The organism is Pseudomonas sp. NPDC088444 (genome assembly GCF_044900175.1).
Lineage (GTDB): Bacteria > Pseudomonadota > Gammaproteobacteria > Pseudomonadales > Pseudomonadaceae > Aquipseudomonas.
Genome location: NZ_JBJDNK010000003.1, coordinates 344231 through 401901, shown reverse-complemented (window position 1 = coordinate 401901; position 57671 = coordinate 344231). Strand labels below are relative to the sequence as shown.

General features: G+C 61.6%; 47 protein-coding genes and 1 riboswitch (2 of these 48 running past the window's edge). Of the genes, 20 read left to right on the top strand and 27 right to left on the bottom strand.

Annotation, left to right across the window (positions count from 1 at the left end; all coding sequences use genetic code 11):
• Window positions 1-122: riboswitch (yybP-ykoY riboswitch) on the bottom strand; it reaches 54 nt to the left of the window's first position.
• A 50-nt stretch (window positions 123-172) separates the two neighbouring features.
• Window positions 173-1102 (bottom strand): LysR substrate-binding domain-containing protein, encoded by a 930-nt coding sequence (locus ACI2KB_RS08775; protein ID WP_404633444.1) that lies wholly within the window; start codon window positions 1100-1102, stop codon window positions 173-175.
• 134 nt (window positions 1103-1236) lie between these two features.
• Between ACI2KB_RS08775 and ACI2KB_RS08770 the strand changes: the two genes are divergently transcribed.
• A complete protein-coding gene (locus tag ACI2KB_RS08770; protein ID WP_404633442.1) occupies window positions 1237-1626 on the top strand; it encodes a RidA family protein in 390 nt (129 codons plus the stop codon).
• Window positions 1627-1921: 295 nt separating this feature from the next.
• On the opposite strand, the gene uvrB is transcribed toward ACI2KB_RS08770, so the two are convergent.
• Window positions 1922-3937, bottom strand: coding sequence for an excinuclease ABC subunit UvrB (gene uvrB / locus ACI2KB_RS08765; protein ID WP_404633440.1), 2016 nt, complete (start codon window positions 3935-3937; stop codon window positions 1922-1924).
• Between the two features lie 338 nt (window positions 3938-4275).
• Between uvrB and ACI2KB_RS08760 the strand changes: the two genes are divergently transcribed.
• The gene (locus ACI2KB_RS08760; RefSeq protein WP_404633438.1) at window positions 4276-5472 is read left to right on the top strand and encodes an amino acid aminotransferase; all 1197 of its coding nucleotides are present in this window, start codon (window positions 4276-4278) and stop codon (window positions 5470-5472) included.
• A gap of 139 nt (window positions 5473-5611) precedes the next feature.
• Here the strand turns inward: ACI2KB_RS08760 and ACI2KB_RS08755 are convergent, their stop codons facing one another.
• Window positions 5612-6577: an isopenicillin N synthase family dioxygenase gene (locus ACI2KB_RS08755; RefSeq protein WP_404633436.1), complete on the bottom strand. Its 966-nt coding sequence runs from the start codon at window positions 6575-6577 to the stop codon at window positions 5612-5614.
• Between the two features lie 149 nt (window positions 6578-6726).
• The gene (locus ACI2KB_RS08750; RefSeq protein WP_404633434.1) at window positions 6727-9753 is read right to left on the bottom strand and encodes an FAD-binding and (Fe-S)-binding domain-containing protein; all 3027 of its coding nucleotides are present in this window, start codon (window positions 9751-9753) and stop codon (window positions 6727-6729) included.
• 158 nt (window positions 9754-9911) lie between these two features.
• Here ACI2KB_RS08750 and ACI2KB_RS08745 point away from each other — a divergent pair, with 158 nt between their 5' ends.
• Together ACI2KB_RS08745 and ACI2KB_RS08740 are read left to right on the top strand one after the other, a co-directional pair.
• Window positions 9912-10796, top strand: coding sequence for a LysR substrate-binding domain-containing protein (locus ACI2KB_RS08745; RefSeq protein ID WP_404633432.1), 885 nt, complete (start codon window positions 9912-9914; stop codon window positions 10794-10796).
• Between the two features lie 130 nt (window positions 10797-10926).
• A complete protein-coding gene (locus ACI2KB_RS08740; RefSeq protein ID WP_404633430.1) occupies window positions 10927-11409 on the top strand; it encodes a DUF2938 domain-containing protein in 483 nt (160 codons plus the stop codon).
• A 90-nt stretch (window positions 11410-11499) separates the two neighbouring features.
• Here the strand turns inward: ACI2KB_RS08740 and bla are convergent, their stop codons facing one another.
• The 7 genes from bla to ACI2KB_RS08705 all read right to left on the bottom strand — a co-directional run bounded on the left by bla (window position 11500) and on the right by ACI2KB_RS08705 (window position 18401).
• Entirely contained in the window at window positions 11500-12387 is an 888-nt protein-coding gene (gene bla, locus ACI2KB_RS08735; protein ID WP_404633428.1) for a class A beta-lactamase, read from the bottom strand.
• A 168-nt stretch (window positions 12388-12555) separates the two neighbouring features.
• Window positions 12556-13215, bottom strand: a complete 660-nt coding sequence (locus ACI2KB_RS08730) for a M24 family metallopeptidase (RefSeq protein WP_404633426.1) — start codon at window positions 13213-13215, stop codon at window positions 12556-12558.
• A 66-nt stretch (window positions 13216-13281) separates the two neighbouring features.
• On the bottom strand, window positions 13282-13485 hold the full coding sequence (locus ACI2KB_RS08725; protein ID WP_404633424.1) for a hypothetical protein: 204 nt from the start codon (window positions 13483-13485) through the stop codon (window positions 13282-13284).
• 40 nt (window positions 13486-13525) lie between these two features.
• Window positions 13526-15583, bottom strand: coding sequence for a pyridoxamine 5'-phosphate oxidase family protein (locus ACI2KB_RS08720; protein WP_404633422.1), 2058 nt, complete (start codon window positions 15581-15583; stop codon window positions 13526-13528).
• 109 nt (window positions 15584-15692) lie between these two features.
• The gene (locus tag ACI2KB_RS08715; RefSeq protein WP_404633420.1) at window positions 15693-16316 is read right to left on the bottom strand and encodes a glutathione S-transferase family protein; all 624 of its coding nucleotides are present in this window, start codon (window positions 16314-16316) and stop codon (window positions 15693-15695) included.
• A 228-nt stretch (window positions 16317-16544) separates the two neighbouring features.
• Entirely contained in the window at window positions 16545-17354 is an 810-nt protein-coding gene (locus ACI2KB_RS08710; RefSeq protein ID WP_404633418.1) for an MOSC domain-containing protein, read from the bottom strand.
• A 120-nt stretch (window positions 17355-17474) separates the two neighbouring features.
• Window positions 17475-18401, bottom strand: a complete 927-nt coding sequence (locus ACI2KB_RS08705) for a chemotaxis protein CheV (RefSeq protein ID WP_404633416.1) — start codon at window positions 18399-18401, stop codon at window positions 17475-17477.
• A gap of 535 nt (window positions 18402-18936) precedes the next feature.
• Here ACI2KB_RS08705 and ACI2KB_RS08700 point away from each other — a divergent pair.
• The 3 genes from ACI2KB_RS08700 to ACI2KB_RS08690 all read left to right on the top strand — a co-directional run bounded on the left by ACI2KB_RS08700 (window position 18937) and on the right by ACI2KB_RS08690 (window position 21458).
• Entirely contained in the window at window positions 18937-19452 is a 516-nt protein-coding gene (locus ACI2KB_RS08700; RefSeq protein WP_404633414.1) for a hypothetical protein, read from the top strand.
• A gap of 459 nt (window positions 19453-19911) precedes the next feature.
• Complete coding sequence (locus ACI2KB_RS08695; RefSeq protein WP_404633584.1) at window positions 19912-20802, top strand: sensor histidine kinase; 891 nt, start codon at window positions 19912-19914, stop codon at window positions 20800-20802.
• Window positions 20799-21458: a response regulator gene (locus ACI2KB_RS08690; protein ID WP_404633412.1), complete on the top strand. Its 660-nt coding sequence runs from the start codon at window positions 20799-20801 to the stop codon at window positions 21456-21458. Before ACI2KB_RS08695 ends, ACI2KB_RS08690 begins: the two co-directional genes overlap by 4 nt.
• A gap of 182 nt (window positions 21459-21640) precedes the next feature.
• Here ACI2KB_RS08690 and yegS read toward each other — a convergent pair whose 3' ends face one another.
• The gene (gene yegS / locus ACI2KB_RS08685; RefSeq protein WP_404633410.1) at window positions 21641-22549 is read right to left on the bottom strand and encodes a lipid kinase YegS; all 909 of its coding nucleotides are present in this window, start codon (window positions 22547-22549) and stop codon (window positions 21641-21643) included.
• A 472-nt stretch (window positions 22550-23021) separates the two neighbouring features.
• On the opposite strand from yegS, the gene ACI2KB_RS08680 reads away from it, so the two are divergent.
• From ACI2KB_RS08680 to ACI2KB_RS08630, 11 genes are all read left to right on the top strand, one after another.
• Window positions 23022-24458 (top strand): undecaprenyl-phosphate glucose phosphotransferase, encoded by a 1437-nt coding sequence (locus ACI2KB_RS08680; RefSeq protein WP_404633408.1) that lies wholly within the window; start codon window positions 23022-23024, stop codon window positions 24456-24458.
• The gene (locus ACI2KB_RS08675; protein WP_404633406.1) at window positions 24458-25912 is read left to right on the top strand and encodes a mannose-1-phosphate guanylyltransferase/mannose-6-phosphate isomerase; all 1455 of its coding nucleotides are present in this window, start codon (window positions 24458-24460) and stop codon (window positions 25910-25912) included. Before ACI2KB_RS08680 ends, ACI2KB_RS08675 begins: the two co-directional genes overlap by 1 nt.
• A gap of 187 nt (window positions 25913-26099) precedes the next feature.
• Window positions 26100-26873 (top strand): polysaccharide biosynthesis/export family protein, encoded by a 774-nt coding sequence (locus ACI2KB_RS08670; protein ID WP_404633404.1) that lies wholly within the window; start codon window positions 26100-26102, stop codon window positions 26871-26873.
• A gap of 18 nt (window positions 26874-26891) precedes the next feature.
• Complete coding sequence (locus ACI2KB_RS08665; RefSeq protein ID WP_404633402.1) at window positions 26892-28886, top strand: lipopolysaccharide biosynthesis protein; 1995 nt, start codon at window positions 26892-26894, stop codon at window positions 28884-28886.
• Window positions 28887-28902: 16 nt separating this feature from the next.
• Window positions 28903-30084, top strand: coding sequence for a glycosyltransferase (locus ACI2KB_RS08660; RefSeq protein ID WP_404633400.1), 1182 nt, complete (start codon window positions 28903-28905; stop codon window positions 30082-30084).
• Window positions 30081-31394 carry a cellulase family glycosylhydrolase gene (locus ACI2KB_RS08655; protein WP_404633398.1) on the top strand — a complete coding sequence of 438 codons (1314 nt, stop codon included), beginning with the start codon at window positions 30081-30083 and terminating at the stop codon, window positions 31392-31394. The genes ACI2KB_RS08660 and ACI2KB_RS08655 overlap by 4 nt, the downstream gene beginning before the upstream one ends.
• A 2-nt stretch (window positions 31395-31396) precedes the next feature.
• Window positions 31397-32611: a glycosyltransferase family 4 protein gene (locus tag ACI2KB_RS08650; protein WP_404633396.1), complete on the top strand. Its 1215-nt coding sequence runs from the start codon at window positions 31397-31399 to the stop codon at window positions 32609-32611.
• Window positions 32602-33699, top strand: a complete 1098-nt coding sequence (locus tag ACI2KB_RS08645; RefSeq protein WP_404633394.1) for a glycosyltransferase family 4 protein — start codon at window positions 32602-32604, stop codon at window positions 33697-33699. Before ACI2KB_RS08650 ends, ACI2KB_RS08645 begins: the two co-directional genes overlap by 10 nt.
• Complete coding sequence (locus ACI2KB_RS08640; RefSeq protein WP_404633392.1) at window positions 33699-35096, top strand: O-antigen ligase family protein; 1398 nt, start codon at window positions 33699-33701, stop codon at window positions 35094-35096. Before ACI2KB_RS08645 ends, ACI2KB_RS08640 begins: the two co-directional genes overlap by 1 nt.
• Complete coding sequence (locus tag ACI2KB_RS08635; protein WP_404633390.1) at window positions 35093-35914, top strand: acyltransferase; 822 nt, start codon at window positions 35093-35095, stop codon at window positions 35912-35914. The genes ACI2KB_RS08640 and ACI2KB_RS08635 overlap by 4 nt, the downstream gene beginning before the upstream one ends.
• Before the next feature lie 9 nt (window positions 35915-35923).
• Window positions 35924-37339: a lipid II flippase MurJ gene (locus ACI2KB_RS08630; protein ID WP_404633388.1), complete on the top strand. Its 1416-nt coding sequence runs from the start codon at window positions 35924-35926 to the stop codon at window positions 37337-37339.
• Here the strand turns inward: ACI2KB_RS08630 and ACI2KB_RS08625 are convergent.
• The 7 genes from ACI2KB_RS08625 to urtA form a co-directional block, all read right to left on the bottom strand.
• Complete coding sequence (locus ACI2KB_RS08625; protein WP_404633582.1) at window positions 37329-37676, bottom strand: zinc ribbon domain-containing protein; 348 nt, start codon at window positions 37674-37676, stop codon at window positions 37329-37331. The two genes, ACI2KB_RS08630 and ACI2KB_RS08625, sit on opposite strands and share 11 nt — an antisense overlap.
• A 183-nt stretch (window positions 37677-37859) precedes the next feature.
• Window positions 37860-39089, bottom strand: a complete 1230-nt coding sequence (gene fmdA, locus ACI2KB_RS08620; RefSeq protein WP_404633386.1) for a formamidase — start codon at window positions 39087-39089, stop codon at window positions 37860-37862.
• Between the two features lie 139 nt (window positions 39090-39228).
• Window positions 39229-39918, bottom strand: coding sequence for an urea ABC transporter ATP-binding subunit UrtE (gene urtE, locus ACI2KB_RS08615; protein WP_404633384.1), 690 nt, complete (start codon window positions 39916-39918; stop codon window positions 39229-39231).
• Between the two features lie 22 nt (window positions 39919-39940).
• The gene (urtD, locus tag ACI2KB_RS08610) at window positions 39941-40702 is read right to left on the bottom strand and encodes an urea ABC transporter ATP-binding protein UrtD (protein ID WP_404633382.1); all 762 of its coding nucleotides are present in this window, start codon (window positions 40700-40702) and stop codon (window positions 39941-39943) included.
• On the bottom strand, window positions 40699-41874 hold the full coding sequence (urtC, locus tag ACI2KB_RS08605) for an urea ABC transporter permease subunit UrtC (protein ID WP_404633380.1): 1176 nt from the start codon (window positions 41872-41874) through the stop codon (window positions 40699-40701). Before urtC ends, urtD begins: the two co-directional genes overlap by 4 nt.
• Window positions 41875-41887: 13 nt before the next feature.
• A complete protein-coding gene (gene urtB / locus ACI2KB_RS08600; protein ID WP_404633378.1) occupies window positions 41888-42805 on the bottom strand; it encodes an urea ABC transporter permease subunit UrtB in 918 nt (305 codons plus the stop codon).
• 153 nt (window positions 42806-42958) lie between these two features.
• Complete coding sequence (gene urtA, locus ACI2KB_RS08595; protein WP_404633376.1) at window positions 42959-44203, bottom strand: urea ABC transporter substrate-binding protein; 1245 nt, start codon at window positions 44201-44203, stop codon at window positions 42959-42961.
• Between the two features lie 449 nt (window positions 44204-44652).
• Here urtA and ACI2KB_RS08590 point away from each other — a divergent pair, with 449 nt between their 5' ends.
• Together ACI2KB_RS08590 and ACI2KB_RS08585 are read left to right on the top strand one after the other, a co-directional pair.
• Window positions 44653-48066, top strand: coding sequence for an ATP-binding protein (locus tag ACI2KB_RS08590; protein ID WP_404633374.1), 3414 nt, complete (start codon window positions 44653-44655; stop codon window positions 48064-48066).
• On the top strand, window positions 48041-48715 hold the full coding sequence (locus ACI2KB_RS08585; protein ID WP_404633372.1) for a response regulator: 675 nt from the start codon (window positions 48041-48043) through the stop codon (window positions 48713-48715). Before ACI2KB_RS08590 ends, ACI2KB_RS08585 begins: the two co-directional genes overlap by 26 nt.
• On the opposite strand, the gene ACI2KB_RS08580 is transcribed toward ACI2KB_RS08585, so the two are convergent.
• From ACI2KB_RS08580 to moaB, 8 genes are all read right to left on the bottom strand, one after another.
• Window positions 48716-49639, bottom strand: a complete 924-nt coding sequence (locus ACI2KB_RS08580; protein ID WP_404633370.1) for a LysR family transcriptional regulator — start codon at window positions 49637-49639, stop codon at window positions 48716-48718. It abuts the gene before it with no gap.
• A 174-nt stretch (window positions 49640-49813) separates the two neighbouring features.
• Window positions 49814-51004, bottom strand: coding sequence for a CaiB/BaiF CoA transferase family protein (locus tag ACI2KB_RS08575; RefSeq protein ID WP_404633368.1), 1191 nt, complete (start codon window positions 51002-51004; stop codon window positions 49814-49816).
• Window positions 51005-51071: 67 nt separating this feature from the next.
• Window positions 51072-52487 (bottom strand): efflux transporter outer membrane subunit, encoded by a 1416-nt coding sequence (locus tag ACI2KB_RS08570; RefSeq protein WP_404633366.1) that lies wholly within the window; start codon window positions 52485-52487, stop codon window positions 51072-51074.
• An 8-nt stretch (window positions 52488-52495) separates the two neighbouring features.
• Window positions 52496-53548 (bottom strand): HlyD family secretion protein, encoded by a 1053-nt coding sequence (locus tag ACI2KB_RS08565; RefSeq protein WP_404633364.1) that lies wholly within the window; start codon window positions 53546-53548, stop codon window positions 52496-52498.
• 25 nt (window positions 53549-53573) lie between these two features.
• The gene (locus ACI2KB_RS08560; RefSeq protein ID WP_404633362.1) at window positions 53574-55100 is read right to left on the bottom strand and encodes an MFS transporter; all 1527 of its coding nucleotides are present in this window, start codon (window positions 55098-55100) and stop codon (window positions 53574-53576) included.
• 214 nt (window positions 55101-55314) lie between these two features.
• Window positions 55315-56241 (bottom strand): glycosyltransferase, encoded by a 927-nt coding sequence (locus ACI2KB_RS08555; protein WP_404633360.1) that lies wholly within the window; start codon window positions 56239-56241, stop codon window positions 55315-55317.
• A 91-nt stretch (window positions 56242-56332) separates the two neighbouring features.
• Window positions 56333-57547, bottom strand: a complete 1215-nt coding sequence (gene glp / locus ACI2KB_RS08550; RefSeq protein ID WP_404633358.1) for a gephyrin-like molybdotransferase Glp — start codon at window positions 57545-57547, stop codon at window positions 56333-56335.
• A gap of 6 nt (window positions 57548-57553) precedes the next feature.
• Window positions 57554-57671, bottom strand: the end of a protein-coding gene (gene moaB, locus ACI2KB_RS08545) for a molybdenum cofactor biosynthesis protein B (protein ID WP_404633356.1). 422 nt of this gene lie beyond the right edge of the window; the window shows 118 of its 540 coding nt (coding positions 423-540); the start codon falls outside the window, past its right edge — the gene reads right to left on this strand; it ends in the stop codon at window positions 57554-57556.

Sequence of the window (57671 nt, the reverse complement as noted above, 5' to 3'; positions counted from 1 at the left end):
TGCGTCGTTGGTCTCGCCAATCCCCGGGCATTTCCGAAGATGTTCACGCCACGGCTGCCGCCGAGAATGTTGACGTGAACGCTCAAAACCTGCGGTCTTGAGCAGGCTACTCCCCAACAAGGACGGCCACTATAGTCAGGGTTATGTGAAAAAAATATAAACGGTGGCGTTTTTATCGCGTCATTGTGACCACTTCGCCCTGCCCATAGCCCGCCATCAACTCGACGATCCAGTCGATGAACACCCTCAATTTCAGGCTGATGTGCCGGTTCGGCGGGTAGGCCACGAACATCGGCATGGTCTCCAGTTGCCAGCCGTCGAACAGCCGCACCAACTCGCCCTTCTCCACAGCCTCACGGACCATGTAGGTCGGCAGCCAGAGCACGCCCATACCGGCCAAGCCCGCCGAGATGTAAGCGTTGCCATCGTCCACCGAAAGCACGTAGCGACTTTGTACCTGAATGGACTCGCCCGCACGCTGCATGACCATGGGAAAGAGTTTGCCGGTGCGCGCCCAGCGATAGCCTACGATGCGGTGTTGCGGCGCTTCCAGCTCACGCGGGTGATTCGGTGTGCCGATCCGTTGCAGGTATGTGGGTGCGGCGTAAACACCCAATTGCAAGTCGCCGATGCGCCGGGCCATGAGGGATTGGTCCGTCAGCTCACCGCCGCGCACCACGCAATCGACGTGCTCACCGATCAGATCGACCATGCGATCGCTGACGCCCAGATCGATCTGGATGTCCGGGTATCTGGCGTGAAAGGCGGGCAGCGCCGGAATCAGGATGAATCGGGCGAACGGGCTGGGCACATCGACCCGCAAACGCCCTCTGGGCAACACCGCCGCGGCGGACAGACTGGTTTCAGCGTCGTCGACATCGGCCAGCACCCGCACCGCGCGCTCGTAATAGGCGGCGCCGTCGGCGGTGACGTTCACCTTGCGCGTGGTGCGGTTCAACAGCTTCACCCGCAGGCGCGCTTCGAGCTGCTGAATCAGTTGGGTCACGCTGGTCTTGCTCATGTGCAGGGTCTCGGCGGCCTTGGTGAAGCTGCCGGTTTCGACCACACGAACGAACGCCTGCATTGCATCGAAACGGTCCATGGCGGCTCCGAATATCGGTAGGGATTGTTTGGGATTTACAAACAGTGCTGACCACGGTTGCGCGTTTATCGCCCTGATGCAAGCCCCGTACAGTCACTGCATCGCTAATCTCATACGCCTGATGGAGGCTATACATGACTGTTCGCGACGTCGTTTTCCCACCGGGTCGCCAGGCGCTGTACGAGCGCAATCGTTATTCACCCGCGGTTAAATCCAACGGCCTGTTGTTTGTGTCAGGCCAGGTCGGCAGCCGTGAAGACGGCTCGCCTGAACCTGAACTGAAGGCGCAAGTGCGACGGGCATTCACCAACCTGAACGCTGTTTTGAAAGAGGCAGGTTGCACGTTCGATGACGTGATCGACGTGCAGGTGTTCATCGTGGATCCGCAGACACGCTTTGAAGAGATCTGGAGCGTGGTCCCGGAGTTCTGGGGCGAAGCGCCCTTCCCGACCGTCACGGCAGTAGGCGTGACGTGGTTGTATGGATTCGATTTCGAGATCAAGGTGATTGCGAAGTTGCCGTAGACGTTCTGCTTCAATTGATCGTTCCCACGCTCCGCGTCGTAACGCATGGCCTGACGCTCCGCGCCAGTGGGACGCGGAGCGTCCAAGGCGGCATTCCCACGCAGAGCGTGGGAACGATCATTGATCATCAACGCTTTGCACCAACCCCTCTAGCGGCACGATTTGCCGGCGGCAGCGATCTCTACCTGTGGGAGTGAGCTTGCTCACGAAAGCGGCGTGTCAACCACCTATGAAGTGACGGCCTGATCGCATCGTGAGCAAGCTCACTCCCACAAATTGAGTCGGCACCAACAGGTCACACCGCCAACAACCGCTCACGCAGCTTGGCGATCTCGTCGCGCATCTGCGCGGCGGCTTCGAACTCCAGGTCGCGGGCCAGCTGGTACATCTTCTCTTCCAGTTGGCGAATGCGCTTGTTGATCTCGTTCGGTGAGCGCAATTCAGCTTCGTACTTGGCGTTCTCTTCGGCGGCCTTGGCCATGCCTTTGCGCTTTTTGCTGCGCGAGCCAGGCACGGTGGCGCCTTCCATGATGTCGGTGATGTCCTTGACCACCCCCTTGGGCACGATGCCGTTGGCTTCGTTGAACGCCACCTGCTTCTCACGACGCCGCTCGGTCTCGCCGATGGCCCGTTCCATGGAGCCGGTCATGTGGTCGGCGTAGAGAATCGCGTGGCCGTTGAGGTTTCGGGCGGCACGGCCAATGGTCTGAATCAGCGAGCGCTCTGAGCGCAGGAAACCTTCCTTGTCAGCGTCGAGAATCGCCACCAGCGACACCTCGGGCATGTCCAGACCCTCGCGCAGCAGGTTGATCCCCACCAACACATCGAAGGTGCCCAGACGCAGGTCGCGGATGATCTCGACCCGCTCCACGGTATCAATGTCCGAGTGCAGGTAGCGCACGCGCACGCCGTGATCGGCGAGGTAATCGGTAAGGTCTTCGGACATGCGCTTGGTCAGCGTGGTGACCAGCACCCGCTCATCATTGGCCACGCGTTTTTTGATCTCGGAAAGTAGGTCGTCAACCTGCGTCAGCGCCGGGCGGATTTCGACTTTCGGGTCCACCAGACCGGTTGGCCGCACCACCTGCTCGATCACCCGCCCGGCGTGCTCGCCTTCATACGGGCCGGGGGTCGCCGAAACGAAAATGGTCTGCGGGCTGACGCTTTCCCATTCGTCGAAACGCATGGGCCGGTTGTCCAGCGCCGACGGCAGGCGAAAGCCGTACTCGACCAGGGTTTCCTTGCGCGAGCGGTCGCCTTTGTACATCGCGCCGACCTGCGGCACGCTGACGTGGGACTCGTCGATCACCAACAGCGCATCCGGCGGCAGGTAATCGTAGAGGGTCGGCGGCGGCGCTCCGGCCGGACGCCCCGACAGGTAGCGCGAGTAGTTTTCGATGCCGTTGCAGTACCCCAGCTCCAGGATCATCTCCAGGTCGAACCGGGTGCGTTGCTCCAGCCGCTGCGCTTCCACCAGTTTGTTGGCGCCGCGCAGGTATTCCAGACGTTCCTGCAATTCCACCTTGATGCCCTCGACCGCATCCAGCAGGGTCTCGCGCGGGGTCACGTAGTGGCTCTTGGGATAGAAGGTGAAACGCGGCAGTTTGCGGATGACCTCACCGGTGAGCGGGTCGAACGCCGACAGGCTTTCCACTTCGTCATCGAACAGCTCGACGCGAATGGCTTCCAGGTCCGATTCCGCCGGAAAGATGTCGATCACATCGCCGCGCACACGGAAGGTGGCGCGGGCGAAATCCATGTCGTTGCGGGTGTATTGCAGGTCGGCCAACCGCCGCAGCAACTGGCGCTGATCCATTTTGTCGCCACGGTCCACGTGCAGGACCATCCGCAGGTAGGTCTCTGGACTGCCCAGACCGTAAATGCACGACACCGTGGTGACAATGATTGCGTCTTTGCGCTCCAGCAATGCCTTGGTCGCGGACAGGCGCATCTGCTCGATGTGGTCATTGATCGAGGCGTCCTTCTCGATGAAGGTGTCCGACGACGGCACGTAGGCTTCGGGCTGGTAGTAGTCGTAGTAGGAGACGAAATATTCGACGGCGTTATTCGGGAAAAACGCCTTGAACTCGCCATACAACTGCGCGGCCAGGGTCTTGTTCGGGGCCAGCACCATGGTCGGACGCTGCACCTTCTGGATCACGTTGGCGATGCTGAAGGTCTTGCCCGAACCGGTCACGCCGAGCAAGGTCTGGTGCGACAGCCCCGCTTCGATGCCCTCGACCATCTGGCGAATCGCCTCGGGCTGGTCACCGGCAGGCGCAAAACGGGTAACGAGTTGAAACTCGGACATAGCGGACCTCTGTGTGCGCCGATGCCAGGTCAACAACCCGGCGGGCGCGAATTGGGCGCGGACGACTGATCCCGCCGACGGGAGAGACGCACGTATAAAAAGAAGTATGGGACTACACATGGAGCCCACAACACCAGCTTTCAAGCCATCATCGGTACATTAGTCCCCGCGACATGACTAATGGTCGAAATAAATTGAAAAAACCCGGAAAAACCGGCCCTGCCCTGTCGCCCCCGCCCGCGATGCTCTCTATACTGACTCCCCGTTTGTGCACCGCTCTAGTGCATTCGGCCGGAGCGATGCGATCCATTCACTCCCCATTCAGAGCCGCCGCAAAAATGAGCCTGTTCTCCGCTGTCGAAATGGCACCACGCGATCCAATCCTGGGCCTCAACGAAGCATTCAACGCCGACACCCGCACCACCAAGGTCAACCTGGGCGTCGGCGTTTACAGCAACGAAGAAGGGAAAATCCCGCTGCTGCGTGCCGTTGCCGAAGCGGAAGAAATTCGCGTCGCTCAGCACATCCCGCGTGGCTACCTGCCGATCGACGGCATCGCTGCCTACGACAAAGCCGTGCAAACCCTGCTGTTCGGTGCCGAATCGCCACTGCTGGCCTCCGGCCGCGTGATGACCGTACAGGCCGTGGGCGGCACTGGCGCACTGAAAATCGGTGCCGACTTCCTCAAGCAACTGTCGCCAAATGCCGTCGTGGCCATCAGCGACCCGAGCTGGGAAAACCACCGCGCACTGTTCGAAACCGCCGGTTTCCCGGTGCAGAACTACCGCTACTACGACGCCGCGACCCACGACGTGAACCGCGCAGGCATGCTGGAAGACCTGCAGAACCTGCCGCCCGGCTCCATCGTCGTGCTGCACGCCTGCTGCCACAACCCGACCGGCGTTGACCTGACCCTGGAAGACTGGAAAAAAGTCCTCGACGTGCTCAAAGCCAAAGGCCACGTACCGTTCCTGGACATGGCCTATCAGGGCTTCGGCGACGGCATCGACGAAGACGCCGCTGCGGTGCGTCTGTTCGCCGAATCCGACCTGACCTTCTTCGCTTCCAGCTCGTTCTCCAAGTCGTTCTCGCTATACGGCGAGCGCGTTGGCGCCTTGTCCATCGTCACCGAGTCGAAAGAAGAAACCGCCCGCGTCCTGTCCCAGGTCAAGCGCGTGATCCGTACCAACTACTCCAACCCACCGACCCACGGCGCGACCATCACCGCTGCGGTGCTGAACAACCCTGAGCTGCGTCAGAAGTGGGAAGACGAACTGGCCGAAATGCGTGCCCGCATCAAGGGCATGCGCGAAGAGATGACGAACCGTCTGGCGAACAATCCGGCAGGCCAGGATTTCAGCTTCGTCGCTCGTCAACGCGGCATGTTCTCCTACTCCGGCCTGACCGTTGAACAGGTCCACCGCCTGCGCAACGAATTCGGCATCTACGCGCTGGACACCGGCCGTATCTGCGTGGCGGCGTTGAACAAGAGCAACATTGAGGCGGTGACCAAGGCGATTCTGGCGGTTATCTAAGAACGCCATCGATTCACCCGCTGATCGTTCCCACGCTCCGCGTGGGAATGCCGTGACAGACGCTCCGCGTCGATTGGGACGCGGAGCGTCCCGGGATGCGTTCCCACGCTGAGCGTGGGAACGATCATTCAACGATCATTCACTGCGCCTTCTTGCGATACGCCATCGAATCGTCGATGCGCTTGAGGATGTAATCCCCCGCCGCCACTGCCGGATACAAACTGGCCTCCCCCTCAATCCCCAGATCACACGGATCAACCACCGCGCTGTAGGTCGGGTCGTAAAACGTCGCGATGGAATAACGCTCATGCCCGGATTTATTGATCACCCGGTGCAGGGTCGAGCGGAAGCGGTCGTTGGACCAGCGCGCCAGCAAATCCCCCACGTTCACCACCAGACTGCCCTCGATGGGCGTGGCATCAATCCAACTGTTGCTCGCCAGTTCACGCACCTGCAAACCGCCACTGTTGTCTTGATACAGCAGGGTGATGCAGCCGTAGTCGGTGTGGGGCGCAACACCGAACTGGTCGGACTCGGCCATCGGTGGATGCGGCGGGTAATAGACCATCTGCGTGCGCTGCAAGCGCTTGCCGTATTTGGGCGCAAAGAACCCGGGATCAATGCCCAGTCCAACCGCCACTGCTTTCAGAAGATCCGCCCCGGCCAGGCCGATTTCCGTGTAATAGGCGTCCAGCGCCAGGCGCAGTTCGGGCATGAAATCTGGCCACTGGTTAGGCCCGCGCAAGGCTTCTCCTGCGAGCACACAGGGGTCGTCCTCGGGCAATTCCAGCCCCATGCTGAAAAATTCCTTGAAATCCGGCTTGGTCGCTTCGTACATCAGCGCTCCGCCCAGCGCGTGCCAGCCGCGATGACGCTTGTTCACCGCAACCTGGCGTTTGACGTCGGTCGGGTAGGCGAAAAACGTCCTGGCGGCGGCCATGGCGGTGTCGATCACCGACTGCGGCACGCCGTGGTTGACGATGTAGAAGAACCCGGTTTCTTCACAGGCCTTGCGAATGGCCTCCCCCGCCCGCACCAGCGCGGCTTCGTCGCCCTCGCGGACACCGGCCATGTCGATCAGTGGAAGGTTGGCAGTGGCAGTCATGCGGGCTCCTCGACGAACGTGGGGGGGACGCCGCTGAGGGACAACGGTCGCCTTCTTGAAAAGGCGACCGGCAGCGCGGGTCGGTTCGCGAAAAAGCATACGACGATAAACCAGACCTTGTCAGCCAAGGTCTGGGGGGACGCGGTGCATCAGCTTGCCAACAACCGCTCCAGCACAACTTCCAGCGGATGACGCAGTTGTTTGTCGGCCTGACGCTTGACCTGACTGCGGCAGGAGTACCCGGTCGCCAGCGCTTCGCCGGGCTTGTCCAGTTTGCTCGCCCAGGATTGTTCGAAGATGGTCTTCGAGGTGTCCTGATTGCGCGCTTCGTGGCCATAAGTGCCGGACATGCCGCAGCAGCCGGTGGCTTCAGTGACCAGTTTCAGACCGATGCGCCCAAACACTTTTTCCCATTGCGAGGTGCTGGCCGGGACGTTGGTTTTCTCGGTGCAGTGGGCCATCAGGCGGAAGGCGCCGGTCGAGGCCGCAGGTGTCGACTCAGGCAGCACGTCGATCAGCCACTCCTGTGGCAACAGCACCTTGGGCGTGCCCTCCAGCCCCGGCACCTTCTGGTATTCCTGGCGATAGACCAGGGTCATTGCCGGGTCCAGCCCCACCAACGGCACGCCACAATCGGCCAGCGCCTTGAGCTGAATGGCATTGCGAATGGCCGCTTTGGCAAACGCACCGAGGAAGCCTTGAACGTGCAGCGGCTTGCCGTTGGCGCTGTACGGCGCCAGGTACACGCGATAGCCCAATTGGTGCACCAGTTGGATGAGCGAGGCCAGCAGCGGCGTCTCGAAATAACGGGTAAAGGCATCCTGCACCAGCACCACGCTGCGCTGACGCTGCTCATCGCTCAGTTCGCGCAGTGCCGGAACGCTGGCCACGGCCACGTTGCAGCGGGTCAAGGTGCTTTGCAGGTTGTAGCGATGGATCAACGGGCTGTCGAGCATGCCGACGTGGCGCTCCAGCAAGCCGCTCACCCACTTCGAACCCATGACCGCGTTGTACAAGCCTGGCACGGCGGCCATGTAGGGAATGGTGAATTCCAGCGAGCCGATCAGGTAATCCCGCAACGGGCGCTGGTAACGTCCGTGATACAGCTCCAGAAAGCGCGAACGGAATTCCGGCACGTTGACCTTGATCGGGCACTGCCCCGCGCAGGATTTACACGCCAGGCAACCGGCCATGGCGTCGTAGACCTCATGGGAGAAATCCGCCTGCCCCTGAGCGCGCTTGAAGTTATTGCTCAATCGCCCGGGCAAGCCCTTGACCCAGTTCACCTTGCCTTGGGCGACCTGCAAGACGTCGATGTTGGCCGCCCCTTGCAAGCGCAGCCATTCGCGAATCAGCGAGGCACGGCCTTTAGGTGAATGCTGACGTTCGCGGGTGGCTTTCCACGACGGGCACATGGCGTCGTTCGGGTCGTAGTTGTAGCAGGCGCCATTGCCGTTGCAGTGCACGGCGCTGCCGAAACTCTGCCACACGCGCTCATCGATCTGCCGATCCATGTCGCCGCGCATCGGCGCCTCGTTGACCTTGATCAGGCCCTCGGCAGCGTCCGGTGGGGTGCAGATCTTGCCGGGGTTGAGCTGGTTATGCGGGTCGAACGCGCCTTTGAGCGATTGCAGCGCCGGGTACAGTTCACCGAAGAACGCCGGCACGTATTCGGAACGCAGGCCCTTGCCGTGCTCCCCCCACAGCAGGCCCCCGTAGCGTTGCGTCAGCTCGGCCACGGCGTCGGAAATCGGTTTGACCAGCGCGGCCTGGGCCGGGTCTTTCATGTCCAGCGCCGGGCGTACGTGCAGCACACCCGCATCGACGTGACCAAACATGCCGTAGGCCAGGCCATGGCCATCGAGCAGCGCACGGAATTCGGCGATGTAATCGGCCAGTTTTTCCGGCGGCACGGCGGTGTCTTCCACGAACGGCTGCGGACGAATCTCGCCTTCGACGTTGCCCAGCAGGCCCACCGAACGCTTGCGCATGGTATAGACCTTGTTCACCGCCGCCGCGCCTTCGGCCAGCGTGTGGCCCAGTCGCTCGACACCTTTGTCACTCTGCAAATGCTCGATGAAGGCCATCACCCGCGCGTTGACGTCTTCGACCTCGTCACCGCTGAACTCCACCAGGTTGATGCCCAGCGTCGGACGCTCGGCATCCGCCGGAAAGTACTCGGCGACGCTGTGCCAGACGATGTCTTTCATCGCCAGCATCAGCACCTTGGAGTCGACGGTTTCGATGGACAGCGGCTTATGCACCATCAAGGCGTTGGCGTCGCGCAGGGCGTCCATGAAGCTCAGATAGCGCACGTTCACCAGCACCGAATACGTGGGAATCGGCAGCACGTTGAGCTTGGCTTCGACGATGTACCCCAGCGAACCTTCTGCGCCGCACAGTACGCTGTTGAGGTTGAAGCGCCCTTCCTCGTCACGCAGGTGCGCCAGGTCATAGCCGGTCAGGCAGCGGTTGAGTTTTGGGAACACCGACTCGATCAGTTCGGCCTGGGTTTCCTGAATCTGCCGCGCGGTGCGATACACCTCGCCGATACGGCCCGGCTGAGCACAGGCCACTTCCAGAGCCTCGTCCGAAATCGGCTGCGTGTGCAGACGTTCGCCACCCAACAGCACACTGTGCAGCTCCAGCACGTGGTCGCGGGTCTTGCCGTAGGTGCAACTGCCCTGCCCGCTGGCGTCGGTGTTGATCATGCCGCCGACGGTGGCGCGGTTGGACGTCGACAGCTCCGGGGCGAAAAACAGCCCGTGCGGCTTGAGCGCAGCGTTGAGCTGGTCTTTGACCACACCCGCCTGTACCCGCACCCAACGCTCCTCGACGTTGATTTCGAGGATGGTGTTCATGTGCCGCGACAGATCAACCACGATGCCGTCGGTCAGCGACTGGCCGTTGGTGCCCGTGCCGCCACCGCGCGGGGTCAGTTTGATCTGACGAAAACGCGGCTCGGCCATCAGCGTGGCGACGCGCGCGACGTCCTCGGCATCCTGCGGAAACACCGCTGCCTGGGGCAAGCGTTGATAGATGGAGTTGTCAGTCGCCAGCACCGTGCGGGTGGCGTAATCGGCGCTGATCTGGCCGCGGAAACCGCTGGCGCGCAACGCGTCGAGAAATTCGGGGTACTGGGCCGTCGGGGCGGCGGCAGGCAGTTGGGCGATCATCGTGGGATGGCCTCTTGTCGGTCTGATCACGGGAAACAGCAAAATACTTGTCGTCCGGGCATTAATCGGTCAGCCTCGGATCGTTATGGTGCCAATGATCCTGCAGGTTACAGCGCAGGACAAACGGATATTCCTGCCACTATCGATGACTTTTTTGAATGAATTACCGCCACCTCACCCCGTCCATGTCCCTGTTGCTGGCTTTCGAAGCGGCGGCACGGCATGAAAGCTATACCCGTGCCGCCGTTGAACTGTCCCTGACCCAAAGCGCGGTCAGCCGCCAGGTGCAGGCGCTGGAGCAGCAATTGGGCCTGACCCTGTTCCGCCGCGAAGGGCGTCAGGTGCAGCTCACCGACGTCGGGCGGTTGTATCAGCGGGAAATGAGCGAAGCGCTGGGGCGTATCCGCAGTGCGACGTTACAGGCCATGGCATGGCAATCGGGAGGCGGCAGCCTGCGCCTGGCCACGTTGCCGACCTTCGGTTCGAAGTGGCTGCTGCCGCGCCTGCATGATTTCTACACCCAACATCCCGGCATGCTGGTACACATCAATTCGCGGATCGACGCCGTGGATTTCGAAACCAGCGGCATCGACGCCGCCATCGTGGTCGGCACCTCGGGTCTGCCGGGCCTGATCAGCCACCGACTGCACGCAGAGGAACTGGTGGTGGTGATTTCCCCGCAAGCTGCTGGAGGCCATCAGGAATGGACGCCGGAACACATTGGCGGGCAAATGCTGCTCAACGTCGTCAACAATCCCAATGCCTGGGGCGACTGGTTCAGCCATCATCACCTGCCCCACCGCCTGATGCGACTGGGGCCGAGTTTCGAGCTGACCTCACATTTGATTCAGGCGGTAAAGGCTGGAATCGGCATTGGCCTGGTGCCACGGATTCTAGTGGCCGACGAACTGGCCAGCGCCGAGCTGATCAGCCTCGACCTGCCCTTCGCCAGCCAGCGCAGTTATTACCTGAGCTACCCCACTCGCAATGAAATGCTGCCGTCTTTGCAGGCCTTCAGGGCGTGGCTGCTGGAACAGATCTGACGCGCCACACCGCCTGCATTTATGCAGCAACGATGACGACGAGCTGATACAAAGGAGAGCCTTCCTCGAACCTGCAAGACGGGCGGGTGACCTCCTTCCAATAACGACTGACAAGGATTCGGATCAAGACATGTTCGCCTTCATTTTCTACTCGGTACTCATTGGCATTGGTGGTACCGCGTTGCTGGATCTCTGGGCTCAGTTGCTCAAGCGTGTGCTGGACCTGCCCACCCCGCCCTGGCACCTTGTCGGCCGTTGGTTTGCGGGGATGCGCAACGGGCAATACGTCCATCGCAACGGCATCGCGAACTCCCCGGAAGTGCCGAACGAGCTGAGAATCGGCTGGTTCATGCACTACGCGATTGGCGTGCTGTTCGCTGCGGCCCTGTTGTTCATCTGGGGCGTGCAGTGGGCGCACTCGCCGACGTTCTTCCCGGCGCTGCTGGTGGGGCTGGTCACGGTGGGCGCGGGCTGGTTCATTCTGCAGCCGGGGATGGGCGTTGGGGTGGCGTGCAGCGGTGCGCCCAATCCGACCGTGGCGCGCTTACAGAATGTGGTGGGCCATGTGGTGTTTGCCATTGGCATGTATTGGGCGGCGTTGTTGGTGGGATAAATCCTGCACACACTTGCAGCAGCACAGCTTGCCGGGGGTGGCGCCGTTGAAATTGCCATCGCCGACACGCCGTGCTGCTACGGGGTGTGACTAAATCGTCGCTGCCAACCGCCCCACCTCGGCAATCACCGCATTGATCTGCTCGGCACTCGCCTTGGCGTCGGTGTAATACACCGTCACGATCAACGGCGGACGATGGGGTGGCCAGATCACGGCGATATCGTTGTTGGCGTTGTTGGCACCAGAGCCGGTCTTGTCCCCCACGCGCCAGCTCCGCGGCATACCGGCCCGCAGCTTCAGATCCCCCGTGGTGTTGCTCACCAGCCAGGCAATGAGTTGGTCCCGCGAGGCGCCCGATAGCGTCTCACTGAAAATCAACGTGCGCAGCGTCTGCAACATTGCCAGGGGCGTGGTGGTGTCTTGAGGGTCGCCGGGGCGGTTTTCGTTGAGGTCAGGCTCGCGACGGTCGAGGCGTGTCACGGAATCCCCAATCGAACGCAACCAGTCAGTAAGGCCTTGGGGGCCACCGAAGCTGTCCAGCAACAGATTGGCCGCCGTGTTGTCGCTCAACGTCACCGCCGCTTCGCAGATCGAACCGACGCTCAGACCGCCTCCGCCCGTGTGCTTCTCGGTGGCCGGCGAATACGGCACCAGTTGCTCCTTGCCATAGACGATCAACCGCGACAGGTCTTCCTGCTTGCGATCAACCCGCGCCAGTACATGGGCAACGGCCAGCGCTTTGAACGTGCTGCACATCGCGAAACGCTCGTCGCCGCGATGGGTGATCAGGCGCTCGCTGCCGGTGTCGAGCAAGGCGACGCCCAGACGCCCGCCATGGCGTTGCTCAAGTTCGCTCAGCCGCTGCTCGAGGAAGGCATCGGAAACGGGGCTGCCATCAGAGGCCAGCGCGTTGAAACTGTACAGCGCAGGGATCGACAGAAGCGATGCGCCGATGAGGGTTCTGCGGGTAATCAACATGCACTTCCTTGTTTAAACCATGGACAGGACCATTGAAGCAGCCGCCGACCAGCGCAACTGCTGCACCTGATGGTGATTAACTCGTCATGAAGGATAAGAATCGCCGCTCATCGTCGGGGCGAGCGTCATGTCATTTCAACCATAACGCCCAGCTTGCTGACTTGTAAGTCAAGCCAGCAAGTCTTCGTAAAATGCGCCGTAGGGTTTGCTCGGATGAGCAATCTGGATTTCCAGAATCCACAGGCCGGGATTGGGTACGGCATCGAAATCGCCGAGATTGCCGCCGCGGTAAATGGCGTGAGGGAAGTCGCAGACGCGGTGACCCTTGATGTCCAGATTGAGCTTCCAGCCCATGGCCTGGGCCTGCTCTTCCGCGAAACGGTACAGCTCGACGCCTTCGACTTCGCCGGTTTTCCAGCGTTGCTCGACCACCTCGAACAGGGTTTTCGCAGCGGCTGCACAGGCCTGCATTTCCGGGTCGTTGCCGGTGGTGAAGGTCGCCCCGGCGTCGCCTTCATGGCCTAGCCAGACGGCGCCCATGTCGATGAAATAGATGTCGTTTTCACCCAGCACCGGATCGCCTTCGGAACGCTGTTTGAAGGTTTTCAGGGTGTTGGCGCCGAAACGGATGAGCATCGGGTGCCAGATACGCTGGGTGTCGAGTTCGGCCAACGCCTGTTTGCCCAAGGCCACCGCCTCGGACTCCAGCATGCCGGGCTTGATGCGTTGAGACACCCACTCGATCGCTTTCCAGGTCATGGCTTGCGCATGACGCATGGCCTCGATGTCGTAGATTGTCCCAACCGCTTCCTTCGCCACTGCGTTCATGTCGTTCCCCGATGTTGCGTCGCTGATATCGCTATGACATTTACTACATAGCGTAGGCAGGGGCAATCACCTATGACGACTGAACGCAGAAACCGAACGCACCCAACTGATCAACCGCACCGTCGCCGGGTTGTCCTGTTCCTCGTGCTCGGCGGCCAGCTCTCCGGCCAGTGAGGCGAGGGATTGCGGCAACAACCACGACACTTCCTGCTCGGTCACGTGCATCAGGTTTGGATCGTCTTCTTTCTCGAACGCGGGCCACTCATTCATCTTCATCACCCTTTCATAACGTCTGCTCAGACATGAAGTTTCACAGATCCAGCACCAGCGGCCCTGAAGCCGGGACTGCACAGCAGATCAGTACCTGGTCGGCCGCCGGCATCTCGGCGGGCGGCACGGGGTAATGCACCTGGCCTTTGATCAGCCGGGTCTTGCAGGTGCCGCACGAACCGCTGCGGCAACTGAATTCGGGTTCCAGGCCGCGACTCTCGGCCAGTTCCAGCAACGTGCCGCCATTGGGTTGCCAACGGGCCTCCTTGGCGGACTTTTCGAACACCACGGGCACCGATTCGGTGGCCGCAGGCGGTTGCTGCACCGCAACGGTTTGCTGGTCGGTGCTGCGTTTGAGGGTCGAGGGGCCGAAGGTCTCGGCATGAATCCGTTCGTCACGGATGTGCATGCCCCTCAACTCGTCATACAGCCCTTGTGTGAAGCTTGCCGGTCCGCAGACGTAAAAATCGAAGTCGTTGAACGGCAACAGCGTTTTGAGCAGATTCAGATCAATGCGACCTGCAAGGTGAAAATCCTGACCTGCGCGGGCCTCGCTCTCGGGCTGGCTCAGCAGGCGGACGACCGACAGTTCATTGCCGGCATTGGCAATGAGTGTGTCCAATTCTTCGCGAAAAGCCAGATCGGCCAGACGACGTGCACTTTGAATGAACCAGATGGGCCGGGAACGGCGCTTGCGTTTGTTCTGATACACCACTTCGCGCAGCATCGACAGCATCGGCGTCACACCGATGCCCGCCCCGAGCAGCACCAAGGGCCGCGGCTCCAGCGGCTCGACGAAGAAAGCCCCTTGCGGCGCACGGGCTTCGATCCGGTCACCGACTTTCAGCACGTCGTGCAAATGCCCGGAGACCAGGCCATCGCGTTTGACGCTGATGCGGAAGAACTCATCGGAGGGCGCGCTGGACAGGCTGTAGGTGCGAATCACCGGTTTGCTCTGCCCCTCTAGTTGCACGCGCAACGGCAGATGTTGCCCCGCCTTGAACGCGGGCATACCCGCGCCATCAGCAGCTTCGAAATAGAACGAACGGATGCCCTGACTTTCATCCTCGATACGCACCACATTCAAAGGCCGCCACTGGTCGCGCAAGGCCTCGGCTTGCAGTCGGGCCGCAGCCTGCTCCCAGTCGCCGGTCATCAGGCTGTTGGGCGAAAAGCCCTCGAAGCCCCAGCGCGAACGCAAGGCTGCCGGGCGTCTCAGGACCTTCTGGACCTTGACCTGCCACAGCCGTTCGGCGCCCTGAAACGCTGCAATCTCCGGCCCATCGAGAATCACCGTGACATGCCCGGCCACATGCAACATTTCACCGGTGGCGAAATCGATGAACACAAGACCCGCCCTCGGATTGACCATGAAGTTGCCAATCGTGTTGAAAAACAGGTTGCCCGCGAAATCCGGCACGGTCAGTACGTCGCCTTCGATCCTGACAAACCCGGCACGCCCGCCGCGATGGGAAACATCCACCGAGCGATGGGGCTGATCGCCTTCCAGATCGACGTAACTGGCCACGAAAAACGTGTCGGCGTTGCGAATGGTCGCCACGGCTGCGTCGTCCAGGGCATCCATGGCCTGAACCGGTGGACGTTCGACGACGGACAGCGGGTCGACGTCCTGCAAAGGCCGCAACTGAATGTACTGCGGGCAGTTGCCGTACGAATACTCGACCGCCAGCGAGAAGCCCTGTTCATCCAGCGACTGAATATGCCCATTGAGCCGGTTACGGCGACGGGTGTGCAGGTCGATGCCCAATAACCCCAGCGCCTCGCCGGGTTTGAACGCGGCGCTCACCGGGTCATCGGCCTGGGGCAGCCAGTGAATGTCGAGCTGGCGAGCGTCGGGGGTCGTGATGAAGCCCTCGTAGGCATCCATCATGCTTGCCCAAGGCCAACCCTCTTCGTCGACAGTACCGACGATCAGATACGGAATCTGCTCGTAGAATTCGCGATGCTGATCCGGCATGTAATCCCGCACGAACTTGCGCCCGATGACGTCCATGCGTTCGGCGACGCCCGCGTGATTCTGCACGCGCAACTCACCGGCATGCCACGGGGCAGGTCTTTCAGAAGGGCTATCATTCATGGCGCAAACTCCCAAGCAGTGAGCGTGAGGACGTTGCTTCTGGCCGAAGGCCGTAGGAGTTGGCTTGCCTGCTCCTACGGCCTTCGGCCAGATTCAAGAGCAGATCGAGTCAAACCACCAACCCGGCCCGGGTCCGTGGCATTGGCACGAAGCCTTTCAAACCTTCGATGCGCGCCAGCCAGGCCCGCACATTCGGGTAGGCCTCCAGCGACACGTTGCCTTCCGGCGCATGAGCGATGTAGCTATAGCCCGCGACGTCCGCGATGGTGGCGTGGTCTGCCGCCAGAAACTCGCGACCTTCCAGGTGTTGCTCGATCACCTGCAACACCGCGTGCGCACGGTCGATGGTGTCTTTGGGATCGAAACCGGCACCGAACACCGTGATCAGGCGAGCGCGGGCCGGGCCGTTGTTGATCTGGCCTGCGGCCACTGCCAGCCAGCGTTGCACCTGCGCTGCGCCGTTGGCGTCGGTCGGCAGCCATTTGCCGGTGGTGTCGTACTTGGTCGCGAGGTACACCAGAATCGCCGTCGAGTCGGCCACCACGGTACCGTTGTCGTCGATCACCGGCACCTGTCCGAAGACGTTGATGGCACGGTATTCCGGGGTTTTGTTCGCCCCTTTGGCCAGATCGACGAACTCGATCTGCGGCTCGATGCCCAGCAGGGACAGCATCAGCTGTGCGCGATGGGAGTGGCCGGACAGCGGGAAGTGATAGAGCTTGATGGCGTTCATGGGTCGTGCTCCTGAGGCTGAGTGAGTAAAGGTCAGCGGGAGCGATCTGTCGTTGGACTCATTCACCGCGCTGATGGGATGAATAGTGAGCCTCGACGCGAACCAACAGAATCACCAGAAAAAACAATCCAGTATTTCAGGGCATGAAATAGTCAACCTTGTCGAGACACCGCCAGGCCGGATCAGACGCCCGGCGCAGGGTGCTTGCACGACGCGTGGCGGCGGCCGTCACTCCAGGACTTCAACCGCCATTCCGACCTCAACCTCACCCGGCCCATCGCTGACCATGTTTTGCCCGAACCAGACTTCGCCCTCCCATTCGCGGTAGGTCTTGAGGGTGCTCAGCGGCTCACGATCATCGCTGCGCACGCCGGTGGCGGGGTCGATGGTGGTGAGGATGCAACGGGAACAGCCTTTGAGCAGGCGGAACTCCAGATGGCCGACGCGAATGCGTTTCCAGCCATCCTCGGCGAAGGCCTCTGCGCCCTCCACCACCAGATTGGGGCGAAAGCGCAGCATTTCCTGAGGTCGGCCGATTCTTGCCGACAAGTCATCCAGCGATGCCTGGCCAATCAACAGCAGGGGAAATCCGTCGGCGAATCCGACCTTGTCGTCGACCGTGCCGTAACCCGAGGGCAGCCAGCGGGCACGCGCCTGGGGAATGTGCACCATGCGCGTCGGCTTGCCGATGAAATCGCTGACCCAACGCGCCGCCTCATCGCCCGCATCCGGCACGCGCAATGTATCGCGCCAGACGGTCACGCCGCGCAGGTTGTCTTCGATGTTCTCAGGCAGCGGAACATCCAGCGAAGCGACGCCAGGCGCCGAGAGGGTTACACCGCCCTGCTCGTTCCACAGCACGGACAATTGGGACATGTGCGGCAGCGCCCGCTGAGTGAAAAAACGACCATTGCTCTCGTCCACCAGCATCCAGCGTCGGTCGCCGCTGAGCCCCAGCTCGTCGAAACGGGCCCGTTGCAGTGGTTCGGCCTTACAGGATTTGAGGGGATAGCGGTACAGCGCGCTGAGTTGCAGCATGGACGCGTCCTTGAAGTGACAGAGCGGAAAGCCGCCACTTTATACGAGGCATCACGGCAGCGAACGATACAGATACAAAAAAGCCCCTCCATACAGCGAGGGGCTTGAATCGTCAGACGATCAGTTGTCGAGCAGCAGGCGCTCGCGCACCACGTCCACCAGTTTGTCCGGCTGGAATTTGGAGAGGAAGTTGTCGCAGCCGACCTTCTTGACCATCGATTCGTTGAAGCTGCCCGACAGCGATGTGTGCAGCACCACATAGAGCCCACGCAAGCGGGGGTCGTGGCGAATTTCGGTGGTCAGGCGGTAGCCGTCCATTTCCGGCATTTCCGCGTCAGTGAAGACCATCAGCAATTTGTCGGTCATGACCTCGCCACTGTCTGCCCAGGCCTTGAGCATGTTCAAAGCCTTGAGACCGTCGCTGGCCACGTGCATTTTGACGCCCAACTGACCCAGGGTGTCGCGCAACTGCGACAAGGCCACGTTAGAGTCGTCCACCAGCAGCACCTCACGACCACGGGCGCGGCTCAGCACCGGATCTTCCAGCTTGTCGCGAGAGACCTTGGCGCTGTATGGCACGATTTCGGCGAGGACTTTTTCGACGTCGATGATTTCCACCAATTGGTCATCGACCTTGCTGATCGCGGTCAGGTAGTGTTGACGCCCCGCGCTGCCCGGTGGCGGCAGAATCGCTTCCCAGTTCATGTTGACGATGCGGTCGACGCCACCGACCAGAAACGCCTGCACGGAGCGGTTGTATTCGGTGACGATGATGGTGCTCGACGGCCCCGGCACCAGCGGGCGCATGCCGATGGCCTGCGACAGATCGATGACCGGCAGCGTCTGGCCCCGCAGGTTGACGACACCGCAGACGTACGGATGGCGCTGCGGCATGAGGGTCAGTTTGGGCAGTTGCAGGACTTCCTGCACTTTGAACACGTTGATTGCGAACAATTGCCGACCGGCCAGGCGAAACATGAGAATTTCGAGGCGGTTCTCACCCACCAGCTGTGTACGTTGGTCTACTGTGTCGAGAATGCCAGCCATCGGTTGCTCCTGGAGCAGGGTTTCAAGTAAGTCCGCACCCGTGTTATCGGCAGCGCCCGGGCAGACCTTAATCAGGATAAAAATGCTACATGAAGCAATTGATATCACAATAACATCATGATTAACTGATTGGCATCGGCAAGACTCGAACAATCGTTCAATAGTGGCATTCGGCCTTTTACTCACCCCAGGCTCAGCACGCCCCCCTAGGGGTATCCCTTAATATCAATCAGGGCGAACCTGATATTCGCGGTTTCTAATAGCGATTATTGTGACGCCATTCTCATTGAGTGAATGGAGTCAGGTACGTGGTCGCGTTCGCGGAATTCCCCGATCCCCTCGTCAAAGCACTGAACACGGATGTCGGGTTCCGGGGTTTATCGTGGCGCGTCGCACACGGCAACGTCCTGTCGGCAGCAGGCAAATCACAACATTCAGAAATGCCCTACATACTTTCTATTGCCTTCAACCTTAACTTTGGGCCACTCGCCCCGCGCGACCCTGGATCGCGTTCCATGAAGAGTGGAGATTTCGCATGCTGAATGGCAATGAATGGCATGAGTTGCACGGTGATTTCCTCAGTGACACTCAGCGCTTGATAACCCGGGCAGATGAATGCCTGAGCCACCTGGAACTGATCAGTGACGACAAGGACGCCATCGAGTGTTTGCTCGGCACCCTGCAACAGATTGCGGGCAAGGCCGATGCCGCACGTGTCCAGCCCGTCGCCGGATTCGCCCGGCAATTACGCTACCTGCTCTACTTCGCCAGCGCGGCCGGTCGCCTGCAACCCAAGGCCCTGTTCTCCCTGCATCAGTGCCTGTCGCTGTTGTCGTGGCAGATCGAGCTGGTCGATCCCGTAACGGGTCAATTGCCACTGGACGACAGCGAGCAGCATGAACTGCTCGAACAGTTCGGTTGCTGCTGCGGAATCGGTCAGGTGGAGAGCAGCCATACCGCACCTGTGGAATGGACCGTGCCGCTGGCCGTTGCTCACACTCTTCCCGACCCCGGGCTCAGCGAACACGTTGACCACTCGGGTTCGCTCTGATCGCCCCGTCACCCTGCCCTGCCAGCGTCGTCTGTCAGGGCAATGCGTCTGAAAACGACACACCATTGCGCTCCTGACACGAACATGATCAAACGCGCCATGCCCGCGAGTTTCAATTGCTCGCGCGCGGGCACGTGGCAGGCTCGACGGGTCCACAACCCGTCAAAGAAAGTGTGCGGCTTTATTAGCACTGCCGTTCCAGAAGTCATTCCTGACGACCCGGACAACTATTAATCCGACGCTTATTTACAGTTAACGCTTAATAAACCCGGCGTTTAAGGTAATATCGTCGCCCGCGATTGAACGTAGAAAAGTCTCTAACGCTTTATCGCTGTTGGACGTCGACCCTGTTTTTTGTACACGTAAAAGGTGAGCGAGCTTACACCTCGCTAGCCCCTTGAGTGACCTGACAATGATTGCTCAGGTATTCGCCACAATTATCCGATGGCTTCATCCGCTATGCATGGCAGCAACAAGACCTTCAAGTTACGGACTATGGGCTCGAACAAGGCGTTTCGGTGGGTGGCGATATTATGTCTGGTGACCACAGCCTGTAATACCGCGGCCTGGTTCTTCGACGACGGCATGCCTTCGAGCCTCGCCTTGCTCAATGTGCTGGCGTTTCTTTCTATCGGCTACTGCATGAGCCGCCCCAATCAGACCATCGAGTTTCAGCCTCAGGAACTGGCCAGGCACATGTTGCAGGTCCAGGAAACCGAGCGTCATCGCCTGAGCCGTGAACTGCATGACGACATCGGCCAGATGCTGACCGCTGCCAAACTCCAGAGCGACTGGCTGCAGCGCCGCGCCCCGGAAGACCTGCATCCCCATTGCGCGATGCTCAACAGCATCCTCGATGAAACACTGGCCAAAGTGCGGGACGTGTCGGCCATCCTAAATCCTCGTCAACTGACCAGTCTGGGCCTGGAAGCCAGTTTGCGTGCGCACCTGGTGCAAGCGCTGACCGACACCCCCGTACTCTGGAGCTTCGAATGCCACCAGCGGCTGGCGGGCATTCCCGAAGAAATGGCAGTGGCCGCCTTCCGCATTACCCAGGAGGCCGTGACCAACATGATCCGCCATGCTCGCGCGAAGAATCTGCGGGTACGCATCCAGCGTCGTCCGGACGGTCTGGCCCTGAGCATTTCCGACGACGGCGCAGGGTTTGTGCCGGCCGCCAACCCCGGCCAGCAAGGCCAACGCGGCATGGCCGGCATGGCCGAGCGCGCGACGCTGCTCGGCGGCCATCTGACCGTCGACAGCCAGCCCGGCCACGGCACCCATATTCATGCCCTGTTCCCTTGGGCGCCCCGTGCCCGGGAACGCGCCGAGACAAGTACGCACTCATGATCTGCACTCTTCTTCTGGTCGATGACCACGCCCTGATCCGCGCGGGCGTTCGCGCGCTGGTTTCCGACATCCCCGGCTACCAGGTCGTTGGCGAAGCTGCCGATGGCGAACACTTGCTGGAAATGACTCTGGAATTGAAGCCGGACATTATCCTGCTCGACATTTCCATGCGCGACAGCAACGGGCTCGATGCACTCGAACGGCTGCACCGTGCTTTGCCGGACAGCAAGGTATTGATCCTGTCAATGCACACCGACCCGCAGATGATCATGCGTGCGCTTGAAGGGGGTGCGCACGGTTACCTGCTCAAGGACGCCACGGCCACCGAGATCGAACAGGCCCTCGATGCTTTGCGCAACGATGAGCGTTATCTGAGCCCGGCGATCGCCCATACGGTGATCAATCAGGCGTTGGTCAGCACGCAATCGAGCAAGGCCGAGGCGGTGGAGAATCACAACCTGACGGCCCGCCAACTGGAAATCCTGCGTTTGATCGTGCGTGGCAAATCCACGCGGGAGATCGCCAACGGCCTGAGCCTGAGCGTCAAGACCGTGGAGACTCATCGTTCGCAAATCATGAAACGTTTGCAGATCTACGATGTGGCGGGTCTGGTGCTGTTCTGCGTTCGTGAACAGATCATCAGTCTGGACGATTGATCGCGCAAACGTTTGTCATGGGCAAGGCCCCCTAAAACCTGCCCAAGCCAGGAGCAAAGCGGTTTCCCCATTTGCCGAGACGAATGGGCCGCTGTAAAACCGGAAAAGTGAGTCACCCAAGTCGCGGTCAGCGGTGTCCAGGCTGTTGCGTAAGAAGATCAACAGCAACGGCTGCCGAGCCTTCACCCGATCCGATTTGCCTGCCCCAGCAACGGAGAATGCGCAGGCAGATGAATGCGCAACGCACCCGGCCGGGCCTTGAAACGTAATTGCTCACCCCGCAACGGCTCACCGTCGAGGTTGATGTCCAGCCCATGCGCCGACTTCAATTCGACCCACGGCAGACGTGCCCTTACGAACAGGTTATCGAGACCCAGTCCACCTTCAAGAAAACTCTTGAGCGCGCCCACCACTTCCTGCGGCGCAGGCAAAATGCTGATATCGAGCAGGCCATCGTCCGCCAAAGCATCGGGACAGAGCGGATGACCACCGCCCGCCTGACGACCATTACCAATACCCAACGCCAACAAATCACCTTGCCAGTGAAAATCAGGTCCGCTCAGCTCACCGTACGCGGCCTTCAGTTCGCTGAAGCGCGACAGCCCCGTGAATAGATACGCCGCCCCGCCCAGCACTTTTTTCAGGTCTTCCGAGGTATTGGCCGTCACCTGGCTGCCAAAACCGCCTGTGGCCATATTGAGAAACAGATGACCGTCCACCTCGCCCATGTCGACGCTGCGCGCCGGTATGTCCAGCAAATCCAGCGCCCGTTCGACTTCCAGCGGCACACCCGCCGAACGGGCGAAATCGTTGGCGGTGCCCAACGGCAGAATGGTCAGGCTGGCGTCGGTGTCAGCCAGTGCCAACGCTTCGGCGATGTCCCGCAGCGTGCCGTCGCCACCACCGGCAATGATTTCCCGATGGCCCGCGGCGAGCGCTTCGCCCACCCAACGCTGCGCATCTCCGGCTTCCCACGTCAGGCGCACGTCCAGTTCCCACCCGTGCTTGCGTTTACGGTGCACAGCCTGACGGACGTCATCGTTGAGCGCCTGCTTGCCATGAAGAATCAATATCGCCCTGCGCTCTGTCATAGTCCTTCCCTCTGTCGGTGCGATGCATTGCGAGAGATGTTGACCTCGCGCCATTCAGAAATAGCCCTGCGTCGATATTTTTTTTGCCATCCGATGAAACGCTCAAACGCCCGTGGCTCCGGGCCAAACCAGGAGGCTCATCCTGAAAGACTGCTGTCTCAAGGCCACTTTTTGGGTGTGTCTCTCATTCGGCGCCATGACACCCACTGTTTCATGGGCTTTACTCTGCTCAGGCACCCGTTTGAGGGAGTTTCCGATCTGCATTCAGCATTAGTCCTACACCGTTTGGGAATAAATAGGATTTTTTCTCATCGATGGGATTGAAATGGGGGTCGAGAGGGTGCTTAATCGACAAATAATTGGCTTATTTTGAAATACCCGGCAAAAAAGTCATTATATTGACTTTTGGTGATGAAATACCGGGCAGATACGCCAGTCATGGATTCATGGATCGAAGAGGTGAGGACGTTTTATGCGACTGCAACCGGTCGACAGCCTTCTGCTCACGCGCACCAGTCTGATCGAGTATTTCCTGTTCGCCGTCAGGTTGGTCCACGGAGTGACGTCCGTTCTGCCCGGCCTTCTGATTCTTGCCTACTGGGAAGTCGACATCCCCAAAGCGCCCGAGAGCTACCTGATGATTCAGGTGTTTTTCGCGGTGATTTGCGTGCTGATGTTCCAGGCATTAGGTGTCTATTCGGAAGCCATCTTCAGCAACAAATCCCGGTTCAAAATGATTTTCTTCGTCTGGTCGTCAGCGTTCTGCGTGCTGCTGTTCATGCACCAGGCCATGGACCTGTTCAAATACATCACCCAAGAACAGCTGATGGTCTGGTTCGTCGCCAGCCTGGTGATGTTTTGCGCCGAGCGCGTGTTGTTGCTGTTGATCTACAAGCGTCTGATGGCCAGAGGGTTCTTCCTGCAAAGTGCGGTGATTCTTGGCGCGACGGAAAACGGCCAACGGCTGGCCGAGTACATGCTGCAGAATCAGGACATCCGTTCAGGAGTGCTGGGGTTCATCGACGACCGGATCGGGCGACTGCCAAAAACCATGGCCAACTTGCCGCTGTTGGGCAACACCAAGGACCTGGAGGCCCTGATCCGCGAGGAAAAGGTCACGCAAGTGCTGGTTGCCCTGCCCTGGTCGGCAGAAAACCGCATGGATTACATCATTCGCGAATTGCGGCGGCTGCCGGTGAACGTACTGCTGGTGCCTGACATGGTTGCCTTCCGCCATGCCCACAACCGCATCACCGAAGTCGCCAGCCTGCCGATGTTCAATGCGTCGGACGTGCCTTTGCGTGGCTGGTCGCCGCTGTTCAAGCGCCTTGAAGACATGGTGCTGTCGAGCATCGCGATTGTGCTGCTGTCGCCGTTCATGCTGGCCATCGCTCTCGCCATCAAGCTCGACTCGCCGGGGCCGGTGCTGTTCTGGCAGAAACGTTATGGTTATAACAACCGGCTGATTACCGTGTGCAAGTTCCGCTCGATGCACACCCACCAAGCCGACGCCAACGCCGAGCAACAAACCGTCAAAGGGGACGCCAGGGTCACCCGTGTCGGGCGCTTCATCCGCAAGACCAGCCTGGATGAGCTACCGCAACTGTTCAATGTGTTCGCGGGCAGCATGTCCATGGTGGGGCCGCGCCCACATGCCACGGCCACCAAGGCTGCGGGCATTTTGTTCGAACAAGCTGTCAAGGAGTACACCTCGCGTCATCGAGTCAAGCCGGGGATCACCGGGCTGGCTCAGATCAACGGTTTTCGTGGTGAGACAGACACTGTGGAGAAGATCGAAAAGCGTGTCGAATTCGATCTTGAATACATCGAAAACTGGTCCGTCTGGTTCGATCTGTACATTCTTCTGCGCACTGTTCCTGCAGTGCTCTTCTCTCGCGAGGCTTACTGATGGGCACCCTTATTCCCTGCATCATTGCCGGCGGTGCCGGCACCCGGTTGTGGCCCGTTTCACGGGAAGCCATGCCCAAGCCATTCATGCGCTTACCGGATGGCGAAAGCCTGTTGCAAAAGACCTTCAACCGCACCGCAGGTCTTGAAGGTGTTGAAAGCCTGTTGACGGTGACCAACCGGGAAGTCTATTTCCGGACTGTCGACGACTATCGGCTGTTGAACAAACACAAGATCCATCTGGACTTCATCCTCGAACCCTTCGGTCGCAACACCGCGCCCGCTATCGCAGCTGCCGCGCTGCATGTGCAGGCCCTGCACGGTGACGACGCGCAATTGCTGATCCTGCCCGCCGACCATCTGATCAGCGACCTGGACGCTTTCGCCCGCGCCGTGAAAGATGCACGCCGACTGGCCGATGACGGCTGGCTGGTGACCTTCGGCCTGATCCCGACCCGGGCGGAAACCGGCTTTGGCTACATAGAGAAAGGTCAGGCCCTGAGCGACAAGGGCTATCAGGTTGCACGTTTCGTGGAAAAACCCGATGCCGCCACCGCCACCGAATACCTCAACGGCGGTCTGCACTTGTGGAACGCCGGGATGTTCTGCATGCGCATCGACACCGTGCTGCACGAACTGGAACTGCATGCACCGGATGTACTGGCCGCCGTGCGCCACTGCCTGTCGCAATGCAAAAGCAAGGAAGGCAGCAACGAGTTGCAGATGGAACTGGACGCCACGACCTTCGCCCTGGCGCCGGACATTTCCATCGATTACGCGCTGATGGAACGCTCGCAAAAAGTCGCCGTGGTGCCGTGCGAGCTGGGCTGGAGCGACATCGGCTCCTGGCAGGCAATTCGCGAACTGGCCCCCGCAGACGCCAACGGCAATCAGTGCAACGGGCAAGTGGTCCTGCACGATGTCACTAACTGCTACATCGATTCGAAGAAGCGGCTGGTGGGGGGCGTGGGTCTGGACAACCTGATCATCATCGACACCCCCGATGCCCTGCTGATTGCCGACGCCGAACGCACGCAAGAGGTCAAGGTGATTGCTCAGGAACTCAAGCGCCAGGGCCATCCCGCCTACCTGCTGCACAACACGGTGACGCGCCCGTGGGGCACGTACACGGTGCTGGAGGAAGGCAAGCGCTTCAAGATCAAGCGCATCGTGGTCAAGCCGCAGGCGTCGTTGTCGTTGCAGATGCACCACCATCGCAGTGAACACTGGATCGTGGTCAGTGGCATGGCCCGTGTCACCAATGGCGACCGGGAATTCATGCTCGACACCAACGAATCGACCTTCATCAAGCCCGGTCACACCCACCGCCTGGTCAATCCGGGGGTGATCGATCTGGTGATGATCGAGGTACAAAGCGGCGAATACCTGGGCGAGGACGACATTGTGCGCTTCACTGATGTCTACGGTCGCGTCCCGGACGCCCCCAAGGTCTGATCGACACTCAACGGCGACAGCCGCCACACGAATGGTGGTGGCTGCCAACGATTCACTCGCAGCGAGGAACGCGCGCTCTCCCCCACCACACCGCGACATTCAGTGACATTGGACTTGGCAGTATCGCCGACATGATTGTTTTACCCGCAAGGGAGCCGTATTCATGCATGACAGGAGTTTTGGACCAATGAAAACCACGCTGTTGCTCGCCAGCGTCGTCTTGCTGTGCGCCTGCAACACACCCGCCCGGATCGGACCACCGAACGACCCGGACATCAAGGCTGCGCAAGACGCGGGTCGGGCATTGGTGGGCAAGCCGTTGCCTCCCGAGCGGATCCACGCGGGCGACACCTTGCGGATCGTGCGCAATACCGGTGAATCCCCTTCGATCTCGGCCTTCACCGCCAACTCGATTTATGAGCTGACGCTGTTTCCCGTGCTCAACGACGGCACCTTTTCCTACCCCTACATCGGCTCGGTGAAGGCGGCAGGACTGACCGTGCCTCAGTTGACCAAAGTGCTGGAAGAGAAGCTGGCGCCGGTCTATCGGGAAACCGCACTGACCATCAACATCAATCAGGCGCCAAGCAACGTGGTGTTCGTCGGAGGCGCGGTGCGCAATCCGGCCAGCCTGCCCGTGCCGGTGGTGACCAATCTGGAGCAGGCGCTGGTCGGTGCAGGCGGCCTCAATCCGGACGCCGACGCCCGTCTGGTGGCGTTGCTGCGCCCTGGCGATGACGGCCTCTACAAGACCTATTTCTTCGATTATTCCAAGCTGCTGTATGCCAGTGGCGGTGGCCCTGCTGCACCGGTGCTGTTGCAGCGCGGCGATGTCGTGTTCGTGCCCAAGTCCTCGGTTGGCAACCGGATCGACGGCGTGAATCTGTATCTCAACCAGTTGATCCCTTTCTCGAAATCGATCGGCTTCGGTGTGAATTACAACTTGCGCGACAACCAATAATCGGAAGGGACTACCGACATGATCACCATTCGCTCATTCCGCGATCTGCTGCGCCTGTTTTTCATTTTCCGGCGTGAAGTGCAGATCACCGTCGTGGCGACCTTCGCGATTATCGTGCTGGGCGCCTTCCTGCTGCCCAACCGTTATGAGTCCACCGCGCTGCTGTTAGTCAAGCCTGGCCGCGACACCAGCACCGTACCCATCGAGCTTGCCGACCGCCAGTCGGTGGCCGTGCCCAGCGCCTTGCGCGACCCGCTGCTGGATGAAGAACGGATGCTCACCGGTCGGCCGATCATCCGCGCCGTGGCGCAGGAGTACATCGCGAAAGTCTCCGAGGCGCAGCAGAATGCCGGCTTTTTCGCCAAGCTCAAAAACGCGCCGGGCGCCATTCTCAGAGGCGTGATAGGGGCAGCGCGCAGCGTCTTCGAATTCCTCGGACTGATCGAGGCCCGCAGCGCTGAAGAGCGGTTGGCAGAAGACCTGGAGAAATACTTTAAAGTCAGCCATGAACCCGGCTCGTCGGTAATGGAATTGAACTTCACCTGGGACGACCCGCAAGTGGCACAGGCCATCCTGAAAAGCTGGGTCGATCAGTACGGCGTCGAACGCGCGCGTATCCTGGGCCGGGTCAACCTTTATGCGTTTTACGAACAGGAAGTCAAAGACACTCAGGCCAACATCCTTCAGCACAAGAGCGATATTCAGGCCTTGCTCGATCAGATCGGCACCGTGAGCATCAGCCAGCGCCTGGCCGACGTCGCTCAGGGGCTGAACGACCTGCGCACCGAACGCAACAACACCATGCGCTCCATTGCCTCGACCAAGGCCGGGATCGACAAGATTCAGGAGCAGATCAATCGCCAGACCCGCCTGATCAGTTCGGGCAAGGAACTGGCCTTGAACCCGTCTCGCCAGGATCTGCAAACCCGCATCAATGGCAAGGAAGAAGAGCGGCAGGAACTGCTGCGTTCGTTCAAGGAAAGCGCTCCGCCGGTTCAGGCGCTGGACATTGAAATCGCCAACCTCAAAGCGTTGTGGGCCAAGGAAAGCCACACCGTGCAGCGCACCGAGAACATCGCGCCCAATCCGCTGTTCACCCGTTTGCAGAACATTCTCAACGACCAGCAAGCCAGCTACACCCGGCTGCTGGTGCAAAAGCAGCAACTGGATGCGCAACTGGATCAATGGGAGAAGGCGCGGCAACAGGCACTGGAACTGGAACCCAAATTTTCCCGTTTGCAGAACGAGCTGAATGCGGAAGAGAAGAACTTCATTCTCTACACCGACAGCCTTGAAAAAGCCCGGATCGACCGCGAGCTGGACAACAAACAGATCAGCAACATTTCGGTGGTCGAGCAAGCCACACTGAACCCCAGCCGGGTCTTTCCGAAAAGCTTGCTGATGTTGCTGCTGGCGATTCCGTTGAGTCTCGGCGTGGGCCTGCTGGCGTTGTATCTGTTTTACCTGCTGGATCAGCGCATTCATGACGGCGACAAAATCGAGGCGCAGTTCAAGGTGCCGCTGTGGACCACCCTGCAGGACTTGAGCAAGGTCACACCCCAGCAACGCAGCGGCTTCGTCGCCAGTCTCTATCGGCTGTACAGCGTACTGCCGCTCAAGCAAGTCGCAGAGAAGGGGCTGAGTATCGGCTTGACCTCGGCCCACTCGGGCGAAGGCGTGAGCTTCGTCATCGAGCACCTGCGCGAGTTGCTGGAAGAGCACGACTACCGCGTTAGCGTGGGCCATGGGCGTGCTGCCGAACCGGGAGAAATCCTGCTGATCGACGCCTCGAACTTCTTCGCCAAACAGGAGGTGTTCGTCGACCTGCGCGACGCCGATCTGATCGTGCTGGTGATCGAAGCCGAATCCTCCACCGTGCCGAAGCTGCAAAACGCGCTGAGCACACTGTCCACCGCGTTCAAGCACGTCGACGGCATCATCCTCAACCGCCGCCGCTTCGAAATCCCCGAGAAGGTACTGACCTGGCTCGGCCGTTTCCGCAGCCATCATTGAGGAGGGAGTCACTGACATGCAGATCGCCCTGCTCGCCCCGCTGCCACCGGAGCAGAACGGCATCGCCGACTACGCCGGTCACCTCAAACACGCACTGGAGGATCTGGGTGTGCGCGTGAGAACGCCACTGCAAGGGGTCGGCAACGACCCGCACGCGGCGCGGCAACGGGTGGCCGAGGCTGACTGGCAGGGCATCAGCCTGGTGCATGCGGAAATCGGCGGCGGGCGGCTGGCGGAGTTCCATGCCCTGCGTGCGTTGCGCGAACGCTTCCCTCACCTGCCGTTGACCGCCACCGTTCATGACCCGGAACGGCTGGTCTGGCGTCGGGAAAAGCTGCCGTGGCCACTGTCGATGCTGGCTACGCTGCGCTCGCCGCTGCCTGAAGCCGCCACGGTGCTGGCCGATCCGCTGTGTCTGCATGAAGAACGACAATTGGCGCGGCAGATGACGCGGCTGATCACCCTGACTCAAGCGGGTAACCGCTGCCTGCAACAACGCATGGGCTTGCGCCAGGCGCAGATGGCCGTGATTCCCCACGGCAACCTGCCCGTCGCCCCGCGACCGCTGCCCCCGCTACAGCCGCTGAAATTGCTGTATTTCGGTTTTATCTATCGCGGCAAAGGCATCGAAGATCTGCTCGAAGCGCTGGCGCGGCTGTTCACCGAGCAGCCCCCTCTGCGCAGTCAAGTGCGACTGACGCTGGCAGGCGGCAGCGAGCCGGAAATGGCGTTCGGCCCTTCAGGCAGCTACCTGGAACAGTTGCGTCAGCGGATTCGCGAACTGGGCCTGAGCGATGTGATCGGCTGGCATCTGGACCTGCCCGCCGCCGACATTCCTCAGGTCATTCAAGCCCATCACGTGATGGTCCTGCCTTACCGCGAATCGAGCAAATTGAAGATTCTCGGTCAGTTGCGCGGTACCAGCGGCGCGCTGTCCTGGGCCACGGCCTGCGGTCGCGGCGTCATCACCTCCGATGCCCGCTCATTTGCCGAAGAGGTGTCTCACGGCAACGGCGAAATTTACCCGCAAGGCAATGTACAAGCCCTGACTGCAGCGCTGGCGCGCCTGTGCAGCGAACCACAACGCGCCCAGGCATGGGCCGAACGAGCGGCTACGCTGGGTCGGGAAAGGGTCTGGAGCCTCACCGCAGAACGCTTTCAACAACTATTCCAACAGGCGTGCGAGGTGCATGAATGAAGGCCAGAACGTTACTGACGATTTACCTGATCAGCGCGTGTGCGTTGAGTGCGATCAGCCCGGCCGTGGAGGCCGAAACCCTTTTGCGGGCACCGCGTGCCGTGACCTGGAAAGACTTTCTCGGCGTCAACGTGCAGTTTCACTACTTCTCCCCGGACATCTACCCCAAACAGATGAACCGCCTGGATCAACTGGGCCTAAGCTGGATTCGCTGGACTCTGCACTGGCCCATCCTGGAACCGGCACCGGGACAATACAGGCTGGCCGATCTGGACGCAGCCATGGCTGCCGCCAAACCCCATAACTACAACACCGTGGCCTATCTGGTGGGTTCGGCCACGTTTGACAGCACCGCCCCTCAGGGCGCCAGCAACACCGACCAATACCCGCCCCGGGACATCAATGTCTTTGCCGAGCGCATGACCGCCCTCGCCCAGCGTTACCCCCAAGTCAGCCACTGGCAGGTGTGGAACGAGCCGAACATCATCTGGTTGCCGCAAGCCGACCCGGTCGCCTATTACAACTTGCTGACCACCACCGCCAACGCGATTCGTAGCGCCTTGCCGAACACACCCATCGTCACCGCAGGCGTGGCCTATTACGGCCAGATGCGCGGCTCCACCGGCTACATGTTGCAGTCGATGGTGGATCAGGGGCTGGCCAGCCAGAACATCGTCGCGGCCTATCACCCCTATTCTGAGTACCCGGAAGGCGACTCCATCAAGGACCGGGATTTTCTGGTGCGCGGCAACGCCCTCAACAAAACCCTGCACAACGCCGGCGTGAAAGAGGTTTGGGCCACGGAATGGGGCTGGTCGAGCTACGCAGGACCGGTGGAAATGCAGCACATCGTCGGCCTTGACGGCCAGGCCGATTACACCCTGCGGCGGCTCGCGTTGATGAGCACGATGGACTACCAGCGCATTTTCCTGTTCAACCTCAGCGACCTGGACCAACGCGCCAGCGCCCGTGATCGTGGCTACGGCCTGGTGGACCTCAACGGCGAACCCAAGCCGGTCTACGTCGCACTGAAACGTTTCTTCGAGGTCACCGGACCGACCCTGCGACCGGCCGACCCGCCCCCTGCCACCGCGATCCCGGATGACCTGTACGCCATCGCTTGGGACCGTCCGGACGGCTCGCACCTGCTGATGGCCTGGAGCGCCAGCAGCGCGCACCTGAACTTCCCCGGCATCAAGACCGCGACGCTGCACGACCCGTTGACCGGCAAACAGGCCGAGCTGGCCGACACCAAAGGCGTCGACGTGCCGTTGACCCCTACGTTGCAAATCCTCGCCTGGAAGCCGTAGCCATGCGCATTCTCTGGACACTGCCCTACCTGCCCTGGCCTACCACCAGCGGCGGCAAGACCCGTCAGTTTCACCTGCTGCGCAACCTGGCCACGCGGGGCCACCGCATCACCCTGCTGGTGCAGTCCAAGAGCGAGCTGGATGACGACACCCGCGCCGCGCTGGAGCCGTGGCTGGAGCGTCTGATCGTGGTCCCGCGCCGACCGCTGCGCAGTGCCCGGACCCTGCTCGCCATCGCCTTCGCCCGGCCACCGATGCTGGCCAGCGCCAACGGGTTCTCGCCGCAGTTGCAGCAGCAGTTCGAAGCCTTGCTGCAAGAGCACTGGGACGTAATCCAGATCGAGCACAGTTACAGCTTCCAGCCGTTCGAAGCGCCCCTTCGGCGCGCGGGCAAGTCGTTCATCATGACCGAACACAACGTCGAGTCTGGCCTTGGCGCAGCCAGTTATCACCACTTCCCCGACTGGGCGCGCCCTTTTACGCGCTATGACCAATGGCGCTATCGCCACTGGGAAGAACGGGTCTTTCGCCAGACCCGACAACTGATCGCCGTCACCGAAGATGACGCCAAGGGCCTGAGCCGCATGACCTCGCGGGCCACCAGCCTGGTGGTCAACGGCGTGGATTGTGACTACTACGCCAAGGTCTGCCCGGACCGCTACAGCCGACGCCTGCTGTTCATCGGCAACTACGAATACGGGCCAAATCTGGACGCCATGGAATGGGCACTGGACCACATCATGCCCAAGGTCTGGGCCATCGACCCCATGGTGCGCCTGACCATTGGCGGCTACGCCCTGCCCCACGACTGGCCGCAGCGCTGGGGTGATCCGCGCATCGACTGGCTGGGCTTCGTGCCGGACCTGCGCACCGTACAGAACGAGGCGGCCATCTTCTTCGCCCCGTTGCGCGAGGGCGGCGGGTCCAAGCTCAAGGTGCTGGAAGCCATGGCCGCTGGACTTGCCGTGGTGACCACCGAACAGGGCGTGTCGGGCCTCAAAGTGGTCAACGGCACCCACTACCTGGGATGCGAAGACGCCCACGGCCTGGCGCTGCTGCTGGTCGAGGCGCTCGCCCAACCGCCACGCCTGGCGAAGATCGGCGACGCCGCCCGGGCTTACGTGCGTCAGTACCACGACTGGTCGGTGTCAGCCGCGCAACTGGAAGGCATCTACGCCCAGGTTCACCAGCAAGAGGACACTCACGCATGCGCGTAGGACTGGATTTTCGCCCCGCGACCGGATTCCCCAACAGCGGCATCGGCCGTCAGAACACCGCGCTGGAGGAAGCGTTTCGTGCCCATCCCGACGTGCAATTGCAGCTGTTCAGTGTCGCGCCCTACGAACACCCGATCCGTCGTATTGCCCACTGTCCGCGCTGGCCGACGCCCCTGAACGGCATCCATCGCCTGCCCGAACGCCTGAAGTTCGAAGCCTGCTTTCTCCCCGAAGCACTGCGCGATGCCGAGGTCGAGCTGTACCTGGCCAACCTCAACATGGGCCTGCCCATCGGGCGCAAACCGGCGGGCCTGCGCTACGTACTGCAATTGCATGACCTCTTCCAACTGACCTTGAGCAACGCCCATGGCTCGAAAATCAAGGCGATGATCTACCGCCAGACCGATCGCCTGTCCATCGGCTATTCGGTGAAGGTCGCCGACCGGATCTGGGCACCGTCGCAATTCACCGCCGACGAAACCGTGCGCCTGTTTCCCCACGCCCGGGACAAGGTGCGGGTGCTGCCCAATCTCGTGGAAGGTTTCAGCGCCGAGCCCGCCGATCTCGACACACCGTTGCCTGAGCGCTACTGGCTGTGCGTCGGTACACGGGAGCCGCGCAAGAACATGCCGTGGTTTGTCGAGGCTTGGCAGGTCGCCCGACGCCAGTTCCCCAGAACCCCGGACCTGGTGCTGGTCGGCGGCCCCGAGGGGCTGTCCACCGCCCAGCGCGAGTGCCCGGGCCTGCACATCGTCAGTGGCATCAGTGACGGTCAGTTGCATCAGGTCTATCGTCAGGCCGAGCGCCTGTGGCACCCCTCCTATGGCGAAGGTTTCGGCCTGCCGGTGGTGGAAGCGCTGGGGGTCGGCACCCCCGTGGCGGTGGCCAGCGGCTCGTCGCTGGACGAGGTCACGCCAGCGGGCAGCCCGCGTTTTTCCCCCAACGATCAGGCGGCGCTGATCCGCTTGATGGGCATGTTGTCCAGCGCCGAGGCCGAAGACCCGACCGCGCTCAAGGCATGGGCCAGCCACTATGGCGTCGAGGCCTACCGTCGGCGTTTCAACGAATTGCTGGAGGAGTTGCGCTGATGCCGTTGGCGATGCCTGTGGGCGTATTGATCGCGCTGCTGTTCGGTGTGATGGTCTGGCTGTTGCCCGCGCTGAAGGTGACGGCGGCATTGATCGGCGTCGCTGCGGTCCTGACCATCATCCGGCGCCCGCTGCGCGGCCTGCTGCTGTTTGGGGTGCTGGCGACCTTTCTGCCCTATGCCACGGTGCAGATCGGTATCCGCACGACGGTTTCGGAGGCCTTGCTGATGCTGGTCTGGGCCAGCCTCATGGCTCACCGTTTGTTCGCGCTGTACAACCCGCCCGTGCACCTGTTGCGCACCGAGCGCTGGCTGATCGCGCTGATGCTGTTCAGTGCCCTGCCCTTCGTGGTCGGTCAACTGATGGTGCACGTCGACGGCAATGGCCCGATCAACTGGGTGCGCTGGCTGTTCAACCTGTCGCCGCTGTTTCTGGTGCCGCGCCTGTTAGGCGATGTGCAGTCCCGGGAGCAGATGACGGTGGCGATTTTGCTGGGCACGCTGTGCATGTTACTGCTGTCGATTCCGGTGTACCTGAAAGACGGCAACTCGACCGCCATCATCTCGGTCATCGGTGGTCTGGGTTACAGCAACCTCGACACCCTCAATCAAGGCCTTCTCGGACTGTCGAGCCGCATGGGCACGCCGTGGACGCACCCCAACATCGCGGGGGGCGCCATGGCCATGCTGTTGCCGTTGGCGTTCTGCATCGGCATGACCCGTGAAGGCGTGGTGCGCCATCTGGGGTTGGTGGTGGCGGTGCTGGCGCTGGCCGGGCTGCTGTTTACCGGCTCCCGGGGCGCGCTCGTCAGCCTGGCGCTGGTGATGTGCTGGATGGCACGTAACCGTATCCCCTACGTGGGGCGCATGCTGATGGCCGGGGCGATTTTCGGAGCGCTGCTGTTGATGTTCTACCCGCCTTTGCAGGACCGCTTCATTGGCCTGTTCAGCAGTAACGACGCCAGTACCGCGATCCGTTTCGAGGAGTACTCGCACTTCACCGACGCCATGAAAATGTTCCCGCTGGGCATCGGCTTCAAGGTCGACCCACCCGTACCCGGCACCGGGCTGTGGGGGATTTCCAACCTGTGGCTGAACTACATCTATAAGTTGGGCCTTGTCGGCGCGTTGGTTTTCATCGGTGTCACGGTCGTGTGGTGGCGCGAAGCACGCTTGCCAGCCCACCTGGTCACCCTCAATCGCGAAACCGCGCTCTGGCTGGGCACTCGTGCCGGCGTGCTGGCAGCGTTGCTCAGCGGCTTCTTCGACCACTATTTCAGCTTCACCACGGTATTGGTCGCGTTGTTCTGGCTGTTGCTCGGGCTCAATCTTTACGAAGCCCGGCGCTTGCAGGCCAACGCACACGCCCTCGCCTCTGACGCCCGGGAGACACCATGAAACACCGCATGATGCATTCGCACGACTTGCGCCAATCACTCCCCGAATACGCGCGCAAAATGGGCGTCAGCCATGAAGAGTTGGCGAGCGCCTATGACTGGATGTTGGCCAACGACGTGTGCTTCGAAACTCCGATGAAAGACAAGACCCTGTGCTTCATCAGTTACCTGAACATCGAGCCGCGCATCGAACATCCATTGGCCCGACGCTTCTATCGCCTGCTGTCCAAAGAAACGCCCGGTGCGCTGATTCCGCTGTACGGCATCAACTGGCCTACCCTGCGCGACCGAATGCTGCGCACCTGGGAGCAGATTTACAACATCCTGATCTGCAAGATCCCCAGCCATACATTGCGTCTGTTCTGGCTGCGCATGGGCGGGGCGAAAATCGGCAAGGGTTCGTCGGTCTGGCGCAACACCGAAGTGCTGGGCGTCGATGGCCTGCGCATCGGTGAAGACAGCACCGTGGGCTGGCACTGTCAGGTGGATGCCCGTGGCGGGTTGGTCATTGGCAATCATGTGACCATCGCCTCCCACGTCCTGATCATCGCCGGGGGCCATGACCTCAAGGCCCCGGAATTCTGGGCGGTCGGCGGCCCGATCTACATTCATGATTACGCCTGGATCGCCAGCCGCGCCCTGCTGTCGTTCGGTGCCGACATTGGTGAAGGTGCGGTGGTGGGCGGCGGCAGCGTCGTCTCCAAACCCGTCCCGCCCTACGCCATCGTCAGCGGTCCGAACGCCGAAATCAAAGGCGAGCGCGCCCGAGGCCTCAATTACAAAGTGGGCGGCAAAGGCCTGTTCACGTTGTTTCACTGAGGCCCATCCATGTTCGGTTCGACCCTCTGGCTGACCCTGGCGACCCTCACGGGGCTGGCCGCCGGGTTCGCCCGCGAGTGGCTGCTGGTCGCCGCGTGGGGCGCGGGCGGGCGCAGCGATGCGTTTCTGGTGTCGCTGTTTTTGCCTGAAGCCTTGCGCATGGCCTTGGCCGCAGGTTTGCTCAGCGCGGCCGCATTGCCGCTGTATCAACAACGCTCTTCGCAAGCGCAACAGGACTGGCTCGGCGCCCTCGCCCCTCGGGTACTGCTGTGCGGGTTGGGTTTGGGTGCGTTGCTCAGTCTGGGGGCTTGGCTGTGGGTGCGGTTAATCGGTCCGGGGCTGGATGAGGCCGGGTACACGCAAGCCGCAGGTTCCCTGCACTGGCTGGCGTGGTCGGCACCGGGCTTTCTGCTGCACGCCCTGTTGTGCGTGCCGTTGCAGGCCCGTTCGCGGTTTGTATTGGCGGGCTTGGGATCGCTGGTGTTCAACCTGCCCCCCGTGCTCTATCTGGCGCTGATGCGCCACGACGCCACGCCCACAGGGCTGGCCCTGGCCTGCCTGCTCGGCAGCCTGTTGATGCCCGGCGTGTTGTGCCCCGCACTGTGTCGCGACGGCTGGAGACCCTGGCATCTCTCCCACGCGCCCGGCGCCGGTCGCGAACTCTTGCAGCGCATTGGCCCATTGCTCAGCAGCAACCTGGCCAGCCAAGGCCTGGCGTTGCTGGAGCGGATGGTCGCCTCGTTGCTGGGGGAAGGCGCAGTGACCTGGGTCAACCTGGCGCGCAAGCTGATCAACCTGCCGTTGATTGCCTTGATGAGTCTGAATCAGGTGCTGCTGGGTTTGATGAGCGGCGCTGAGGACGACCAACGCATGGGGCTGCTGCGCAAAGGCTTGAGCAGCGCGACGCTGTTGACCGTTCCCGCCGTGGCCGGACTGATTGGCGCAGCCGGGGCGCTGGTGTTTCTGCTGATGCCCGGTCAAGCCATCGACGGGCCTTTGCCGGGACTGTTGGCGTGGTTCGCGGTGCCGCTGATGTTCGGCGCCTGGAATGCCCTGCTCGCCCGTTACGCCTATGCCGCGGGTGACACGCGCATGCCGTTGACGTGTGAGCTGACGGGGAGTTTGCTCAATGCCGTGCTGCTCGGCGTACTGCCGTTCGTGTTCGGCCTGATCGGTATCGCCATGGCAGCGATTTGCGGCGTGGTGCTCACCGGTTTTCTGCTGATGCGCAGGCAGCAACTGCTCGGTGCCTTGCCATGGCGTCAGCAGTGGTCGTTGGGCGTCGCGATCATGGTGCTGGCTGCCAGCCTGCTGCACCCGCTGAGCAACGTCTGGCTGCAACTGGGTTTGAGCTGCGCCTACGGGGCGATCCTGTTGATCGCCATGGCGCTGTGGCTCAAACCCTGGCGACCGCTCAATGGCTGATCATCCACGGGCGCCCTGCCGCCTTGCCTTTCAGGGCATGGGGATTGGCCTTGGTCGGTTCGACCTTTTTGCTCGGCCCGCAGCAGCCACAGCCTTTGGGGTGACGCGTGCTGTCCTGGTATTCGCCGACGGTTTTCGGCGCATGACGGCTGCGCTCGTTGATGGCCATGGCTTTGCGCGTGTGGCCCGCCATCGTCGCCAGTCCTGGCGCGGACAGAATCACCCGCATGCTGGAGGCGCCGCATTCCGGGCAATCGCAGGGTAACGCGCTTTCAGCCATGGGGCGCAGGGCAGTGAAGTCACCGCAATGGGGGCAGTCGTATTCGTACATGGGCATGGTGGGGTCCTCAAGGTTGAGCGCAAATTCAAGAACGTCACCCGGACCTGTCTTGATCGTGCCCACGCTCTGCGTGGGCATGCATCCCGTGACGCTCCGCGTCACCACGGGCAGGGACGCGGAGCGTCCGAGACGGCGTTACCACGCGGAGCGTGGGAACGATCAAGGCGGGTTCATCGGGTATCACTTATCCGGCGCAATCGGCAGATCCACGCTGCCATCGATGAACTTCGTCGGCCCGTTGGCACTCGGGTTGATGTCGAACTCGAAGATTTCCGTCGGCAACCACAACGTCGCGCAGGCGTTGGGGATGTCGACCACGCCGCTGATGTGCCCCTGCACCGGCGCCGAACCGAGCAACGCATAACCCTGGGCAGGCGAATAGCCGAACTTGGTCATGTAGTTGATCGCGTTCAGACAGGCCTGACGGTAGGCGACGTTGACGTCCAGATAATGCTGCTGCCCGGCTTCGTCCACCGAGATGCCTTCGAAGATCAGGTATTTGTTGTAAGTCGGCACGATGGGGCTGGGTTTGAACACAGGGTTCTTGATCCCGTATTTGGCCATGCCGCCCTTGATCAGCTCGACGCGCATGTGCACCCAACCGGCCATTTCGATGGCGCCGCAGAAGGTGATTTCGCCGTCGCCCTGGCTGAAGTGCAGATCGCCCACCGACAACCCGGCGCCATCGACGTACACCGGGAAGAACACTTTCGAGCCACGGGACAGGTCTTTGATGTCGCAGTTACCGCCGTGCTCACGCGGCGGCACGGTACGCGCGCCAGTCGCGGCGGCCATGTCCCGTGCAGGCCCCTTGAGCTTGCCCATGTGCGCGGTCTTGGCGTGGGGCGGGTTGGCCAGTGGCGGCACGCGGCCTGGCTCGGTGTCGATCAGTTCCTGCTCGCGACGGTTCCACTCGGCGAGCATCTTGTGGTCCGGCAGGCAGCCGATCAGGCCAGGGTGAATCAGCCCCGCGAACTCAACACCGGGAATGTGCCGCGAGCGGGTCATCATGCCTTTGAAATCCCAGATCGCCTTTTGCGCCATCGGAAAATGATCGGTGAGAAAACCACCGCCGTTCTGTTTCGAAAAGAAGCCGTTGAAACCCCACTGCGAGTCCGCACGGGCGCCGATGTCCAACAGATCCACCACCAGCAGGTCGCCGGGTTCGGCACCCTGCACGCCCACAGGACCCGACAGGTAATGCACCGTGGACAGGTCGACGTCGCGCACGTCGCTGGCGTCGTCGTCGTTCTTGATGGCCCCGGCGGTCCAGTCATAGGTTTCGAGAATGAAATCGTCCCCGGGCTTGACCCAGCAGGCCATCGGAATGTCCGGGTGCCAGCGGTTGTGGATCTGCTCGTTTTCGGTGGCGGGTTGGTTGAGGTCGACTTTGATCAAGACTTCGGTCATGGGTGTGCTCCTTGGATGACTCGGGTTGGCTGTAGCGACGCCATCGCGAATGATTTCGCTCCCACAGGGGAAAGCGTTCGGTCTGTGGGAGCGGATTCATCCGCGATGACGCCAGATCGAACGACACGAATGGGTAGGGCTAAACCGACAGGTAACGACTGATCGTCGCCTCATCGACATTGGCCCGGGTTTCCTCGATGACGAAGCGGCCCTTCTCGATCACCAGAAACCGGTCGGCGATTTCCAGGGTGAACGACAGCACCTGCTCCGAGACCACGATGGTCAGGTTGCGCAAGGTGCGGATCTCTTTGAGGGTGCGGGCGATGTCCTTGATGATCGACGGCTGAATGCCCTCGGTGGGTTCGTCCAGCAGCAACACCTTGGGGTTGGTCGCCAGCGCGCGGGCAATCGCCAGTTGCTGTTGTTGCCCACCGGACAAGTTGCCGCCGCGCCGCCCGCGCATGTCGAACAACACCGGGAACAGCGCGTAGAGGTCTTCCGGCACCTTGCCTTTGGCCGACGCGGGCAGCCCGGTCTGGATGTTTTCAAGCACCGTCATTGAGGGAAAAATCATCCGCCCTTGAGGCACGTAGGCCATGCCATGCTCGACCCGCGCGTGGGTTTCCATGGCCGAGACCTCGACGCCCTCGACCTGCACCTGGCCGCGCCATTGCGGGAGGATGCCCATCAGACTCTTGAACAGCGTGGTCTTGCCCATGCCGTTGCGGCCCATGACCGCGACGATTTCCTGCTTTTCCACGTTCAGATCCAGGTCGTGGAGGATCTGGCTCTGGCCATAGCCGCAGGCCAACTGATTGATGGTGAACATGCTGCGCTCCTCGGTGGCCCCGTCAGTGGCCCAAATAGACTTCGATGACTTTCGGGTTGCTCTGCACCGACTCCATGCTGCCCTCGGCCAGCACCTTGCCCTGATGCAGCACCGTGACCTTGTGCGCGATGCTCTTGACGAACTCCATGTCGTGCTCGATCACCAGCACCGAGCGGCCCTGGCTGATGCGGTTGAGCAGATCGGCAGTCTGGGCGCGCTCACTGACGCTCATGCCCGCCACCGGCTCGTCGAGCATCAGCAACTCAGGGTCCTGCATCAGCAACATGCCGATCTCCAGCCACTGTTTCTGGCCGTGGGACAACAGCCCCGCCTGTTGCTGCAACAGGTCGGCGAGGAAGATGTCCTTTGCCACTTCGTTGACCCGCTCGATCACTGGCTGGCTGCGTTTGAAGAACAGTGCGCCAAACACCGTGCGGCCCTTGGGAAAAGACATTTCCAGGTTCTCGAACACGCTCAGGTTGTCGTAGATCGAGGGGGTCTGGAATTTGCGACCGACCCCGGCGCGGACGATGTCGTATTCGTTCATCTTCGTCAGTTCACGGTTGTTGAACTGAATGCTGCCGCCCGTGGCACGGGTCTTGCCGCAGATCAAATCAAGCACCGTGGTCTTGCCTGCGCCATTGGGGCCGATGACCACGCGCACTTCGTTGCGATCGATGTACAGGTTCAAGTCGTCCACCGCCTTGAAGCCGTCGAAAGACACCGTCAGGCCCTCGACGGCCAGCACCGGTTTGGGCATCTGAAAGCCGCTGGCCGTGGTCATGGCTGAGTCTCCAGTGAGCTGTTGACGGGTTGGGCGCTGGTCGCAGCAGCCGGTTTTGCAGGCGCAGGGGCGGCAGGCAGCGCGGGTTTACGCTTCAGCCCCGCCAGCCATATGCGCCCGTGGCTTTCCCACAATCCGGCCAGGCCGTTGGGGAAATACATGACCACCGCGATGAACAGGCCGCCCATCAGGTACAGCCACAGTTCGGGGAAGGACTCGGAGAAATAGGTCTTGCCGTAGTTCACCAGCAGCGAGCCGTACACTGCGCCGAGCAGCGACATGCGCCCACCGACAGCGGCGAAGATCACCATCTCGATGGAGGGTACGATGCCGACGAAAGACGGCGACATGAAGCCCACTTGCAACGCGAACATCGCCCCGCCAATGGCCGAGAAACCGGCCGCGACGCAGTACACGAATATCTTGAAACTGGCCACGTCGTAGCCGGAAAAGCGCACGCGTTCTTCCTTGTCGCGCATCGCCATCAACAGACGGCCGAGCTTGGACGCCAGGATGAATTTGCCGATCAGGATGCAGCCCAGCAGCAAGGACGCGTTGATGAAGTACAACGCCAGCTTGGCGCCGTCGCCACGGATGTCCCAGCCCAGCAGGGTCTTGAGGTCAGTGATGCCGTTGACGCCTCCCGTAAGGCCCTGTTGGCCGATGATCAGCACGGTCAGGATCAGCGCGATAGCCTGAGTGACGATAGAGAAATACACATCGCCCACTCGACGCTTGAACAGCGCCGCGCCAATCACCAACGCCAGAATCACCGGCACAGCAATGACCGCCACCAGCGTGAAACTGAAGCTGTGAAACGGTATCCACAGTGCAGGCAGTTCGGTGACCTGGTTCCAGTCCATGAAATCCGGAATGCCCGGCGTGGACTGGATTTTCGTGCTCTCGGGGTCGCTGGCCTCCAGCTTGAGAAACATGGCCATGCAATAGCCGCCCAGGCCGAAGAACACCCCTTGTCCCAGACTGAGAATGCCGCCGTAGCCCCAGCACAACACCAGCCCCACGGCCACGAAGGCGTAGGTCAGGTATTTGCCGACCATGTTCAGGCGAAAGGCGTCCAGCGTCAGCGGGAACACCACCAGAATCAGCGCGGCCAGAATCAGCAGGCCGATCACGCCCTGCCGTCCGCCCATGAGTTTGTCTAAAGCGTTCATCTGCACGCCTCCTTTACTTACGGACCTTGCTGGCGAACAGCCCTTGAGGGCGCATCAGCAGGATCAGAATCACGGTGGAGAGGGTCAGCACTTTGGCCATCGAACCGCTCATGAAAAACTCGGAAACCGACTGCGTCTGGGCGATGGCGAAAGCCGAGGCGATGGTGCCTAGCAGGCTTTGCGCGCCGCCGAAGACCACGGTCAGGAAGGTGTCGACGATGTACAGCGAACCCGCTGTGGGCCCGGTCGAGCCAATGGTGGTGAACGCCGCCCCCGCAACCCCCGCCACCCCACAGCCCAGGGCAAAGGTCATTCGGTCAACCTTGCGGGTGTTGATGCCGACGGCGCGGCTCATCACCCGGTTCTGCACCGTGGCGCGGACCTGCAAACCCCAGCGGGTGCGGTACAGCATCAGAAAAATGCCGCCGGTCAACAGCACGGTCAGGGCCATGACGAACAGGCCGTTTTTCGGGATTTCGATGGCGTCGGTCAGGTTGACTGCGCCCATCAGCCACTCCGGCGGGTTGGCGCTGACTTCACGGGCGCCGAAGATCGAGCGGAACGCCTGCTGCATCACCAGCGACAGGCCCCATGTGGCCAGCAACGTGTCCAGCGGGCGGTGGTACAACCGGCTGATCATCACCCGCTCAACCGCCCAGCCGATGGCACCCGCCACCACGAACGACAGCGCGATGGCGAAGAAAAAGTAATACGGCTGCATCGACGGCATGTGGTTCTGCACGAAAGTCGAGAGCACGTAGGTGGTGTAAGCGCCGATGGTGAGGAATTCACCGTGGGCCATGTTGATCACGCCCATCTGGCCAAAAATGATCGCCAGCCCCAGGGCCATGAGCAGCAACACGCAGAACACGGACAGCCCGTTAAAACCCTGCATGGCGGCGATGGCACCGAAATCAGATAGCCATTGCATGGTGGTGTCCTCTTCAGAAATTTGATCGTTCCCACGCTCCGCGTGGTAACGCATCGGGTGACGCTCTGCGTCACGGGGCCGCAGAGCGGCCGTCAGGCATTCCCACGCGGAGCGTGGGAACGATCAGAATCACTACAAGTTTCAGCGATTCAGTTACTGATAACCCTTCGGAAACGGATTCGGCTCGATCAGATCCGACTCATAGATCACCTTGAACTGGCCGTTGGCCTGAGCTTCGCCGATGCGGGTCTTGCTCCACAGGTGATGGTTTTCGTGGACTTTGACGTAGCCTTCCGGCGCGGTTTTCAGCTCGATACCGGGCGAAGCTGCGACCACTTTGTCGACATCGAAGCTGCCCGCCTTCTCCACCGCCGCTTTCCACAGCCACGGGCCGAGGTAGGCCGCCTGGGTCACGTCGCCCATCACCGCGTCCTTGCCGTATTTGGCCTTGAAGGCTTCGACGAAGGCTTTGTTGTTGGGGTTGTCCAGGCTCTGGAAGTACTTCATCGAGGCGTAGAAACCTTCCATGTTCTCGCCGCCGATGCCGAGCAGTTCATCCTCGGTGACCGACAGGGTCAGCAGGTTCTGCTTGGCCGCCGTCACGCCTGCGGCCTTGAGCTGTTTGTAGAACGCCACGTTGGAGCCACCGACCACCGCCGCGAACACCACATCAGGTTTCTTCAGCTTGACCTTGTTGATCAGCGAACCGAACTGGGTGTTGCCCAATGGGTAGTAGTCTTCGCCGACGACGGTGCCGTGGAGCACGTTTTCAATGTGTTTGCGGGCGATCTTCATCGAGGTGCGCGGCCAGATGTAATCCGAGCCGATCAGGTAGAACGTCTTGGCACCCTTCTCCTTGGCGATCCAGTCCAGGCTCGCGAGGATCTGCTGGGTGGCTTCCTGGCCGGTGTAAATCACGTTCTTCGACTGCTCCAGCCCCTCGTAGAAAGTCGGGTAATAGAGCAAGCCGTTTTCCTTCTCGAACACCGGCAATACGGCCTTGCGCGAGGCCGAGGTCCAGCAGCCGAACACTGCCGCGACCTTGTCGCCGACCAGCAGCTTCTTGGCTTTTTCGGCGAAGGTCGGCCAGTCGGAGGCGCCGTCTTCCTGAATCACCTTGATCTGCCGTCCGAGAATCCCGCCCGAGGCGTTGATCTGGTCGATGGCCAGACGCTCGGCTTGAATCGAACCGGTTTCGGAAATGGCCATGGTCCCCGTGGCCGAGTGCAACTGGCCAACGGTGACTTCGGTCGGGGTCACGGCCAGGCCGGTGCTGTTCACGTCATCGGCTACGGCCATCTGGCCGAACACACCGGCGGCGATCAGCGACAGCGCAGCCGCGCCCAGGGTCAGCCGTCGAGGGAGGAAGCGTTTCAAGTGGGTCTGTGGTGATTCCATGGTTCCGGCTCCTGAGTGGGTCGTCGTTCTCGCTAGCGCTCTGAATGGCGCCTCATCGCGAGCTGGAACCAGCATGAAGTCCGGGCACGATTGGGGGTATACGCAGCATGACGTACTGGCATACGTCATTTGACGTAGCGCCAGAAACGCCGTTTGGCGGCATGCTGACGCCCGTGCGAGCGCTGGGGCATGGAATTTGCTCCTGAAAACCAGGCGTGGCCGTTGTGAAAGCGGTGAGTCAGTTGCAAATGGTTTGACTGGCAGGTCGCTTTCGCCAGCAAGCCGGCTCCCACAGATTCAGCGCCGAATAACAAATCTGAATCCGGCGCGGGCATTGTGGGAGCCGGCTTGCTGGCGAAAGCAGTTGCCCAGTCAACATAGAATTTCCCACATGAATCAAGCGTCAGGACGACGGGCTTTTTGATCCTTACTTTCTGGAAAAATCCACCGTGCGACCTTCCGGCTCTCAACGCATCATCAAGGTCCGTCGTGACTACAACAGCCTGGTCGCCGACGAGACCATGGAAGACTACGCGCTGCGATTCACGCCCAAGTCGTTTCGCAAATGGTCGGAATTCCGCATCGCCAACACGGCGGTCGGCGCGGTGTCGTTTCTGGCGCTGGAGGCCATCGGCGGCGCGCTGGTGATGAGTTACGGCTTCACCAACACCCTGTGGGCGATTCTGGCCACGGCGCTGGTCATCTTCCTCACCGGCCTGCCGATCAGCTACTACGCGGCGCGCTACGGTGTGGACATGGACCTGCTGACCCGCGGCGCCGGGTTCGGTTACATCGGCTCGACCATCACCTCGCTGATCTACGCCAGTTTCACGTTCCTGTTCTTCGCCCTGGAAGCGGCGATCATGGCCCTGGCGCTGGAGCTGTATTTCCGCATCCCGCTGGCGCTGGCCTACGTCATCTGCTCGGTGATCGTCATCCCGCTGGTGGCCTACGGCATCACCCTGATCAGCCGCTTGCAGATGTGGTCGCAGCCACTGTGGCTGACCTTGCTGCTGGTGCCCTACGTCTTCGTGATCTGGAAAAACCCCGAGGCACTGAGCGACCTGACCAGCTTTGCCGGGCGCGAAGGCGAAGGCGGCACCTTTAATCTGCTGTTCTTTGGTGCAGCGTTCAGCGTGGCGCTGTCACTGGTGACCCAGATCGGCGAACAAGTGGACTACCTGCGTTTCCTGCCCGAGAAAACCCGCGCCAACCGCATCCGCTGGTGGGCGGCGCTGCTGATGGCCGGTCCCGGCTGGATCATCCCCGGCGCGCTGAAGATTCTCGCCGGGGCCTTTCTGGCCTTCCTCGCTCTGCAACACGAAGTGCCCATCGAGCGCGCCGCCGAGCCGACGCAAATGTACCTGGTCGCCTTTCGCTACGTGTTCAGTTCCCCGGAATGGGCGCTCGCAGCCATGACGCTGTTTGTCATCATCTCGCAGATCAAAATCAACCTGACCAACGCCTACGCCGGTTCACTGGCCTGGTCGAACTTCTTCGCGCGGGTCACCCACAGCCATCCGGGCCGGGTGATCTGGCTGGTGTTCAACGTGATCATTGCGTTGATCCTCATGGAATTGGGGGTGTTCGACGCCATCGAGCAGGTGCTGGGCCTGTACGCCAACGTGGCGATTGCCTGGATCGGCTCGCTGGTGGCGGATCTGGTGATCAACAAGCCACTGGGCTGGTCGCCACGGCATATCGAGTTCAAGCGCGCGCACCTGTACGACATCAACCCGGTCGGCGTCGGCGCAATGACCATTGCTTCGCTGGTCTCGTTCTGCGCCCATTTCGGGGTGTTCGGCGAGCTGGCCCAAGCCGCACCGCCGCTGATTTCACTGGCCATCGCCTTGATCGTCGCCCCACTGATCGCCTGGCGCACCAAAGGCCGCTATTACATCGCCCGCACCAGCGCCAACGCCCTGCTCTACCCCGATGGCCCCCAAGCCAGCCTGCGTTGCGGGCTGTGCAACAACGCCTTCGAAACCCCGGACATGGCGTGGTGCCCGGCCTATCGCTCACCCATCTGTTCGCTGTGCTGTTCGCTGGACGCCCGCTGTGGCGATCAGTGCAAGAAGCGCGCACGGCTGTCGATGCAGTTCGAGGATCTGGTCAGCCGCTTGCTGCCCCGTTTGCCGCGCCAATACCTGCACACGCGGCTGGCGCAGTACCTGGGGCTGCTGACGATCCTGATTCTGGGCTTGTCTGGCGCGCTGGCGTTGATCTACAGCCAGGTGGCCCACGGCCTGATCGACCAGTCGCCGCAGGTGCATCACACCCTGATGCTGGCGTTTCTCAAGGCCTTCCTGACCTTCTGCGTGTTCGCCGGAATTCTCGCCTGGTGGGTGGTGCTGACCCGGGAAAGCCGTCGCGTGGCCCTCGAAGAATCCGAGCGCCAGACGCTGCTGCTGATTCAGGAAATCGACGCCCACGACAAAACCGACAAGGCCTTGCAAGAAGCCAAGGAAGCGTCCGAAGCGGCCAACGCCGCCAAGAGCCGCTATGTCACTGGCCTGTCCCACGAGCTGCGCACGCCGCTGAACAGCATTCTCGGCTTCACGCAAATTCTTCAGCGCGACGCCGCAACCCCGCCGCAACATCAGGACCCGCTGGCGACCATCCTGCGCAGCAGCTCGCACCTGCTGTCGCTGATCGACGGCCTGCTGGACGTGGCCAAGATCGAAGCCGGAAAACTGCGGCTGGAACCCTCGGAAATCCTCTTGCAGCAGTTCCTCAGTGACCTGGAGCAGATGTTCGTCAGCACCGCGCGGGACAAGGGTCTGCGCTTCCGTCTGGAGCTGGTCGGGCGCATGCCGGTGGTGGTGCGCGGCGATGAAAAACGCGTGCGGCAGATTCTCATCAACCTGTTGGGCAACGCGGTGAATTTCACCGACAGCGGCGAAGTCTGCCTGCGTGTCAGCTACCGCCGCGAGACGGCGATTTTCGATGTGATCGACACCGGCATCGGCATTGCCCCGGAGCAGATCGAACGGATTTTCCAGCCTTTCGAACGTGGCGGCCTGGTGCGTCAGGACAACGGCGTCGGCCTGGGCCTCACGATCACCCGCATGCTCACCGCGTTAATGGGTGGTGCGCTGTCGGTGACCAGCCAGCCGGGTGAAGGCACGCGCTTTCAAGTGCGCCTGTTTCTGTCCGAAGTGCGGGTGCCAAAAGCGGTCATCGATGTGGATCACGACGTCATCGGCTATGAAGGCGAGCGGCGGCGGATTCTGGTGGTGGACGACCACATCGAACACCGCAAAGTGATCTCGGGCATGCTCACGCCGCTGGGCTTCGATGTGGTGCAGGCCGCCAACGGTCACGAGGCGGTACGTCAGGTGTCGTTGCTGCATCCGGACCTGATCCTGATGGACCTGTCGATGCCGGACATGGACGGCTGGCAGACCTTGCGCATGATCCGCCACAACGCACTGTCCCGAGCGCCGGTCATCGTGCTGTCGGCCAATGCCAATGCCTTCACCGACCCGCTGGTCGACAACAACGACCACAGCCTGCCGTCGATGGAGCATGATTACCTGACCAAGCCAGTGCACCTGCAACAGTTGCTCGACCGCCTCGCCCATCACCTGAACCTGACCTGGCAACGGCGCTTGCGCAAAGCACCACCCGCCCGCTCGGAATGGCGCCTGCCGCCCCGTCGCGACCTGGAAGAACTCTACGAACTGTGCGGCTTGGGCTACATGCGCGGGATTCAGCACAAGCTCGATGCCATCGAACGGGACAGCGCCGACAGCGCCGGCTTCGTGGCGGACCTGCGCACCCTGGCCAAAGGGTTTCGCCTGGATGAACTCAGCCTGCAACTGAAGGAGGCCCTCAATGAACGCCCTGACTCAACCCGCTGACACCGGCGTGATCCTGATCGTCGACGACACCCCGGACAACCTGGCGCTGTTGTCCGATGCGCTGGACGAGGCCGGCTACATGGTGCTGGTCGCGCTGGACGGCACCAGTGCGTTGAACCGCATCCAGCGCAGGCGGCCGGACCTGATCCTGCTCGACGCGATGATGCCCGGGCTGGACGGTTTCGAGACCTGCCGCCTGATCAAGCAACAGCCCGACACCGCCAACATCCCGGTGCTGTTCATGACTGCCCTGACCGACAGCGAACACGTGGTCAAAGGCTTCGAAGCGGGTGCCATCGACTACGTGACCAAACCCATTCAATGCGCGGAAGTGCTGGCTCGGGTGGCCTCGCACCTGCGCACCGCGCGCATCCTGCAATCGGCGCGCAACGCCTCGCAGCCCATGGGCCTGGACCACGCCCCGGCCTATGACCGGCTGGCGAGCCGTTTTCAACTCACGGAACGGGAATTCGAAGTGCTGCGCTGGGTGGCCTGCGGCAAGACCAACAAGGACATCGCCGACATCCTGCAACTGAGCCCGCGCACGGTGAACAAACACCTTGAGCACATTTACATCAAGCTAGGGGTCGAGACTCGTACGGCGGCGACATCGGTGGCCATGGCGGCGATGAGCGAGCGCGTGTCGTGATCAGCAGATCGGCAGGTTGCGCGCCTGATGGGTCATGCACAGGTCCTTGACCGTTTGACGCAGCCAGCGATGGGCCGGGTCCTTGTCGAAACGCGGGTGCCAGGCCTGCACCACGTTGACAGGTTCGAAGTCCAGCGGAATCACGAACGGACGCATGCGCAGCCCCAATTCGTCCATGCCCCACAGCACGGTTTCCGGCAACGACACGATCAGGTCAGACGCCGCGATGGAGAAAATCGCCGAGTGGAAATTCGGCGTGGTCAAGGTGACGCGACGGGACAGTCCCAGCAACTCCAGCGCCGCATCGATAGGCCCATGGGGGCGACCCCGACGAGAGACGCTGACATGGTCGTATTCGGCAAAACGCTCGGGGGTGACTGGCGCGTTGAAGATGGGGTGGTCTTCACGGGCCAGGGCGACGAAGCGTGTGGTGAAGAGTTGCTGGACCTTCATTTCAGGGCCGAAATTGCGTCGCGAGGTGACGTGCAGGTCGATGCGGCCTTCGCGCAAGGCGTCGTCATCGCCCTCACCTTCGGGCGCGAAACGCAGCGATGCGTCGGGGGCCTGAAGGCGCAGCGCGTCCACCAGATGGCCGCCGAACGCGCCGAAGAAGACGTCGTTGGAGCGCACGTTGAAACGCCGCTGCAAGGTGCGCATGTCCACCTCATCGCGTGCCTGAAACACCTCAGTGGCCTGCTCGACCAGGCTGCGCACCTGTTCTTGCAAAGCCAACGCCCGAGGCGTCGGCACCAGCCCGCGGCCTGCGCGCACCAGCACCGGATCGCCCAATGCTTCCCGTACTCGCGTCAGCGTCCGGCTCATCGCAGCCGGACTCAAATGCATCCGCTTCGCCGCCCCGACCACACTGCCCTCTTCGAGCAAGGCGTCGAGGGCGATCAGCAGGTTCATGTCGGGCAAGGGCATGGGAGGGCGTCCGTATTTACGATGAAGGGAGATGATGAGAGAAACGGCAGCCATTGAGAATGGCGTATTGTGGGAGCGAATTCATTCGCGATTGGCCCGTACATCCGATACATCTCCGTCGGCTGTACTGACGTCTCGCGAATGAATTCGCTCCCACAGAAGTTCAACCTTACGTCAAATCACCCCTCGCCCACGCCACTGCGCCCGCTGCTGCGCATCGATCCCCAACGCTTCCAGCACTTCATCGGTGTGCTGACCCAGGGTCGGCGCCGAACGGGTCACGCCGCCAGGTGTGGCGCCCAGTTTCGGTACGATCCCCGGCAAGGTCACCGGGGTGCCGTCGTCCAACTGGCTCTGCAGCAACATGTCGCGCGCTTTGTAATGAGGATCGCTGGCGATATCAGCCGCGTCGTAGATTTTGCCTGCCGGAATCCGCGCCGCCGTCAGCTTGGCCAGCACCTCGTCCAGATCCAGACTTGCCGCCCATGCAGAGATCGCCGCATCGATCAGCTCGACCTGTTTCACCCGTCCATCGTTGTGCGCCAGCGCCGGGTCATTGGCCAGATCGGGCCGTTCGATCAGCGCCATCAACCGCTGATAAATGCTGTCGCCGTTACCTGCAATCAACGCATAACGGCCATCGCGGCAACGGTAGGCATTGGAGGGCGCAATCCCCGGCAGGCTGCTGCCCGCTGGCTGGCGCACGGCACCGAACACCGAATACTCGGGAATCAGGCTTTCCATCATGTTGAAGACCGACTCGTACAGCGCGACGTCGATTTCCTGCCCTTCACCGCCGTTCTGGTCGCGATGACGCAGAGCAAGCAGCACACCGATGACGCCATGCAGCGCCGACAACGAGTCGCCAATCGACACGCCCACTCGAACCGGTGTGCGATCCGGCTCGCCCGACAAGTGACGCAATCCGCCCATGGCCTCGCCCACCACGCCAAAGCCTGGGCGATCGCGATAAGGCCCGGTCTGGCCATAGCCGGACACCCGCAGCATCACCAGTTTCGGGTTGAGGGCGTGCAGTTCTTTCCAGCCCAGCCCCCAACCTTCAAGGGTGCCGGGGCGGAAGTTCTCCACCAGTACGTCGGCCTCAGCGAGCAGCTTGCGCACCACTTCCTGGCCTTCCGGCTCACGCAGATCAAGGGTCACTGAACGCTTGTTGCGCGACGACACTGCCCACCACACCGACGTGCCTTCGTGCAGCAAGCGCCATTTACGCAGCGGATCACCCGTGCCCGGCGGCTCGACCTTGATCACATCGGCGCCGAACTCGCCGAGGATCTTCGCCGCGAACGGCCCCGCGATCAGTTGCCCGAGTTCGATGACCCGAATCCCTTGCAGTGGCTTTTGCATGACGTGCCTTTTCTTGTGGGAACAAAGTCGCGTCATTGTCGGCCATCTGCGGAAGAAATCCAGCCTCCTAAAAACCTCCCCCCAAGGATCGATACAACCCCACCAGCGCCAAGGTCTGCGCCGTCGAACTGTCAACAAACTGCTCCTGACTCGCCAACAATGCCCGCTGCACGGTCAGCACACTGACGAAATCCACGGCCCCGGCCTTGTACTGCTCCCGGGCGGTGCCGAGAGCGATGCGGTTCTGCTGCACTGCGTTTTCGAGCTTGTGTTGCTGCAACTGGCTGGCCTTGTAAAGGCTCATGCTGTCATCGATTTCCTGCCAGGCCCGCAGCACGGTTTTCTGGTAGTTGAGTGCCGCTTCCTGCTCCTGCGCTTGGCGCAGATGCAGCATGCCCCGCAGGCGCCCGCCTTCGAAGATCGGCAGGCTCAGTTGCGGGCCTATGCCGAAGTTACGCGAACCCCAACTGCCGAAATCCGCCAGTTGCAGGGACTGAAAGCCGACGTTGCCGGACAGCACGATGCGTGGATAGAAGTCGCCCTCCGCCACGCCGACGCTGGCCGCCGCCAGGTGCATGCGTGCCTCGGCCTGGCGAATATCCGGGCGACGCCGGGCCAGCTCCGAAGGCAGCCCGACAGGGATCGCTTCGGGCAGTGGCGCGCGTTCAGTAGCGTGCAAAAGTTCGGTTTGCAAGGTTCTTGGCTGCTGGGCCAGCAACAGGCTCAGGGCGTTGACCAACTGCGCCTGACGCTGCTCCAGCAACGGAATACGCGCTTCGACCGTGGCCACCTGCGCCGAGGCCTCGGCCACGTCCAGATCGGTCGCGACGCCGCTGTTTAGACGCACTTTCGACAGCGCCAGGCTGTTGCGCGAGACGTCGATGTTTTCCCGCGTCACGGCCAGGGTGTCCTGTACACCGCGCAGTTGCAGGTAATCGCGGGCGGTTTCGGCCTGCACCGACAGCAGCACGCCGCGTCGGTCATTTTCAGCCACGGCGACCGTGGCATCGGCGGCCTCGACCTCACGTTTGACCCGCCCCCACAGATCGATTTCCCAGAAGGCATCCAACCCGCCGTCCCACAGGTTGAACGCCGATTTGCCGCTGTTGCCCGACGGATCGTTCAGACCTTCGCCACTGTTGCGGGCACGCTGGTAACCCAACCCTGCCGAGACTGACGGCAGTTGATCCCCCGCCACCACCTGCCGTGCCGAGCGGCTTTGTTCAAGGCGTGTGGTGGCGATTTTCAGGTCCAGACTCGCCGCCGTCGCCCGGTCGATCAACGACGACAACAACGGGTCGTTGAACACCTCCCACCAACGCTCTTTGATCGGTGATGCCTGCGGGTGACTGACTGCTTGCTCGCCCTGGGTCGGCAGCCAGTCCACTTGGGCGTCTGCCTTGGGCGGCTGGAAATCATGGCCCGCCTGACACGCCGACAAGGCGAGCGCCAGCGCCGACACTGTCAGGCCCTGTCGCATCATCACCCTGCTCATCGCGCACTGACCCCTTCTGCCCCGCCCGACCGGGTATCGATGCTGGCATCCACCGACATCCCCACCCGTAACCGACTGAGTAACGGCTGGTGCGGATCCAGCACAATCTTCACCGGCAGGCGCTGCACGACCTTGGTGAAATTGCCCGTGGCGTTGTCCGGTTTGATCGCGGCGAATGTCACGCCGGTCGCAGGCGCAATGCTTTGCACCCGGCCCTTGAGGGTATCGCCGGAGAACGTGTCGACGCGCACGTCCACCGTTTGCCCCGGCGCAACGTGAGTCAGCTGGGTTTCCTGAAAGTTGCCGACGACGTAGGCCTGATCCAGCGGCACCACCGACAGCAGGCGCGTACCCGGCGTGACGTAGTTGCCGATGCGCACCGCGCGCTCACCGACCATGCCATCGACCGGAGCGACGATGCGCGTGTACGACAACTGCAACTGCGCCTGATCGCGAGCGGCCTGGGCACGTTTCAAGCCGGCTTCGGCGGCGTGTTGCTGGGCCACCAGAATGTCGACCTGTTTACGGTCAGCGGCCAGCGAGGCGGTCGCGCTGTTCAAGCGGGCGCGAGCGGTGTCGATGCGATTGCGCGCCTGCTGGGCGTTCTGCACGGTGCCTGCGCCCATTCCGGCGAGATGGTCGTAACGCGCCTGTTCCTGTTCAGCGAAGGTCACTTCGGCCTTGTTGGCGGCCAGCGTCGCTTCGGTCTGTGCGATGACCGAGGTCTGGCGCTGCAACACCGCCGAGGCCTGTTCATATTGCGCCTTGGCGGCCAGTACGTCGGCGTCGGAAGCGGCCAGCGCGGTCCGGAAATCCCGGTCGTCGATCACCGCCAGAAGCTGCCCGGCCTTGACCTGCTGGTTGTCCTCTACCAGTACCTGGCCAATGAAACCCGCAACTTTCGGCGCCACGTTGGAATAGTCGACGGCAATGTAGGCGTCGTTGGTGCTCTGGCGGCCACCGGTGCCGGTGAAACCGTAAATGCCCACCGCCGCGAGGGCGATCACGACCCCACACAGGGCCAGGGTTTGTTTTGAAGTCATGTTCATGAAGTCAGTCTCAAGAGGTGCAAAATCAGGCCACGGCACGGGGCGGATACACCCGGCTCGGCATCAGAGGAATCAACAGGATCAGCGCGGCAGCGACCCAGCCCATGCAGTAAAAGAGGTCGATACTGGTCAGGGTCACAACCTGTTCGTGAATGCGATGCGCCAGAGAGGCCGCCGAGTCCTGGCCCGCCAGTTCGGGGCTGTTGCCCAATCGGTCCACCAGCACGTTGGAGTGAAAGTGCTGCCGCGCCGTGGTCAGAGCATCGAGCGCGCCGGTGGCGACGACCGACGCCAAGCCGCGCACGGTGTTGAACCACGCCGAGGCGAACGGCCCGTCAGGTGGCGCGATACCGCCTGTGGCCTGCATCAGCAGCGGCATCACCGCCATGGGCTGGCCGACCACTTGCAACAGTTGCAGGGCGTAGAAGTTGTCGCGAATCCACTCGGGGTTCATCTGCGTCGCCGCGAAACAGTACAGCGCCAGCAGCGAAAGCCCCGTGGTCAACACCCAGCGGCAATCCACTGCACGGAGGTTGCACAGCGCCGCCACCAGCGGCAGCGCCAACAGTTGCGGAAGGGCCACCAGCAGCATCATCGGCGCCGTTTGCAACGGCCGATAACCGTGGACTTGCGCCAGATAGGCTGCGGGAATCGAGCCCGTCGCGGTCAGCACCACCAGCACGCCGCCCAGGGTGATCAGCGCATGGGACAGGTTCAGGTTGGAGAGCATCTGCAACTTGAAGAACGGCACCGGGGTGAACCATTCGTTGATCATGAACAGCGCCAACAGCCCCACGCCACCGAACAGCAGAACGGTGATCAGGGTCGATTCGAACCAGTCCAGCCGGTTGCCCTGCAACACCCCGGTCACCAGCATGCAGATCGCCGGAACGCCCAGCAGCACGCCGCGCCAGTTGAAGGTCTCGAAGCGCTCCAGACGCAGCGGGTCTTGGGGAATGCCGTGAGCAATGGCAATCATCGCCACCACGCAAGGCGTGACGACCTGCCAGAAGGTCCACTGCCAGTTGAAGTATTCAGTCCACAACGCCGCCAGTGGCGTGCCCAGACTCGGTGCGAAAGTGGCCGTCAGCGCGTAGCCCGCCAGACCGTACAGCTTGATGTCCGGCGGCAGAAAACGCAGCGCGACGGTCATCAGCATGGGCGGCAGGCAACCCGCTGCCAGGCCTTGCAGCATGCGTAACATCAGAAACGCATGGTAATTCGGGGCCAGCGGACAGAGCAGCGCAAACACTACGAACGCGGCGATCGCGCCAAGGGTAAAGCGGCGCAGGGACAGCGTGACGGCGAACCACGGCGCGAAGGCCGTGGCGGTCAACGACGTGGCCGAGTACAGCGACGTGACCCAGGTCGCTTCGTCATAACCGATGAACATTGCTCCGCGAATGTCGGCCAGCGCGATGCGGGTTACGCCCTCGTTGATCCCGGCGACCAGCACCGCGAGCAACACGCCCACCAGTCCCAAAATGGTTTGCAAACCGAACGCGGCGGGTGTTGCGGCCTTGATCGCCGGGGCCGGTGCTGCGGCCGTCACGACGCAACTCGCGTGCGAGCGCTGAGTTCGCGGGTCAGAACAAGGCGTGGCATGGGCGTTCAACTCCGGGCATCTGGGTCATGACCGGTAGTTTAAAAAGCCCACGGATGAAGAAAAATTTACATTTGGGCAGTGTATCAGTGCACCAGACGCACGAATCGACTGCTCGCCATGATGCTCAACGCATTATCACGCTGAGCTATATCGCGCCGATTCAAGCGTTTTCGCTGTCCCAGAAGCGCTTGTACATCCCCAACCGCTTCTTCAAGGGCCGCGACAGCCGCGCCTCTTCCTTGCCCAGCTTGAACGCCAGCAACTTCAGACCGTTGCGCACAAACGACGCAGGCCACAGATACCAGCGACGCAGCCCCAGAAAATCCAGCTCGGACTTCACGTAGCGAAAGCCTTCGGCCCGAGCGCCGCCGAATTTGGCGTGAATCCACGACTCCCGCGCCTGAAAAACACCGATGTCGAAGTAGCGGCGAAACTCTTCACGCAGGGTGTAGTTGTGGGAATGACGACACACCGCCGAACCTTGATAAGCCACTTTCCAGTGCGACAGCAGCATCTTAGCCGCAACGTACATGTCTTCCGACAGGATCACATGCCGCGGAAAGCCGCCCACCGCCCGCAGCGCATCACGGCGATAGGCGGCGAAGGAATTGGACATGAACGGCGCCTTGATCCCCAACTCCGGCACGTCGTCCAGACTCTTGACCCGCGAGACCGGGGGGTAGTTGAACCAGCGTGCATGCTGCGACAGCACCGTGGCATCCAGATGGGGCAACTGACGACCACAGACCGCGCCTACCAGTTGATCCTCGAAGGGCGCGAGAATGTTCTCCACCGCCCGGGGATCTTCCAGATAAGCGTCTTGAGTCAGGTAGACGAACACGTCGTAACCGGGATGGGCCTCAGCCATCATCTGCCGGGTGCCGCCGTGATTGAAGTCCTTGGCATCGATGCGGATCACGCCGTTGCAGCGTGACTGCGCCAGCTCCAGAGTGCCGTCCGTGGAGCTGGAATCAACGATCAGGGTGTCGAACTCGGCGGTTTGCGCCCAGAGGGAGTCGAGCAACCGCTCAAGCTCCCTGCGCCCGTTGTAGGTCGGGATCACACAGGCCACACGCAAAGGCTGCATAACAATACTCCGGGGTAAATACGGGATACCCATTTGTCATGACACGCAATTGAGGGTAGCTCAGGATCCGCTGATGGGATCCAACCGCTGGTCAGCCCATGACCTCACTCAAAGGAATGAAATTCAGCAGATCGCCTTCGGCAACCGTTGTGCCTTCTATCACCTCGATCAAGCCGTCCGCCCATGCCGCACTGCGCAGCACGCCCGAGCTTTGATTGCGATAAGCGATCAACCGCCCCTGCTCCAGACGGCCGCGCAGGTACTCGCGACGATTGCCCGGTTTGGGCCAGACAAAACCGGCGGGCACCTTGAACGACAGCGGCGTCACCTGTTGCACGCCCAGACGGCGCAGTAGATAAGGCCGGGCCAGCAGTGCGAAGGTCACCAGGGTCGAGGCCGGATTGCCCGGTAAGCCGATCACCGGCACGCCACGGAAATGGCCGAAAGTCAGCGGCTTGCCCGGTTTGATCGCCAGTTTCCACAGGGAAATCTCGCCCTCTTCGCGCAGGGCATGGCCGAGGAAATCCGCCTCGCCCACTGACACACCGCCCGTGGACAAAATCAGGTCAACATCGCCTAATGCCCCTAGCGCTTCGCGGGTTTTCTCCAGGTTGTCCGGCAGGATGCCCGCATCGACGACCTCGCACCCCAAGCGTTTGAGCCAACTGCACAGCAACACGCGGTTGCTGTTGTAGATCTGCCCCGGCCCCAGGGCCTGACCCGGCTCGATCAACTCATCGCCCGTGGACAGCACCGCCACACGGGCGCGACGCACGACCTGCAACTCGCCCCGGCCAAGGGTGGCGGCCAGGCCCAGCTCAATCGGGGTCATGACGGTGCCCGCGTCCAGAACCTTGTCGCCGACGGTGGTTTCCTGGCCTTTGGGACGGATGTTCTGATCGATGCTCAGGGCTTCGAGGAAGCGCACGCGCTCGTCAGCCTGGACCTCGGCGTTTTCCTGCATCTCAACGCAATCCGCACCTTCCGGCACCGGCGCCCCCGTGAAAATCCGCGCACAGGTGCCCGGCTGCAACGGCTCCGGCGCCTGGCCTGCGAAAATCCGCTGGCTGACCGGCAGCGGTTCCCCGGTCCAGTCCGCCACGCGCAAGGCATAGCCATCCATGGCGCTGTTGGGCCATGGCGGGAGATCGAGGGTGGAGATGAGGTCTTCGGCGAGAATACGGCCTTGCGCGTCGGCCAACGCCACGGTTTCACGCTCGGTGATCGGCGCCGCAGCGGCCAGGCTCATCAGCCGTTCCATGGCGTCTTCCACGGGAATCAGGCCACGCACTTCAGGCTTGCTCATCGCCATTCACCCACGGGTTGCACACGGCTCGGCCTTTTTCAGATGAGGCACGAAGTTGCAGGGACGGAAGCTGTTGTTCAGTTGATCGGCCAGAATCCCGTCCCAACCGGTGCGTACCGCGTTG

Coding starts and splice junctions, on each gene's coding strand:
- ACI2KB_RS08775 (WP_404633444.1), bottom strand. CDS start 1,102: ATGGACCGTTTCGATGCAATGCAGGCGTTCGTTCGTGTGGTCGAAACC.
- ACI2KB_RS08770 (WP_404633442.1), top strand. CDS start 1,237: ATGACTGTTCGCGACGTCGTTTTCCCACCGGGTCGCCAGGCGCTGTAC.
- uvrB (WP_404633440.1), bottom strand. CDS start 3,937: ATGTCCGAGTTTCAACTCGTTACCCGTTTTGCGCCTGCCGGTGACCAG.
- ACI2KB_RS08760 (WP_404633438.1), top strand. CDS start 4,276: ATGAGCCTGTTCTCCGCTGTCGAAATGGCACCACGCGATCCAATCCTG.
- ACI2KB_RS08755 (WP_404633436.1), bottom strand. CDS start 6,577: ATGACTGCCACTGCCAACCTTCCACTGATCGACATGGCCGGTGTCCGC.
- ACI2KB_RS08750 (WP_404633434.1), bottom strand. CDS start 9,753: ATGATCGCCCAACTGCCTGCCGCCGCCCCGACGGCCCAGTACCCCGAA.
- ACI2KB_RS08745 (WP_404633432.1), top strand. CDS start 9,912: ATGAATTACCGCCACCTCACCCCGTCCATGTCCCTGTTGCTGGCTTTC.
- ACI2KB_RS08740 (WP_404633430.1), top strand. CDS start 10,927: ATGTTCGCCTTCATTTTCTACTCGGTACTCATTGGCATTGGTGGTACC.
- bla (WP_404633428.1), bottom strand. CDS start 12,387: ATGTTGATTACCCGCAGAACCCTCATCGGCGCATCGCTTCTGTCGATC.
- ACI2KB_RS08730 (WP_404633426.1), bottom strand. CDS start 13,215: ATGAACGCAGTGGCGAAGGAAGCGGTTGGGACAATCTACGACATCGAG.
- ACI2KB_RS08725 (WP_404633424.1), bottom strand. CDS start 13,485: ATGAATGAGTGGCCCGCGTTCGAGAAAGAAGACGATCCAAACCTGATG.
- ACI2KB_RS08720 (WP_404633422.1), bottom strand. CDS start 15,583: ATGAATGATAGCCCTTCTGAAAGACCTGCCCCGTGGCATGCCGGTGAG.
- ACI2KB_RS08715 (WP_404633420.1), bottom strand. CDS start 16,316: ATGAACGCCATCAAGCTCTATCACTTCCCGCTGTCCGGCCACTCCCAT.
- ACI2KB_RS08710 (WP_404633418.1), bottom strand. CDS start 17,354: ATGCTGCAACTCAGCGCGCTGTACCGCTATCCCCTCAAATCCTGTAAG.
- ACI2KB_RS08705 (WP_404633416.1), bottom strand. CDS start 18,401: ATGGCTGGCATTCTCGACACAGTAGACCAACGTACACAGCTGGTGGGT.
- ACI2KB_RS08700 (WP_404633414.1), top strand. CDS start 18,937: ATGCTGAATGGCAATGAATGGCATGAGTTGCACGGTGATTTCCTCAGT.
- ACI2KB_RS08695 (WP_404633584.1), top strand. CDS start 19,912: ATGCATGGCAGCAACAAGACCTTCAAGTTACGGACTATGGGCTCGAAC.
- ACI2KB_RS08690 (WP_404633412.1), top strand. CDS start 20,799: ATGATCTGCACTCTTCTTCTGGTCGATGACCACGCCCTGATCCGCGCG.
- yegS (WP_404633410.1), bottom strand. CDS start 22,549: ATGACAGAGCGCAGGGCGATATTGATTCTTCATGGCAAGCAGGCGCTC.
- ACI2KB_RS08680 (WP_404633408.1), top strand. CDS start 23,022: ATGCGACTGCAACCGGTCGACAGCCTTCTGCTCACGCGCACCAGTCTG.
- ACI2KB_RS08675 (WP_404633406.1), top strand. CDS start 24,458: ATGGGCACCCTTATTCCCTGCATCATTGCCGGCGGTGCCGGCACCCGG.
- ACI2KB_RS08670 (WP_404633404.1), top strand. CDS start 26,100: ATGAAAACCACGCTGTTGCTCGCCAGCGTCGTCTTGCTGTGCGCCTGC.
- ACI2KB_RS08665 (WP_404633402.1), top strand. CDS start 26,892: ATGATCACCATTCGCTCATTCCGCGATCTGCTGCGCCTGTTTTTCATT.
- ACI2KB_RS08660 (WP_404633400.1), top strand. CDS start 28,903: ATGCAGATCGCCCTGCTCGCCCCGCTGCCACCGGAGCAGAACGGCATC.
- ACI2KB_RS08655 (WP_404633398.1), top strand. CDS start 30,081: ATGAAGGCCAGAACGTTACTGACGATTTACCTGATCAGCGCGTGTGCG.
- ACI2KB_RS08650 (WP_404633396.1), top strand. CDS start 31,397: ATGCGCATTCTCTGGACACTGCCCTACCTGCCCTGGCCTACCACCAGC.
- ACI2KB_RS08645 (WP_404633394.1), top strand. CDS start 32,602: ATGCGCGTAGGACTGGATTTTCGCCCCGCGACCGGATTCCCCAACAGC.
- ACI2KB_RS08640 (WP_404633392.1), top strand. CDS start 33,699: ATGCCGTTGGCGATGCCTGTGGGCGTATTGATCGCGCTGCTGTTCGGT.
- ACI2KB_RS08635 (WP_404633390.1), top strand. CDS start 35,093: ATGAAACACCGCATGATGCATTCGCACGACTTGCGCCAATCACTCCCC.
- ACI2KB_RS08630 (WP_404633388.1), top strand. CDS start 35,924: ATGTTCGGTTCGACCCTCTGGCTGACCCTGGCGACCCTCACGGGGCTG.
- ACI2KB_RS08625 (WP_404633582.1), bottom strand. CDS start 37,676: ATGCCCATGTACGAATACGACTGCCCCCATTGCGGTGACTTCACTGCC.
- fmdA (WP_404633386.1), bottom strand. CDS start 39,089: ATGACCGAAGTCTTGATCAAAGTCGACCTCAACCAACCCGCCACCGAA.
- urtE (WP_404633384.1), bottom strand. CDS start 39,918: ATGTTCACCATCAATCAGTTGGCCTGCGGCTATGGCCAGAGCCAGATC.
- urtD (WP_404633382.1), bottom strand. CDS start 40,702: ATGACCACGGCCAGCGGCTTTCAGATGCCCAAACCGGTGCTGGCCGTC.
- urtC (WP_404633380.1), bottom strand. CDS start 41,874: ATGAACGCTTTAGACAAACTCATGGGCGGACGGCAGGGCGTGATCGGC.
- urtB (WP_404633378.1), bottom strand. CDS start 42,805: ATGCAATGGCTATCTGATTTCGGTGCCATCGCCGCCATGCAGGGTTTT.
- urtA (WP_404633376.1), bottom strand. CDS start 44,203: ATGGAATCACCACAGACCCACTTGAAACGCTTCCTCCCTCGACGGCTG.
- ACI2KB_RS08585 (WP_404633372.1), top strand. CDS start 48,041: ATGAACGCCCTGACTCAACCCGCTGACACCGGCGTGATCCTGATCGTC.
- ACI2KB_RS08580 (WP_404633370.1), bottom strand. CDS start 49,639: ATGCCCTTGCCCGACATGAACCTGCTGATCGCCCTCGACGCCTTGCTC.
- ACI2KB_RS08575 (WP_404633368.1), bottom strand. CDS start 51,004: ATGCAAAAGCCACTGCAAGGGATTCGGGTCATCGAACTCGGGCAACTG.
- ACI2KB_RS08570 (WP_404633366.1), bottom strand. CDS start 52,487: ATGATGCGACAGGGCCTGACAGTGTCGGCGCTGGCGCTCGCCTTGTCG.
- ACI2KB_RS08565 (WP_404633364.1), bottom strand. CDS start 53,548: ATGAACATGACTTCAAAACAAACCCTGGCCCTGTGTGGGGTCGTGATC.
- ACI2KB_RS08555 (WP_404633360.1), bottom strand. CDS start 56,241: ATGCAGCCTTTGCGTGTGGCCTGTGTGATCCCGACCTACAACGGGCGC.
- glp (WP_404633358.1), bottom strand. CDS start 57,547: ATGAGCAAGCCTGAAGTGCGTGGCCTGATTCCCGTGGAAGACGCCATG.